The sequence below is a fragment of the Rickettsiales bacterium genome, assembly GCA_025210695.1.
GTDB lineage: Bacteria > Pseudomonadota > Alphaproteobacteria > Rickettsiales > CANDYO01 > CANDYO01.
In genome coordinates, this window is the sequence record JAOARE010000036.1 from 1 (window position 1) to 57,671 (window position 57,671).

Below are 57,671 nucleotides of genomic sequence, written 5' to 3' on the forward strand. Positions count from 1 at the left end.
CTATAATATCTGGGGTAATAATGGCGTCTTGTTTTGCTTTTCTATTATTAGGTCGGGGGACTGTTTTTGTGTTATACTGTATTAGTTTAGTAATAGGAATTTGCAGTGCATATCAAGTAGTAATAATTTCTAGAATTTCAACATATGTGAAAGTGCAATTAAGTGGTATGGCTGCAGCAGTTAGTAATATGATAGTAATGTCCTTTGGTTATATTTTTCATAAAGTAATAGCTTATGTTGTAGAATATAATTCTAAAGCTAAAGTTATAGACTCTGTATTAACATATGATTATAATGATTATATAGCAGGTGTTTCTGTAATACCGATTTTTATAACAGTGGCGGTGTTTGGTTTTATGTGGGCTGTGTTATTTAAATATCGTCCTAAAAAAGCAACAGAGATGTAATGTCAGAAAAGATAAAAATAATTCGTGATTTAACAACTCATGTTAAAACTTCTAAAGGAAGAAAAATATCCTCTACCCGTTGGTTGCAGAGGCAACTTAATGACCCATATGTTAAGATGGCAAAAGCGGCAGGATATAGATCTAGAGCTGCTTATAAAATTTTAGAAATTCACGATAAATATAAAATTTTTTCTAAGGGTCAAATAGTTGTGGATATAGGGGCGGCCCCTGGAGGATGGAGCCAAATTGCTGCTGAAAAAATTTCTGCTACCAAGCCTTGGGGAGGAAGGGTATTGGCAATCGATTTATTAGAGATGGATTCTATTCCTGGAGTTACTAATCTTTGTCAAGATTTTCTAAGTTTTAGTCAAAAAGATGCATTATCTTGGTTGCAAGGGAAGAAAATAGATGTAGTATTAAGTGATATGGCAGCTTCTTCATCTGGTCATGCGCCCACAGACCACTTAAGAATAATGCAGCTTTGTGAAGATGCGTTTTTCTTTGCAAAAGATAATTTAAAAGAAGGCGGATCTTTCATTGCAAAGACTTTAAGGGGTGGAGCAGAAAATGAATTGCTAAGTATGTTAAAGGTTAGCTTTAAACAAGTTAAGCATTTTAAACCTAAGTCTAGTAGATCTGATTCTGCGGAAATGTATTTAGTTTGTTTAGGATATCGCTTTAAAGAGGAGTAAATTATGGTAAAATCTACTTGGCTTATAGTTGATGATAAAATTGGTAATGCTAAGCAAGCCATTGCTATTGCTAAAGCTATGGGAGTTGATTATAAAATCAAGCGTTTAAAATATAATTTTTTAGCTATGTTACCCAATTGGCTTAAATTTGATACTCTGATAGGCATTAATAAAAAAAAGAGTTCTAGCTTGAGAGAGCCTTTTCCTGACTTGGTCATTTCTAGTGGTCGTAAAACTGCTGCAGTTAGTAGTTATATGAAAAAAATCAATCCTAAGATTTTTGCGGTTCACTTAATGCATCCTGATTTGCCACTCAAGAACTTTGATTTGGTATGTTTACCTCTTCATGATCAATGTGAGGATTATATTAGTTTCAAAAATATTCATTATAGTATTGGGGCTCCTTGTTTTCTTGATTTGAATAATATGGAGGACAGCGCCAAGAATCTATATAAAAAAGAGCCAGAATTAAAAGGACCTTTTGTTTCTCTTATGATAGGAGGTAAAACTAAAAAAGGTGATTATTCAGATGAAGAGTTTAAGTGGCTTGTTCGTAAGGCAAATAAATTAACTTCTTCTATAAAAGGAACTTTACTAATTAGTACAAGTAGAAGAACTAGTCAGACTATAGATTTAAAAGAGATTACTGTGCCATATTATTTTTATGATTGGCATAAAATGAAAGAGCAAGATAATGCTTATCCAGCTTTTTTACATTTAAGTGACTATTTTATTACAACTGGAGACTCAGTTTCAATATGTTCTGAAGTTTTAGCTACTGGTAAAACTTTATATATTTATCGCAAAGACAATTTATTATATCATAAACATAGAAAGTTTTTAGATTATTTAGATAAGTCCGGTTGTATAAGATACTTAAAAGATGGGGTTTTTACTCTTAAGCAAAAGAAATATTCACCATTGCAAGAAGCAAAAAAAATAGGTCAAGTTATTGAAGAGAAAATAAAAAATGTTAGTACTGCTATCTCCAGCCAAGACCCTAGATTTTAAGCGTGATATTCCAAGTGATATTATAACTTCAACTCCTTATTTTAATAAGGAAGCAGATCAGTTAGTACAGATTTTAAAGAAATATTCTGTTAAAGATTTGTCTAAGTTGATGAAGCTTAGTGATAAATTAAGTGAGTTAAATTGTCAACGTTTCCAGGATTATAAAAAGAATGATTCAAGGCCAGCTATCTATGCTTATAATGGCGATGTTTATGAAGGATTTGAGTTGTCAAAATATAATAAAAAAAACAGAGATTTTGCTAATAACACATTAAGAATAATTTCTGGACTTTATGGAGTTTTAAAACCATTTGACTTAATCAAGGAATATCGTTTGGAGATGTCAACAGCTTTATCTAATAGTTACGGTAAGAATCTATATGATTTTTGGGACAACAAAATAACAAGTTATCTCAATAAAGACTTAGGTGAGGTTGTAATTAATTTATCTTCAAAAGAATATTTTTTATCTATTAATTCATCTAAGCTAAACAAAAGAATAATTAATATAGTGTTTAAAGAAAAGTATAATGATGGATATAAGATCATAGGTTTACATGCAAAAAAGGCACGTGGAGTTATGGCCAATTTTATTATTATAAATCAGATTTCATACCCAGAGAAGTTAAAAGAGTTTAATTTAAATGGATATCAGTATAGTTCTGATCTTTCTTCTAAGGATGAATATGTATTTGTTAGGTAGGATTCCAAGAATATTTGTTGTAATATTTTGTTTGTTTGCTAATTGTTCAATTGCAGATTCTTGGGAAAGTCCTGTTGGAATTTATACGGTAAAATCTGGAGATAATTGGAAAAACCTAGGGAAAAAAATTAATATCCCAGCTAAGGCATTACAGCGCTATAATAAATCTTTTGGGAAAAAAATATATATTCCTGCTAAGGAAATATATCAGGTTAAAGATGGTGAAACTTCTTTAGGCATTGCTGTGAAATATGGGATGACCTTTTCAGAATTAATAACTTTAAATTATTTAGAAGATCCTTATGAGGTTAAAGCAGGTCAAAAGTTAAAAGTTATTGTACTAAAACCTCAGAACAAAAGTTTAGCAAGGAAGGTTCCTCATGATGTTAAGCTAAAAATGATTTGGCCATTAAAAGGAAAAGTAACTAGTAAATTTGGGGGTCAGAAAAACGGAGCAAATTATGATGGTATACGTATTTTAGGGAGAAAGAAAACTAATAAAGTTAAAGCTGTTTCTGAAGGAGAAGTAGTATATGTTGGTAACGAGGTTGGCAGTTATGGTAACTTAGTTATTATTCAACATAATGGAGATTGGTTTTCGAGTTATGGACACTTAACTACAATAAATGTAATCAAAGGAGAAGGAATAAAATCTGGAGCAGTTATTGGTGACATAGAAGACTCGGAGTTATATTTTAGTTTAAGAAAAAGTGAGAAAGCGGTAGATCCACAAAAATATCTACCCAAGCTAGTAAAGAGAAAAAAATGAATAGATTAAATTTATTGCAGGATGTTATTAGTAAAGTTTTAAAATTAGGTGCGAGTGATGCCGATGCAATTATAATAGATTCTACTAGTCTTAGTAGTGAGGTGCGTTTAGGGAATTTAATTAATATTGATAGGGCAGAAAATGCAGCTATTGCTCTTAGAGTATTAATTGATCAGAAACAGGCCATTGTTTCTACTTCAGATTTTAGTAATAATTCATTAGATAATATTATTGAGAGAGCCATTGCTATGGCGAAGGTTACGCCTAAGAATCCACATTTGTTTTTAGCAGAGAGAGTGCAAATGGCTAGAAATATTGTTGATTTAGAACTTTATGACTCTGATGAGCCGTCAGCAGAAGAGCTGATTGATCAAGCCAAGATAACAGAGAGTTATGCTTTAGAAAATAAAAATATTACTAATTCCGAAGGTGCTGCAGCACATTATCAAACTGGAAAAATTTATTTTTCTACGAGTAAAGGTTTTGTAAATTCTTATCAGTCATCAAGTAGAGCATTATCTCTAAGCGTTATAGCGGGTAAAGATCAAGATATGCAAACAGGTAATTCTTATTCAGTAGCTAGGTTTGCTGTAGATTTAAAATCAGAAAGAGAAGTTGGTCTTGAAGCTGCTAGTAATGCAATAGATAAAATGAATCCACGCAAATTGCCTACTGCTGAAATGGCTGTAATTTTTGATAGGAAAATGGCTGGAAGGATATTAGGGGCTTTATCAAGTGCTATTAATGGTTCTTCAATAAGTAGAGGCACTAGTTTTTTAGCTAATCATTTAGGTAAGGATATTTTTAGAAATAATATTAATATTATTGACAATCCCTTCCTTAAAAAGGGTTTGAGTTCACGTCCATTTGACGCGGAAGCAATTATGGGCAAGAGGCTTAATGTTGTAGAGAACGGAGTACTAAATAGCTATTTTTTAGATCTGCAAACAGCTAGTAAATTAAATTTACAAAGTACAGGTCATGCAATGAGAGGGCTTTCTAGTTCTCCAAGTCCTGGATCTAGCAATTTATATATGCAAGCGGGGCAGGACTCATTAGAAGATATGATAAAGTCTATTAAGAAAGGGGTATTAGTAACTGAAGTATTTGGTCATGGAGCTAATATAGTGACTGGAGATTATAGCCAAGGGGCTGGAGGATTTTATATTGAAAATGGTAAAATTATTCATCCAGTTAGCGAAATAACTATAGCTGGTAATTTAAAAGATATGTTTAGAAATATTATTCCAGCTAATGATTTGAAATTTGAGTATAGTATAAATAGTCCTTCATTATTGATAGAAAAAATGACTGTTGCAGGAGCATAGATATGACGGGGATTCATTTATTAAAACGATTATTTAAAGGGTTCATTAGGCCATATCTCTCAAAGTTAATTATATCCATTATTGCTATGATAGTGGTGGCAGTAGCAAATGCATTTCAAGTTTGGTTAGTTAAACCAGCTTTAGATAAGATTTTTTTTCACTTAAATAAAGAAATGCTTACGATAATTCCTGTTGCTATGGTGGTAGTTGGAGTGCTCAAGGCTTTCGGTACTTATTTCCAGAATTTCTATATAAGATTTGTTGGCCAGCGTATTATTACAGATATTCAGTCTAAACTTTATTCTCATTTGATTTATTCTGATTTACCGTATTTGCAGAAATTTTCTACAGGTAAAATTATATCTAGATTTTCTAATGATATTATCACTATGCGTACTTCTCTTTCTAACGTGTTAACGGGGATTGCTAAAGAATTTCTGACGGTGGTATTTTTGATAATAGTTATGTTTAATTTAAACTGGCAATTAGCTATATTAATTTTTGGAATATTTCCATTGGCTATTTATCCTATTATTAGAATGGGAAAAAAAATGCGTAAGATCTCTCTTTCAACTCAAGAAAGTTTAGGACATTATACTAGTCAATTAGATGAAACTTTTAAGGCAATAAAAGAGGTTAAGTCTTATCATGCAGAGAAGTATGAGATTGAAAAATCTAATAGCATTCTGGATAATATATTTGAGCTTTATGTAAAAGCAATTCGTACCGAGTCTTTGGCTTCTCCCATCATTGAAATAATTAGCAGTATAGCGATTGCTGGGGTTATTTGGTATGCAGGTTATGAAGTGATTGCTGGGAAGAGCAGCCCAGGAAGTGTTATTGCATTTATTGGTGCTTTTGTGGCTGCTTATCGTCCTTTAAAAAGTTTGGCAGAGTTAAATAATAACCTGCAAGAAGGTTTGGCAGCAAGTAAAAGACTGTTTGATGTTTTAGATGTAAAGCCAGAGATTATAGATCATCCACAGTGCAAGAAGTTAAAAATAACAAAAGCAGCAATTAGCTTCAATAATATTAGTTTTAGTTATAAGAAACAGCTTTTTAACAATCTTTCTTTTAATATTTCGCCAGGGAAAGTTATTGCTTTTGTAGGAAGTTCTGGTAGTGGAAAAACTACTATCGCTAATTTATTACTTAGGTTTTATGAAATAGAGTCAGGTGAAATTTTAATCGATGGACAGAATATTCAGCAAGTTTCTTTAGAGTCTTTACGCAGTCAGATCACTATGGTGAGTCAAGATATTTTATTGTTTGATGATACAGTGGCGGCTAATATTTCCTATGGTAAACAAAGAGCAACCAAGAAGGAAATTATTGCTGCATCTAAATTATCTGCAGCTGAAGAGTTTATTATCCATTTACCTCAAGGTTATGATACTATGATTGGTCAAAGTGGTTTTAAATTATCTGGGGGGCAAAAACAACGTTTATCTATTGCTAGGGCTATATTAAAAGGCAGCCCCATAATTATCTTCGATGAAGCAACCTCAGCTCTAGATAATATATCTGAGGCCATTATTCAGAATAGTGTTTTTGATTTAAAGAAAGAAGGAAGATCAATTATCATTATTGCTCATCGTCTTTCTACCATTATTAATAGTGATTTAATTTATGTTCTTGATAAAGGAAAAATTATTGATTCTGGAACGCATAAGGAATTACTAAATAAATCTTCTTATTATCGAGAATTATATTCAAAATCTCAAAATGAGATATGATTCCATTTTTAGTTTAAGGTGATTATTATTATTACTTCATTTATTTTTTCTATTTGCTATAATTTCTGCAAATATTGGAGTATTTATGTCAAACCAGAAAGCTGCTTTAAAAAATATTAGAAACCTTGCTCAAGATGATTTAAAATCTATGGATCTTGTGATAGAAAAACTATTACAAGAAAAAGAGCAATTAATTCATAATATTACATATCATATAATTAATTCAGGTGGGAAAAGGTTAAGACCTATTCTAACAATTCTTTGTGCAAAATTATTTTATTATAAGGGAGAAAAGCATATTAATTTAGCGGCAGCTGTTGAATTTATCCATACTGCAACTTTGTTACATGATGATGTAGTTGATCATAGTAATTTACGTAGAGGTTCACCAACTGCCAACAATAACTGGGATAATAAATCTAGTATTCTTGTGGGAGACTTTTTGTTTAGTCAGGCTTTTATTCTATTATCAGAGAATAATGACTTAAATATAATTCAAGTTTTATCTAAAGCTGCATCAGTTATATCTGAAGGAGAAGTTAAACAATTATCCTCAATTTCAAATTTAACACTAAATAAAAGTGATTATCTAAAAATTATTTCTGCTAAAACTGCAGAGTTGTTTGCCGCTTCTTGTCAGGTTGGTGCAGCTGTCGCAGGACAAGATAAAGCATTACAATTAGAGATGTATAAATTTGGTTTAAATTTAGGTATGGCTTTTCAAATAATGGATGATTTATTGGATTATATAGCTGAAGGTGTTATCTTAGGAAAAGATATAGGGGATGATTTTCAAGAAGGAAAAGTTACTATACCTATCATAATTGCTTATGAATTAAGTGATGATGACGAAAAGAAATTTTGGCAAAGAGTTATTTCTTCTTCAGAAAAAAATCAAAAAGATTTTAGTTGGGCTTTAGATGTTTTTAATAAATATCATGTTATAGATAAGTGTTTAAATATGGCGGAAGATTTTATTAATACAGCTAAGCAACATCTTGTTAAAGCTCCAGATAATCAAATTAAAGAAGCATTAATTGAAGTGTTAGATTTCTCAGTTAATAGGAACTTTTAAATATAAAATTTGTTGCGCTTATGAATTTAATGTATTTGTTGATGATTTCTCTGATTAATAGCTGTATAGAGCTAGAGATTTCTGCTCCCAGCTTTCCAGATATTATGACTTATTTCGCTGTGTCTGAAGCAGAAGTGGGTTTAAGTATTACTTATAATTTATTAGGGTTTTGTTTTGCCTCTCTTTTTTATGGCCCTTTATCAGATATATATGGACGTAGAAGAATAATGATTATAGGGAATGGTATTTTAAGTGCAGGTGCTTTTGGTTGTGTTGTATCTTCTTCTATTGAATGGTTGTTAGTTGCAAGGTTTATTCAGGGTATGGGGGCAGCTAGTTCTGCTGTTGTTGTTCCTGCTATAATTTCTGATGTCTATACAAATGACAAATCGACAAAGCTATACGGCATTATGAATACAGTATTTAGCAGTATTATGGGGTTGTCTCCAGTAATTGGAGGTTTTCTTAATAATGCTATTGGTTGGCGTGGAAATTATGGATTTGTGGCTAGTATTTGTATACTTTCTTGGGGGCTCTTATATTTATATTTGCCTGAGACTAAATCTACTAGGGATTATTTAGATATAAGAAAAATAATAAAAAATTATAAGAAGTTATTATCTAGTCTTGTTTTTATATGTGCAGCGTCCATGCCTAGTTTATCATATGGATGTTATATGGCTTTTGTTGCAATTGCCCCTTTTATATATATGCAGACATTTAATTTAGATATATTATCTTATACTTACCATCAAGCTGTAATAGTTTTTATTTTTTCTTTAACTAGTTTTTTTGCGGGAAAAATAATTTCTATATTGGGAGTCAGGAAAAGTATTCATATTAGTTTGGTTATTTATATGGGATCTAGCTTTTTTATGTTATTTGCCTGGTCTCCTTATTCCCTTACTATTTCTAGTTGTATATTTTCTATTGGTGCTGCAATTCTTTATCCTATTATATTTGCTCGTTCTGTTGAGATTTTTCCAGAAATTAAAGGTACTGCATCATCAGCTATCATGAGTGCAAGATATTTATTATGCTCTGCTGTAACGGGAGCTGCTAGTTATTTTTATAATGGTAAGATTATAGCATTAGCATCAGTATATTTTATTACTACTTGTATTATCGTATCAATTACTATTTATTTATTAAAAAAGCTAGAATTTAATTGATTAATGCATTTTTTTGTAAAATAAATTATTTATAAAAAAAATATGTTATATTATTAGAACGCAATATTGTGAATTGAAGGGTAAAATTAATGCCAAAAAAAGATACTAAATACATGAAAAAGCTTCTTGATGTTCAGAATGCTCATCAGAAGATGATGAATCAAATAGTAGTTAATGCTATTGAAGAGCAAGAAGATCTGGTTAATCGTTTGCTTGAAGAGGAACATAAGGATAAATTAACAATGGGACAAAGGATTTCCGATGCCATTGCTAGTTTTGGTGGTAGTTGGCCATTTATTTTCCTTTTTTTTATTGTATTATTTGGTTGGATGTCTTTAAATACTTTGCTTCATGAGCGCGCATTTGATCCATATCCATATATTCTTCTTAATTTAGTATTGTCATGCGTTGCTGCGATACAAGCTCCTATAATCTTGATGAGTCAGAATCGTAGAGAATCAAGGGAAAGTAAACGGGCTCAAGATGCATATTTAATTAATCTCAAATCAGAACTTGAAAATAAAGCTATGGATCAAAAACTTAATTTGCTCATCAATGAAGAATTTCATCAACTTATTGAAATTCAAAAAATTCAGATCGGTAAATTAGAGGATATAGAGTTGGCTTTAAAAAAGATTCAAAGATCTAGTAAGTAGTCTATTTAAAGACCTTCTCTTCATAGAACTTAATAACATCTAAAATGAATCGTTCGGTTGTGAAATTATCTTGAATAATTTTATGAGCATTGCGTGCCATTTCTTCTGCTTCTTTAGGGTGTGTTTGCACCCAAATAACATGATCATTAATTTGATTAAAAATTTCTTCCTTTGAAAGGTTCTGATCAAAGTATAGAACATTATCACCAAAGTATTTCATAACAAAAGGGTTTTTATCTGAAATTGCTATTGCCCCGGAAGAAATTATTTCAAAGATCCTACTGCTTGGAATTTTAGCCTTTATATGATAATTAGAATGTACGCATATGGCTATTCCATATTTATTCAGAGTGTTTTGTAAGTTTTGTAAACCAGGTGCTAATTCTGTGAACTTCTGAGAATATTTACTGGGCAATAAAACAAGAGGGTGTTTTATAAAGTACATATAGTCTTTTTTAGCTAGTTCTTTAATAGCTCCGTATAACTCATCTGATTTTCTTCCCCAAAGAGATCCGAAGAAGATTAGCTTCTGACGGTCAGAGGTTTTATATTCATTAGCAGGAATTCCAACTAATCCATAACCAGACTGCACTTTCTTTCCTAGCAGTTCTCCCATCATTTCTTTTTTAGTATTTATTAAATTAATATCTATAAAATTATTATAATTTTGTACTGTAGAGAACTTTTCTAATCTTCCGTCCAGTAAATAATTCTTTGGAACTGAGATATACATTATATTTGGTTCAGAGAGAGATATATTAACGTGAAAAGACATTACTAAGTGAAAATCTGTTTTAAATAAATAATCCATTACCTTTATAATAAGCTCATTTATATATTTTGCTGGAAGAAAGAGTTTCATGTCTTGATCATTCATAGCAAATACATAGCTTAGTTGTCCCATTTTCTCAGCTGATTCTTGTAGCATAAGAGCTTGTTGCATTTCTCCTTGTCTAGAAGGCGAAATGATTCCTATTATATGCTGATTCTCTTTCTTAGGTAGGTTATTCCTATATTGATTTTTTAGTTCTTGGGATATGAACAAACCATTGCTAACACTGTTATATATGCAGTATCCAGAAAATACTAAATATATGCTTAATAAAATAACAGCAAATATAAGGATTTTCTTGAAAGGTTTTTGTGAGTGTTTTATTGTTATTTTATTCATGTACTTCATTACATAAATTAAGGTTTTTATCTATAACTTCTGACTTTACTCCTCCACACCCTAGAATGCTATGAAAAAGGTTGTTATGGGATATCTTTTTATTTTTTATTTTATGTAAATTATTTACATATTCTGGATGTAGTTGGATGTATTTGTCTGATACCCAAAAGATCATATTCACTGCTATTTGTTCATCTGCATTATGAGTTCCGTGTAAAAACCTTCCTCCTTCTCCTAAAGATTCGCCATGATCAGAGCTATAAATTACTATTGCATTTTTATCACGTAAGTGGTCAATAGTTTTTTTAATGAAATAATCAGTATATAAGATACTGTTATCATAAGAATTGATTCTTTCTTCGTTGCTGCAGTGATTCATATCAGTTAGAAATTGTTTTTTAAAACAAGTAGGAGTAAATTTACGGAATTCGTCAGTATAACGTTCTTCGTAATGAAAGTGACTTCCATATGTATGAAGCGTCAGCAAATTTTTGCCTGTTTGATGTTCTTGGAAGAACTGTTTTATGAATGGAAATAAACTAGAATCGTCGCTAGAAAACATATCAACATCAGTTCCAACTAATAAACTTTTATGAGATTCTTTTGCTAAGTCAAAGTAAGGAGCATCAATTACGGTGTAGGTTCCTTGCATGCCAAGCCAAGTGGTGTAAAATCCTAAACTTTTAAGAACGCTTATAAAGGAAGTTTCTTTGCGTGAAGAAGAAATATTTTCTTTTGTACCTCTGGTTATCATGCATGGCACTGCAACTCTCGTGAGAGGGTAGCATGAAGTTACATTTTTAAAGTATATCAGATTGTTTCCTTCCTGCTCTAATAGTGGATTAGTTTTTTTTTCATATCCACTTAAAGAAAAATGATCTCCTCGGGCAGATTCTCCTATGATCAATACTATATTTAAGTCTTCATCTTTTTTATCTATAGTATGTTCATATTGTTTAGAGATATCGATTCTCTTTTTTGTTATGGAAGCTTTATCGAGGAAATAAGAGCTTGAACCTTTTATTAAATTATATGGCATAATGTTATTGATCCAATCTCCATCTCCTATGATTGTTCCTATTACAAATACAACACATATAAAAGTAATTCTTTTGTCTTTTTCCTTGTTTGAATATGAAATTTTATGAAGCTTAATACAAATAAGCGCCAGCAGTACGGAAGTTATGATAGCTAAAATTAAACCGATACTTATAAAGTCGGATAATTCTTTTTGGCTTGCTTCAAAAAATGAGGCAATAATCTCAGAAGTAATACTAATATTAAGTGTGTATACGAAATATGCTGCCAATCCAGAAATAACATAAATTAGAAATAACATTATTTTCCAAATGAATCTTTTCCCAGAGAGGGCATAGATCATTGGGGCTATGAACATGGTATTAAAAATAGCTTCAGTAAGAGCTAAGTAAAAAGCTTTATCACCTCCTGCTGCTTCATAGTTCATGTAGCGCTGGATAATTATTGGGGAGTTGAAGGCTAAGGTAAAGATTATACTATTAACAAAAACAATAAATCCTTTATTTAAAAAAAATTCTTTTTTAATCACAATAACCTATATATGTATTTCTGATGATATTACTTAATAAAAATTTATTGTTTGTGTGTTTTTATCTAGTTCCAGATTTTATAGGAAACTCTTCTTTTTTCTTCTTAGTTTCAATTTTTCCATCTGCTAGCGCTCTTTTTCTAATTAATGCTTCGTTATATACACAAACTACAGATTTATCACGTCTAAGTGTGAATCTTTCTCTTGTGGATTCTACAACCACATAATCTCCCACCATTCTATAGTTAATAATTCCTTCTGTGGCATCGTCAGCGTTGACATAGAAAATAGCAGGTATAGAAGCACTCTTATCTTTGAATTCAAAATATGTGAATTTTCCATCGTCAAAAATTTTAACTGGTGAAATAATATCAGGACCACTCATCGTATAATCAAAATTATATAAGGATTTATTTGTTAGGTCTGGTCCATTGATTGTGGTGCTGGCAAGTGACGTGGTAGTAGCGTCTTCATCATCTGCATAAAGAAACTTTACCGCGAACATAAGTCCTTCTTCATTAATATCTTGTGCTTCTTTTGCGTATAATTCAAAATAATAAACTCGTTTATTGGTAATGAGTGTTAAATTTGTTGTAGCATCTTGGTCTATTGGCTTTAAGAATAATCGATTTCCATTAGGTACCATTTGCCATGGAATACTATCTCCCATACTGAGCGTTTCTATAGTTTCGTCTTCTCCAAAAATTATACTAGATTGATATCCGTAATATCCAGTAAATCTGTGAATGTCATAAGGGCTATATGTAATAACTCCTAACCTTCTGTCAACTGACATAGGCTTTACTTCTTTTATTGCATAAACATCTAGACTGCTGAGGAGCAATAAGGTGACTAATAGTAGTTTTGTTTTTGTTAATAACATTATCTAACCTATTTTGTAATCTCTCTAATATGATACTTAGTAACTAAGAATCCAAGTCGTTTATCATTGTTTTGCATAAGCATTTCTATATTCTCTATCTTAAAATCAATAGTTGCAAGAAAATCTTGAGATACTATTCGGTTAGAGGCTAAATTTTTTAAGTCTGATTGAAAATATACCATTGCTTGTTGTGTGTTAGAGGAAGATTGTATCAAATCTACTTTTTTTACCGCAATAGATCTTCTATATTTATCTTGATAAATCATGATAGGACTATTTGGGTTGTTGTCACTTGTCATAGACTTGTATTTCAAAAACTCTGTTCCAACTGTTGTGTTCTGAATGAAGCGTAATTGGTTTTGTATTTCCTTCGCATCGTAATAGTAGGACTCTCTAGTTTTTACATAATTAGATATTACGTATTTATTTATACCTATTTGTGGAGTTTCTTTATCGCTGCCAACTGGATTTATTACGGCATAGGTTGTAGAGATTTCGTTGGTGGGTAACATATATGTTATTCCAGGTTCTGCTGGTTTTGTGTTGACGTAATAATACCATGATACCATTAAAGCAAAGATATATACCCCCATTACAATTAGTAAATAGGTCCTCTCAGACATTGGTAAAACAAATCTATTCACATACCATAATCTGGCATCTTCATAATATTTCCCTTCTTTAATGTGTTTACTAATAGAACGATTTATATCATCCATTTTGAGTTAATCCTTAGGTGTTATCATATCTTCTGGGCGTACCCATTGTTTAAATTGTTCTTCTGTAACTAATTTTAGGTTTATTGCAGCTTCCTTTAATGATATTCCCTCTTTATGAGCCTTTTTAGCAATTTTAGCAGCCTTATCATATCCTATATGAGGATTAAGAGCTGTTACGAGCATTAGAGAATTATGTAAGAAACTATCAATTTTATGTATATTAGCCGTTATTCCTTTAACACAATTATCAGCAAAGCTTATACAGGCTTGTTCTATAAGTTGTATTGATTGTAATAAATTATAAATTATCACTGGTTTATATGCATTTAATTCAAATTGTCCATTTGATCCGGCTATTGATATAGTAACGTTATTTCCCATAACTTGAGTGCAAACCATAGTAAGAGCCTCACACTGAGTAGGGTTAACTTTTCCAGGCATGATCGAAGATCCTGGTTCGTTCTCAGGTAAAGATATTTCGCCTAAGCCGCAGCGAGGGCCAGATCCTAATAACCTGATATCATTAGCTATTTTTGTTAAACTAACAGCAAGAACATTTAAAGCACCAGAAGTTTCAACCATAGCATCTTTAGATGCCAAACTCTCAAATTTATTTGGAGCTGTCACAAATGGCTTACCGGTTATTTGTGAGAGTGTTTGAGCGAATTTTTCGCCAAATCCTACTTTAGTATTGAGTCCTGTGCCAACAGCAGTGCCACCTTGAGCTATGTAATACAAATGTTTTAGACAATTCTTTACTCTGGCTATTCCAAAATCAAGTTGAGTTACATAAGCAGAAAATTCTTGCCCAAGGCTTATAGGAGTGGCATCTTGTAGATGAGTTCTCCCAATTTTAATTATTTTATAAAACTCTTTTGCTTTTTTGTTTAAGTGATTACGTAAATATTCCAAAGAAGGAATTAAATGATCGCAAATCTCTGTGACAGCAGCAATATGCATGGCGGTAGGAAATGTATCATTTGAGGACTGACCATAGTTAACATGATCATTAGGGTGAACTGGGCTTTTACTACCTAATGTACCACCCATAAGTTCTATAGCACGATTAGATAATACTTCATTTATATTCATGTTAGTTTGTGTGCCAGAGCCAGTTTGCCAAACTGATAGAGGGAAGTGATGGTGTAGTTTTCCTGCAATTACCTCATCAGCAGATTTGCAAATATAGTTACCTATTTTAGCATCTAGTGAGCCAAGGTTCATATTGGTGATAGCTGCAGCTTTTTTTAATATTCCTAGAGCCACTATTAATTGAGAAGGTATTTTTTCTATGCCAATTTTAAAGTTTTCAAGTGAACGTTGAGTTTGAGCGCCCCAATATTTATCTGAGGGGACTTTCATTATGCCAAAAGAGTCTGTTTCTTGTCTGAATTTCATAATATTCCTAAAGTTGACAACTAAGTCTTGAGTAGTAAATTATAAAGCAAATAATTATAAATTTCAATAATCAGAAATTTATAATTATATAAATAAAAATAGATTTATTTTAACTTTTAAAAAGATTGTTAATTTTACCTCAAAATTTTATGATGCTATGTGCTTAGCTAAGCATTTGTATTATATTATAATATATGATAATAATCTTCACTTAAAATAAATAAATAATAGTTCTTTATGTCTTTTATATTCCGCTATGTATATTTTTATGTTGTCTTGTTCTTGATTAGTCCTTTATTTGCAATGTCAGATGATAAGTTTTTAAATGAGATGCCTGTTTTAATTGAGGCAGATAGATTTGAATTTATAGGAGATAAAAACAATAACAAGACTATAGCAATAGGCAATGTTATCGCTATACAAGGCAATCAGAAGGTGATGGCGGATTTTGTTGAATACAACAAGAAAACTGATGTATTACTAGCAAGGGATAAAGTTAGAATTCTTCAGAAAGAAGGTTATATTATTGATGCAGATAAGGTGATTTTGAGTGATAGGCTTAAGTTTGGCTCTATGAATAATTTTACCATTATTATGCCAGATAAATCTACCTTAAAGGCCGAGTTTGCTAAAAAAGAACAGGAATTTATAATAGATGTTGATAAAGGGTTTTATACATCATGTAAGATTTGCGAGGGAAAACCGCCAATATGGGATATTCAGTCAAAATCTTCTACCTTAGATGAAGAAGAAAATAGCTTAACTTACCATCATGCTGTATTTAGATATTATGGAATTCCAACTTTATATACTCCATATCTTTCTCACTACACCAGTAAAGCTAAACGTAAATCAGGCTTTTTAAAGCCTTCATATAGAATGAGCACATATCTAGGCGCTGCAGTAAAAATACCATATTATTTTAATCTTGCTCCAAATTATGATGCTACTATGAAAGTTATTGTTACAGAAAAGCGTGGAAATGTCTTAGAAAGTGATTATAGGCATTTGTTTCATAATGGTAGTATGAGGTCTGCAGGTAGTATAACTTCTGCTAAGTATTATACACAACCAGAGGGGACAGCTCCTTTAGATCCAGATATTAGGTATCATTTAAATTCAGAGTCAGATTTTGCTTTAAAAAATAATAATTATATTGGTTGGAGAGCTAAGGTAACTTCAGATAAATCGTATCTTAGAGATTATGGTTATGGATCAGAGGATTACTTAACTAGTCGGGTTTATAATAGTGCCTATCAAAAAAGTGGTTTTTATGAAATACAAACATTATCCTTCCAGAACTTGCGTCCTGAGAGTGGTACTAATAAAAATAAGATGTATCAAACTCCAATAGTTTTACCTTTGTTTGAGTCGAAACATAATATTTTCTATTTTTCAGATGGATCAAGATTAAGCTTTGAGAGTAATTTATTGAAGATTCATCGTTATGCTGGAGCTGACACTAATCGATTTTCTATAAAAAATAAATGGCAAAAGAATTTCTTAACGGATAATGGACAAAAATTTAACTTTTTTGGTTCAGTTCGTAATGATTTTTATAGGTATGAAAATGCACCAATTCATTCGGGAGATTATACAGGCAACGTTTATAGAACTATTCCAGAAGCTGGCATAGGGTGGTCATATCCTCTGGAAAATAAAATTGATAGTACTAAAGTGGTATTAGAGCCTATTGTAAGCGCAATAGCAACTCCTTACACTAAATATAACAAGGATATTTATAATGAAGATAGTCCATCAAGTGAGTTAAATGATGGCAATTTATTTGCTGAATCTAGATATAGCGGTATTGATTTGGTTGAGAATACTGGAAGGGTTAGTTATGGAATAAAAACTTCGGCTTATTATAAAAATCAGATTGATGGTAGCTTGTTAATAGGGCAAATGTATAGAGAGAATTCATATGATTATATAAATGGCGTGAAAGAAGACCGTTTCTCAGATTACGTTGGGCGCTTGAAATTAAATATTTCTAATAAAATGATATTGTCATATCAATTTAAGCTTGATAAATATACCCTTATTAATAAAACTAATGAAGCTACTGTTAAATTAAATCAAGATAAAGCATATATTCAGAGTGATGTTCTTTATTATCGTGATGGAAAAACAGTGGATGGAGTTAAAAATAGACGTGAAATTAATTTAGAAACTGGTATAAATGATTATAATAACATAAGTTTTTCAATAAATGGTAAGAAAAGCTTAACTAATAGTAAAGATAACCCTGACTTATATGTGGATCCAAATGGATTTATCTCGGCGGGAGCTAAAATAAAATATGTGAATGACTGTATTACATATGCAGCTTCAATAAATAGAGACTTTACACAGAATCAAGATAGAAAAGAAGATACTACAATTTGGTTTGATATCTCTCTTAAAAACATTAGTGAGTAATTAGTATTATGCGTTATATTTATATAATATTTTTTGTATTGTTAACCAAAGTATCCCTGGCAACTCAAGTTTTGGTGCTTGTTGATGGTAAGGCCATTACTACAGTTGATGTTGAAAAAAGAATTAAAGCTTTACAAATAGCTACTCCTACATTACCTAATGATGCTAATATGCAGCATCATACATTAAATAATTTAGTTAGTGAGGAGTTATTTCGTAATGAAGCAAAGAGACTAAAAGTTTCTGTTAGTGATGAAGAAATTAAAAGTCATTTTAAAAGTTTGCAACAAGATTTTCAGTTTACAGATAGTCAAGCTAAGAGGTTAATGAATAATGAATCATTAAGGCAACAAGTGGAGAGTCAGTTATTATGGAACAAACTAGTTAGTGGTGTGTTTTTTAGTAAAATAAAAGTTTCTGATGCAGAAGTTCGTGATGAGCAGAAAGTAAGGGAATCTGAGATAAAAGAAGTAACTTTCAAACAAATTATGTTAAGACCTTTTGATGTCGAAAAAATAGATAGAATCAGATCAGAAATACAAGATTGTAATACTTTAGATAAAATAGCAAAAGATAATGGTTTAAGGGGAGTATATAAGAATACTTTTCTTTTTAATGATCTTAATCCTGATCTGCAGTCTGTAATTAGAAATCTCGCTATAAACAAAATTAGTGAAGTAGTATCATTAAATGATCAAAAACAAGTTATTATGGTTTGTGATAAAGTTGTTGTAAACAACCCTCAGAACACCCATCAAATTCGACAAGAATTAGGTGCGCGCAAAATAAATGCTGAAGCTCAGAAATATTTATCTGAGTTGAAGAAAAGAATTTATGTAGAATATATTACTCCGATAGAGTAAAATTAATTTTTTATAAGTTTAAAGGGGTGTTTTTATGGGAAAGATTATTTTACTACTATTTTTAACATTATCCTGGTCTTCTTTCGCTAAAGATCAGGTTATTTACATAGCAATGAGTCAATATCCACCATATGAATTTGTTGAAGATGAAGAAACAAAAGGTATAAATTACAACACAGTTTCTGAAGTGTTAAAGAGAGCCGGTTATGAGGCTAAATTCTTTCCTCTACCATTTAATAGAGCTATTCGATCTGTTGAATTAGGTGATGTAGATGCCATGATAAGTCTTAAGAAGTCATCTGACCGTCAGGCTAAAATGATATTCTCTGATCCAATAAATTATACTCAAGACTATTTCTTTAAGAGAAAAGATTTTACTATTAAAGCGGAAAGCATTGCTGATCTTAAAACTTATAAAATAGCTACCATTGATAAATATTTCTATGGTAATAGCTTCAATGAAGATAATTTTCCTAATTTGTCACCAATTGTATCTATTACACCAGAGGTAGATAACCTTGAAAGGCTAAGTGCTGCCAGAGTTGATTTGTCGTTATGTTCTATTGCAGTATGTAATTATTGGATTAATAAGTATCCTAAATTATTTTCTAATATTACTTATATAAAATCTCCTGTGGTAAGTTCAAAGCAGTCATTGCATATAGTTTTTTCAAGAAAGGATTCTGTTAGGTCTAATGAAATAGTAGCAAAATTTAATCAAGAATTAGCTAAATATATAGCGGAAGGGGAGCTTAAGAAAAATATATCTAAATATGCTCCCAACGCTACTCTAGAAATCTTCAAATAAAGATTCATTTCTAAATGGTATTATGATGATCCTCCATATCACTTAGTTTAATGAGAAGTTTTGTAACTTTTGTTTCATTAAGAGAATGGGTATCGTAGTATAGTATATTGATGGTTTCTTGATCTTCACTTCTGCCATTATCTCTTTCAAAGAACAGACTACCACTTCCGCCTCCTCCGGAGTAATCGTCATCATCACCAGGGTCTCTGTATGGAGGTCTATATAAAGGCATAGCTGGTTGTCCTTTTTCAGCATATCTTAATAAAAATGGAAGTTGTTCCAGTAGCGTAAGAAATCTATCGCCATATTCTTGATTAAATAATAATTCCTGAAACTCGCTATACACATTATTTATATATTTTATTAAACCTCTAGCTGATGATAGGATATGGTTCTCGGCAAATCTGGCATTATATATATATTGAGATATTCCTCCTATGCTTTCTCCTTCTTCATATTCGTTAGCAATTATAGCTTCAAAGTCTTTTATATTATCTTCATTGCTTGATCCAAATAGTTGTTTTAAAACATATTTATTTCCCATAATGGATGCCACAAACAGTAATTGCTCTGTTTTTTCTTCATCATTTTTAATATAATTATAAATTTCTGTTACAGCATCTTTACTATATAATCTTTGGGCATCTGCGTATAAACTGATGAGTTTATCATGGTTAATTACGAATGGTTTCTCATCTGTTTCTATTATTGATTTTTTTAGATCTTTAATAGATCCTAGATTTCTTGTTTCCCATGCTTCTTGTATATTAGGGGGGTCATATCTTATATCGGACACGGCCATAACAATACAGTGGCTCCTTCCTCCTCCACAGCCAAAAGATCCTGTCTCAACAGGAGGATGGTTATCTCCAGCAGGTTCTAAATGATGTTGATTTTCCTCATTTTCTACTTGTTCCCCTGAAGATTCAGCACTGTTCTCAGATCCAGTCAGTGAGTTTCTACGCTCTCCATGAGATTGGTCGTCAATATTGTGTAAATTATATATTTCCTTAATTAAATTAACAATTTGACTTGCCTTAAATTCATTATCATTTTTATATGCTTTTTTAACTCTTGCTTCTGCTCCTCGTTTGATTGTTCCTACTTTAATCTTAGGATCATATGATTTTGTAAACATGCTCTCAATAATAGCTTTAACTATTATTTCTCCGTGTTCTTTGGCCTGGTCTTCTGTTGTTTTCTTTGCTCTTTCGCTTCCATCTAGTTGTTTTTCTTCTAGATTGTCTTTGAATGATTTGCAAGCTTGGACTATGATTTTTGCTGGGCCATTATTAACCAAATTTGATACGGTTTCAGTTGCCGCAGCAAGAGTGCTTCTTACGCTTGGTTGAATATCGTTTAAATCTAGACGCGTTATTTTTCTAGCAATTTTATCTGAAATTTCTGACATTTCTTGACTATTAAGAGCTATTTCAAGAAAAGTTTCAATTCTTGTTTCAGCCATAACATCATCTGCTTCAGTAAATAATTCGCCTATAAATTCTACTACTGGTCCAAGGAGAGGAACATAAGGGCCTAATTTACCTAAAAGAGTTCCTATTTTTCCTGCTGCTCCATGTTTATCATTTTTTACCATTTCACTATTTATAGCATTTACTGCTATATAGAATGCATTTATTTTAAGTACAATAGTTTTATATAAAGCATATTTATAGAGGTCTTCTTCTATAGCCTCCATTTCTATTCTAGCATGTTCAGTTAATTCTTCCTTGGCTATTACTCTAGTTAAAGCATCCACATTAAAACTTTTTATGAATTTTTCAAAGCTTTCAATTGCTGCAGAGTTTTCATTTACTTGGATTCGCATGCTAAGCGTATGTTGGGCATCTATAGAATCTATAATAGCTCTATTATGCATGGTAAAACCGCTGTTTTTGTCTAAAACATCTTGCTCCCAATCGCCGGTTATATCAATTTCAAGATTCTGAATAAAGCTATATAAAAGGTCTATTTTATATTCAATAGAAAATGGCTCAATATCTTCTTTTTGTTTTAAATTTTTAGATTTGGCGCTCTTAGATTGAAAGAATTTTGGGGTAAGTGTATTATGAGGTGTTGACATTTTTGTAGCTTCTTTCTGGGCATAAGATTTTGCTTGTTCCTGGGCATAAGATAGGATATTTTGTGCTTCTATAGTATTAACTTTTAAGCTTTTCGTTAGATATCTTATTTTTTCTGTTTCAGTATATTGCATCGCTCCAAAAATTTGTATTAAGAAGGAAGCGTCTATATCGTCTGGGTGTTTATTAAAATCAGGAGAGATCTTTATCTTTCCATCGTTGTTAACTGATATTTTTGTAACTATATGTTGACCAAAATATTCACCTTTTCTTTCCACTAATATAAAAACATCAGTTGGTTTGGATAGTAAATGACTTGTTCTATAGCAGAATGTTACCAGAGCATTTTCTGCTGATAATTTAGATCTATCAACTATGCTATAGGCTGGAAGTTCACTTGCTGCAATTTTTATTCCAGATCCTGTATTGGTGAGCATTGGGAGTTTTTCCCTCTTTTTAACAGCCGTTCTAATGATTTCTTCTATTTCTGCAGCATTATCTAATCCATGAAGAGTATAGGTGTTACCGCTATATTCTATAGTATAATATATAGCATAAGAACCGTCATCAGTTACTATTTTGGGAGGATGTATTGAAATTGAAATTTGTAATTCTTTGATGCATAAGCAAACAAATTTACTCTCTTCTTTTGTTATTTTATTATCACTTAGCACTTTATAAAGAATAGATTCTATAACTTCATTTAATTCACTTTTTGCATGACGCTGTAATTCTTTAAAATTAGAACAAATCCACAGCATATCTGAATCGTCATTTACTTTCTTTATGTGTTTTTGCAAAGCTTTATTAGCAACTAAAGTTAATTCCTTTAGTTGTGAATTATTAGGTGCATTTCTTTTATCATTACAGTAACTTATAATTTTTAAAATATCGATCATTCTTGTTTCCCATGGTTCATCAAGCCAAGTTGGGTTAGACTGCAAATGATCTATAAGAATTTTTATTGTATGTTGCTTTTCCTCTTTTTCGTAAGTTTGAAGATTTTCAAATACGGTGTTTAGAGGTGATCGTAAAGTTAAGGTTGTTTTTGTATCCTCATGTTTTAGTGGAGGGCGTCCTTTCTTAGTTGGAGAAGTTAGTTCTTGTGAATTATAAAGTGAATCATGAGATGTTGAAAATTTCATTGCTGGTGACACATTGTCCGTAGTGGAGGAAGCTCGTCTTAATACTTTGTTTAATCCTTGTCCTTCTAGTTCAATCACTTGTATAGCTTTGAGGGCATTAGATGATAAACGTTCATCTTTACTATAAACCGTTAGCTTTTCATTAAATGGCTTTATTTGTTCGTTTGTAAGTTGGTGGTTTCTTATTATCCTGCTTATTGCAATAATTGTGGATTCTATAATTTGGTAATCCTCAAGATCTGATAAATTAGAGAATAAATTATCAAACATTCTTTTGTTATCTATTAGATGAAAAAGTCTGCTATATGTTGTTATTGCAGCCTGTGCCATGGCCATATTTGGTGCTGTGCTGTGGTATTTACTGCGTTCTGCTGCGTATGCTTTTCCATCCTCATCTTCTTTTCCATCATCTATTTTAACTTTGATATTAGAGGTGGATAGTGCATGTTCCTCTTGAGATTTAGCATCTTCTCTCGTCGCAAACATCATTTTATTTCTAGATTGTTGATTCACTTGTTTTTCTAAGAAAGCTAATATTCTATGAGATAAATATCCACTGGACTCTAAAGCAGATTTCCATCGAATGAAATCACTTAATATAGCTTTATCTATAATATCAATGATTTTACTTAGATTAGGTATTCTTGAGTCTAGAGCTTCATTAATCATAACCTGTGATAACAGATGCATCCATAATGTTATAGGTTTATCGATTCCTGTTTCTACGGTTTCATGGATAGTACATGTTACTGCTTCCCAGAATCTTGTGATGGCTATTTGGCCTTCGTTATCTAAATCAGAGAGTGTTTTTGCAATGAATTTTAGAAATGTGAGATATTTAGTTTCGTGGCGATGAGATGCTATAAACTCCGCCGCTTCTTTTGCTTCCGAGGAGCCTTTTTCAAGCATCAGTATATCTTTAAAGGCGCAGGCAGCAAGATATTCTGCAATGCTTCTATCAATGAATTTATAATTCATATCTAATATTTCTGATGATCTCTCTCCAAAGTGTCTAGTAGAACGGTAAGTGTTGCTTCTATGAAGAGGAGGGGCAACAGAATCTTCAACAGGAGAAAAAGACTCTAGGATACCTATGCTTAATAATTTATCGATATCAGAATTATCTTCTATTGTTTCTATTACAATTTGTCTAGACAAGCCCCCTTGTGTTAAATCTACATAAGCTAATTTCTTTAATGTTATTAACTCTGGCAGAGTTTCAATAGGTTCTCCTTTTATAGCCTCATTTATGGGAATAATTTGCTCTCCTAGTCTATTTATTACTCCTCTATAAAGATCAGCTAATGTAATTGTTTTAAGGTCGTTGATATCCTGCATGCAGATCATGGAAGCATGCATGGGGTTAGATAATAGTTCTTTTATGGCATGGTTTTCTTCAGCTATCTTAAGAATTCTATTTGTTCTATCAATATAATAGTCATCAATTCTTTGTTTAAGATTTTCTTGTTTTATTTCTCCTTTATGTTCTTTTATTATTTTTGTCAGCTGAAAAGAGGCTTTCAAACTTCTTGAGCTAGTGCTAGTTTTTAATGAAGAGAACAGGCTTTCAGCGGTTTTTTCTGTTTCATGATTCTCAAAGAAAATTTGTACTTCATTTTTAAGAATATTCGCTTGAGAAATAAAGTATTTTTTTATAAATAATCTTATATTTTCGCTAGCAATACCATCAATTACAATAGCATTATCAAATTCATTTTTTATCAAAGGTACCATTGTATTAGGTCTAGCTGACATAAAAACATTATCAAATTCTAGTATTTGATCAATATAATCCTTTATGGATCTTTCACCTATTAAATGTGCTATCTTGTCATAACCATCAACCACAAATAAGGTTTTTGATTGATCTTCTTTAGCAAAAAGTTCAATGATTTCTTGAGTAGATATTAAATTATCACTAGGAGCTCCTCTTGCATGGATGACTTGCTCTAATGAGGCGTGCACTAAGCATGCTAAAGGATGCATATCAATATATTTTGCGTATCTTGAGCTCCAATAAGGGGTTAGTAATAAGTCTAACTTAATTAAGAAGGTGTGCTCAAATTGTTCTAGTTTTCCTTCAGCATATAACTCTAGTATATGTTTAAGTGTAGTGCTTTTTCCAATTCCTGGATCTCCCTCAAATAAAAGTTTAGTAGGAGGAAGAGCTGTAGTTTTCTCAGATGAAGCTCCTTCCATTATGTAGTTAGTTTGAAGAATATTTACCAAGGGAGGGCAGGGGCTTCTTTCTCCCTCTTTGCTCATGAAATGCATTTCTAAAGGAACATAATTTGCACCATGAACATGACGCATTAGAACATACTGATCTTTAGGTTTTGTTTCGGTAGGTGGCGTGTGTTTGATTTTAAGTTTTTTTTCCAAAGAGAGTTCTGGCATAATAGGCTCCTTCTGTTTTGTGTGTGTTAGAAGAAATAATATAACCAGGGCTTTATTAATTAATGGTTAATAAGGCGTATTTATTCAGCTAATAGTTACCATAGTAGATTTATCTATAACTAATTTGTATTAGTAAAAATGATAAATCTACTTTTCAAATACACATATAATTCAATGTTGGTTATAATATTTATTCTAAACAGAAGGAAGAACTTGCCGAATTTCTTGAAGTGATTTATCCTCTTAACTCATCAACTATAAAGGATATATTATTATTATGGCTGAATATTATATGTGGTTAAAAGCATTTCATTTAATTTTTGTTATTTCTTGGTTGGCTGGATTATTTTATCTTCCTAGGCTTTTTGTATATCATTGTGAAATAAAAACTGGTAGCAAAGAAGATAAGTTATTTCAAACTATGGAAAGAAAGCTACTAAGAGTGATAATGAATCCTGCTATGATTCTAAGTCTTGTTTTTGGATTATGGATAGCCCAAATATATGGATTTAAGAATTTAGGAGGGTGGTTTCATATTAAAATGACTTTGGTAGTTATTATTTTATATTTTCATCACTTTCTGGGTAGAAGGAGAAAAGATTTTGAAAAGGGACAAAATAAATATAGCCCAAAGTTTTACAGAATTATAAATGAAGTTCCTACAGTATTAATGATAGCCATAGTTATATTAGCAATTGTTAAACCTTTTGAGTAATAAATGGTACTACTTTACTTGTTTAAAATGACTGTTTTAAATAGGAAAAATATGCTTGTCCTAATATTCTCTTGCTTTGATCAATGTCTGGTTGAGTTAAAGAAGATATATCTAGTAGATTAGCTAGAATCATCATTTCTAGCAGTAACTGAATGGATAAGGCGCCCAGACTATAATCACTTATTTCTTCTATAATTAGTTCCCTGTAAGGGATTCCTTTTTCTTTGAGTCTATTTGTGTTTAATTTATGATAAGTTTTTTCTATCATCATGTTAACTTCGTTATTATCTACCTTTGATTCATTACATAAAAATGTAAAATACTTATCTTGAGGTCCAGATAGAAATAATTGCCATAATCCATGTTGATCAAATATACCGTTAGTAATTATTGAAGAAAATCCTTTACCCTCTTTTGCTACAATTTCACTAGAGATTTGCATATATCTAACAAATATTTGTTCTAATAGATCATCATAATAGGACATTATATTAATGTTATATCCTTGAGATAATAAATGATAATTAATCCAAGCTGCTTGGATAGCATTATAAGGAGCGTTGAGTACTGTTTTTGCTCCCATAATAATTTTATAAGGGCTCATTCCAATTAGTTTTGCTGGTAGAAGGCCAACTATTGAAAGCGAAGAAAATTTTCCTCCATTGCTAGTATATTCTATAATATTAGCGTCAATTTGAATACCTATGTTTCTTAGAGGGTTATCTCCCTTTGTTATAATAAAGAAATGCTTTCCTAATAAATAATTATTGCCAAAATATTCCTGATATCTGTTAATTATAGTATTAGTTTGATGTAATACTTCTACACTATTACCAGAGCGACTGATAATAATTATTGCTGCATTCTGTAAGTTATTCTGAGTGAAAATTTCTTTTTGTTTCTTTATAGAAAGACTGTCGCTATAAATAAGTTTAAAGTATTTTGATTGATAGTTTTTACAAGCAGTGAAAGCTTTACTAGCGGACATGGAGCCACCAATTGAAATAATGATAGCTCTATTGTAGAGATTTAGAATCTTAGCAGAAATTGTTTCAATTAAAGATATTTCTTGATTGCATAAATCTGCCCCGCACTTTTCATTGGTAAGGTTTATAGCTTTTTCTATTTTTAGTTGGGTTTCTTGAGACTTGGTAGATTTTTCTATTATTTTTTTATTGTTTGAGGATAAGTAAAAATTCTGCCTTATGGTCATAGATTATTGATTTATATTTTGTAGAATGAGATTCTCTCCCTTGGATAAATTATTGTCTTTTTCTTGTTCTGGACTGTTTTTCTTTGCCATTAATTCTTCTGGTGATTGGATATCAAAGTTTGGTGGTACAGTCAGTGGAGGATTAGTTGTCACTTGATATTCATCAGGTTGGTATTTCACTAATCCTGCTTTTTCTTTCAAATTAGTACAAGAAGTAATTAATATTAATAATATTAAATATATAATCTTATTCATATTCAGTCTCTTTTTATATCTATGCTTGAAACTATCAGTATAGCCACACCTAAACATATTGCGCTATCTGCAATATTAAAATTTGGCCAATAATATTCATTCCAATGTAACTGTATAAAATCTACTACTCCAGGACGAAAAATACGATCAACTACGTTGCCAATCGCTCCACCTATAGTAATCCCCAAAGCAAGACTTTCTGCTAACATAACAGAATCTATAAGCCATTTCAATAAAAAGCAAATTATAATTATAGAGAGACATAGAAATATGTAGTTGCTATAGTTGCTTTGGTTGAACAAACCAAAACTAATTCCTCTATTATAGACTAGTACTAAATTGAAGAACTCAGTAACTTTGGTAACAGAAATATACTCAACAAAGTTGGTTACGGCCAAATGTTTTGTGATTTGATCGATAATTAAGGTAAATAAAGCTAGAAATATACTTATTTTTTTCATATTTACTCTTCTTCATAATGAATTAATGCAGCACTACTTAGTAATAAATATGCTATACTTGGGGCAAGTACAGCAATGTTTATTGGTAATACGGAAGTTAGTGCCATAACATTAACCATTTTCTCAAAGAAATAAATAAATATAGCTATGATGCTTGCAACAATAAATACTATTCCAAGTTTACCACTGCGAGGTAAGTTAATAGAACAAGATAGAGCAATTAATACTAAAGATACGTATAATATGGGGCTTGCTATTAATGATTTATAATATAATTCATGTTTTAGAGTCGAGAAACCTGATTGTTTAACCTGAGAGATAAAATTACTTAGATCCCAGAATGGTATAATTTCAGGGTTGGCAATGCTTTCTTGGATTTGATTAATTGCCAAGCTAGTAGGTAAAATAACTTGCTTTAATTGCTCTAATTCTAAACCAGGAGAGTATTTTGTTACATTTTTTAATATTAATAATCCGTCCTCAATAGATATAATATCGGCTTTATAATTATTGGTGAAGTCATGATTCTTACCAGCGTAATATAGAGATGCATTTGATAAAGAGGTTCCATGTTCTATTACATTTTTTGCAGTTATAAATTTTTCATTTTCTGGATTAGGAGTTTGGTCATATAGCCATATACCATTTGAATGGAGAGATACTCGGTTTGATTTATAATCAAAGTATCGATTTTCAAGAATTCTGTTTTTATCTAGAAAAATTGCTGAAATAGGGTGAAGTACCCATAATATTAGAAGGCTGAGTATTAAAGTTGTTCCAATAATTGGGATGCATAGAGACCAAATAGAAATGCCTGCGGATTTTGCAGCCGCAATTTCAAAGTTATTATTTAATTTGGTGAAAGTAAGGATTGATCCAAATAGAAAAATAAAAGGAAGAAATGAAAAAATTAAAAAAGGCACTTTATAAAATGCTATTTTTAACATCTGTAGAATTAAAATTTCTTTTCCTTGTACTTTACGAATTAGTTCTAATAAATCAAGAATAAAGCTGATAAAGCAGAAGGCTAAAAATACATAAAATAAATTTAATAACAAATTGCGTACCACATATAATGATAAAGTAGTAGAAAAACGCATAGTATCTCATTATTTTAGTTTGTAAGGATAGTCAAACATTATAAATATCATCCCGAATAAATCAAGGAATGAATTTTATTTGTTCTTTTTTTTCTCTGGCTGTTGCATCTCTAAATATTTATATCTCTCTGGATCAGAGAACCAATTATCTCGTACTTTTACAAACAAAAATAAGTGGATCTTGCAATCGGTCAATTGTCCTATTTCTTCTCTGGCAAGTATACCTATTTTTTTTATCATTTGACCTTTACAACCTAAGACTATTTGTTTATGTGAGTTTTTTGTTACAAAAATAACTTGATTTACTTTAATGCTTCCATCCTTTTGTCTTTCCCAAGATTCTGTTTCTACAGTTAAGTTGTAAGGAAGCTCATCAGACAAATTAAGAAATAATTTTTCACGAGTGATTTCTGAGGCAACAACCCTTAGAGGAGAGGTTGTCATTTGTTCTTTAGGAAAATACCATTTAGAATTAGGAGACTTAGAAATTAAGTATTGTAATAGATGATTTATTCCATCGTTTTTTAGAGCTGAAACTGTTAATACCTTCTCAAAATTTCTACTATTGCTATATTGTTCAGTTAGTCTATTTAATTTTTCAGTAGTGACCATGTCTTTCTTGTTGATTAATAGAATTGGTTTTATTTTTAACTTAATAAATTCACTAATAATTTTATCAGTATCAGAGCATATTCCTCTGACTGCATCTATTACCAATAAAACCATATCTATTCCATCAAGTCCTGACCAAGCAGTTTTAACGATTGCTGTTTCAAGCTTTTTAGTGGGAGTGAATATTCCAGGCGTATCGACAAAAACTAACTGACTATCTCCCTGGTTATAAATAGCTTTAAGGGTGGTTCTAGTGGTTTGAACTTTAGGGCTGACAATTGACAATTTAGTTCCAATTATTTGATTTAAAATAGTCGATTTTCCAACATTAGGAGATCCACAAATTGCTATAAAGGCTGCTTTTTGCATGCTTGTTTTTCCATTTGTAATAATAATAGTGATGCGGCTTCTTTTTCTGCTTGTTTCTTTGAGTTTCCTTTTCCAATACATTCCTTGAATCCTGGTATTTTTAACTTGACTCTAAAAGTAAGTTTATGTTCAGGGCCCGTAGAGCTGATTAGTTCATATTTAGGAAGGGGGAGTCCTAATTTTTGTAACTCTTCTTGTAGTTTACTTTTAGGGTCAATAGGAACTTCTACCATTTTATCAAGGATGTCATGCCATAAGTTAAATATAATTGGTTTTACGGAATCTAACCCTCCATCTAAATAAATTGCTCCTAGAATAGCCTCTAATACGTTTTCAAGGTTATGAGAATTTCTACGCCCTCCAGATTTATCTTCGGCGTATGTCATTATTATCATCTTGCCTAGGTTTAACTTAAGAGCAATTTGTGTCAGTATTTCTCCAGATACCAGATATGATCTTCTCTTTGCTAGACTTCCTTCGTCTTCTTCAGGAAATTTATTTATAAGAAACTCAGATATAACTAAACTTAATGCAGAGTCACCTAGAAACTCTAGACGCTCATAACTTGTTAAATTTGATTTGTTATGCGCGCATAAGCTTGGATGAGTTAAGGCATGTTTAAGAAAAATTGGATTTATAAAATTATATCCTAATATGTGATTCATAGTCTATGTAGCCAATTAATAATTATAGAATGGTTATTATGTGCTTTGGCTTCGATTAAGGCCATTAATTTGCAGGTTTCAGAATCAGGGGCATGTAGGGCTAGTAATTGATCCATCACAGCTCTGCCTTGAGCAAGCATATCTTCTTTTATATAAAGTTCGGCTAGCACGATATAGCCTTCTTTTGCATCTGGTTTTTTATCAATTAGATTTTCTAGCAATTGAACTTTTTTATTTATTGTTTCATCTTGAGATATATTTACTATTAAATGTGCCAGCATTATAGATGGTAGGTTTATCCATGCTTTTTGTATTATTTTATAGGCTAATTTCTTATCGTTATTTTGAGAATAAAGCCTTGCTAGAGTAGCTACTGCTTCATAATAAGAAGGTTGTAGTTTTAAAGCTTTTTCTAATAGGGATATAGCTTTATCTTTTTGTAAATTAGCAATCAAATAATTTGCATGCTCTAGAAGATTTTTAGTTAACATAGCTTTGTAATCTTTTTTATTAACAAACTTATATCTAAAATATTCATGTATAATATATTCTGCTTTTTCATAGAGGTCTAATGCTGTGTAAATTTCTATCAAATAACTTAATAACCAAGAAGATTTAGGATTAATTAAAAAAGCTTTCTCAGCATAAGCTAACGCTTCATGATAGCATTTCTTTTGTATTCTTAGAGCTATAAGTCCTTTTAATCCAATAAGTTTATAGGATTGATATTGAATTAACTTTTGATATGATTCTTCTAAGTTATCGCTATTAGTTAGTTCATAGAATTTTGTTATAAGCAAAGATACAATAGGGTTTAATTCTTGTATTTGTGAATGATTTTTATTGGCATGAAGTTTTTTGATATTCTTTTTTACTAAAGTTAAGTCTTCGCTATGTAGTGAAGAGAAGCAGTCTAGAAGTAATAATAAATTGTCATGATTTTGTTTTTCATAGTAATGTTTTCTTAAAGAGCTAGGGATGTTTTTTAGAAAAATAAGAAAGTAAATTATTAAGAATAATATTATGAGGGTAATAAGTAAGAATATTGTAGCAAATATTGTAGATATTTCCACGTGATATCCAAGCCATTCGATAATAATATTACTTTCATTGCCCAGTGATATCCATATAGAGCTTAATAGTACTAATAAGCATAAGGTAAAAAGTATTATACGCATTTATTTGCTCACCATATTTTTATTTTGTTTGTTTAATAATATTTCTTCTACTTTAATCAATTCATCATGAATAATTAATTGATTCTTTATATTTAATTTAAATTGATTTAAAGATTTTATATCTTTAGGAAGATCGTTTAGGTGGTTTTCAGCTTTTTGTAGGTCATTTTCCATTAATGCTTGTTCAATTAAAACAACTTGTTTATCTAATCCACCATTTTCTATAGCTCTTTCCCCTATAGGCCTAATAAAAACATAATGATGTATATCAAGAAAATTAGAGTTATTAGGTTGTTGATATAAAGTTATGACTATATCCTTAAAAGCTGCTTTGAAGTAATTCACTGGTTTATTATGTGGGGCTAAATCAATTAACTTATCAAGACGCTGTTTTAATTCATCAGAGTGAATTATATAGCTTTTTAAAACTAATAATTGAGGTGTAAAATCATTTCCTTTTTCAGCGCTGGATTTTACTTTGTAGAAGTTGTGGATGAAGTCATATAGCGCTAGATATGGATCCGATAGAGTTCCTTCTTCTTTAGGTTTAGTGCTTATTGTTTCTTTTGTGCTTGCAATATCTTTTTTTATTGGGGCTGAGGTTTTAGAGAGCTCAGAAATTCTTTTTTGATTAGATCCTAATTTAGAAATTTTTTGATTAATGTCATCAACTTTATAGGTAAGTTGAAAATTAATGTAAAGCGCCACAAGAATTCCTATCCCTAATATCAACATTATGGATACTAGCCATAATTTACGATTAGGAGATTTTGTTTTTACTTTACTTTGTTTATCAGTCATTTGCATATTTTGTCTATTGAGTTCATTATACTCTTGAGAGACGGATCTTTTGATACATAATAAGAATGTAGATTAAGACCTTTCAAGCTATTATTAATATTATCACTTAAGGATAATGAAATTATTCTATCACAATATGATTCTAATTTGTATTTTTTAATGTGGTTTAAGAATATTTGAGCTGTTCTTTTGGAGAAAAAGAGACATAATTTTAAATTATCTGATTGAATAAATTTAATAAACTCATTAGAAGCAGATTCAATTATTTTTGCTTTATATACTTCCAACCTAGTAATCTTTTTATTTAAAGAGCTTAAGTCATCGCTAATATCTACCCCAGATAAATATAATAAATTACTATATGGTTGAATGAAATTTTTTAATTCTTCAATATTGGCTCCTGCGTAAATACTATTTATAAATCCCAAAGACCTTGCAAATTCAGTGCTGTGTTCACCAATTACAAATAGTTTTAATTTTTTATCTGCATTTACGATTGCTTTAATAGCATTTTTGCTAGTAATTATAATAGCTTCATATTTATCAAAATTCTTAAAGTTTATGTTCTGAAATAATTCAATTTCAAGTAAAGGATTAATAACAGGATGGTGTCCAAAATTAGTTAACTCTTTAGCTAATATAATTGCTTCATCGATGGGCCTTGTAATAAGGATTTTCATGATATTAGAAATGGTTTAAGTTTAATGCCCATTTCATGTCCTATTTTATGGGCATCTTTAGTAGAACCTCTTGCTTTGTCGCGAAATATTTTTCCTTTGGAGTTAATAACTAAACAATCGAGGCTTATTTGATCATCCTTTAGAGTGGCATAAGCGGCTATAGGTACTGAACAGTCAGCTTCAAGGCATTCTAAGAATGCTCTTTCTGCTGTTGTACAAATTTCTGTTTCAGGATGATTAATGCTGCGAAGAAGCTTGTAAATATTTTTATCGTTTTTTCTGCACTCCACTCCAATTATTCCTTGAGAAATAGCTGGTAGAAACTCTTTAATTTGTAAAGGAGAATATAGAGATTCTTCAATGTTTAATCTTCTTATTCCAGCCATTGCTAAGAATGTGGCGTCCACCTGGTTTTGTTTTAATTTTTCTATTCTAGTTAAGATATTGCCTCTAAATGGTACGATTTTTAAATCCGGTCTATAATGTAAAGTTATGGATGCTCTGCGTATAGAAGATGTTCCCACGGTAGATCCTTTAGGGAGTTCATCTAAAGTCTTGTAATTATGAGATATAAAAGCATCACGAGGGTCTTCTCTTTTTAAGCAAGTGGCAATAGTTGCTTTTGGGTGAAGATTAGCAGTCATGTCCTTTAAAGAATGTACAGCAAAATCTATTCTGTTATCTAATAAGGCCTCTTCAATTTCTTTGATAAATAAATTTTTCCCCCCTATTTCAGAGAGACTTTTATTTAGAATCTTATCACCAATTGTTTTTATTTTTACAATTTCGAATTGATTATAAGATAAATCAGGATTGCTCTTAATTAATGATTCGCAAACTAATTCTGTTTGGGTTAGCGCCAATTTGCTATCGCGTGTGCCGACTTTATATTTCATAAATTATTGATTCGTATTGAAGTTAGGTATCAATATATCCTTAAGCCCTAAATATAATTTTGTTTTTGGATTAAACTCCGGTTGATCCAAAGCCACCTTTTCCTCTTGTTGTATTATCTAAATCTTCAACTTCATTGAATTTTGCTTGAATATATGGTGCAATAATCATCTGAGCAATTCTCATTTCTCTAGAAATAACAAAATCTTTATCTCCCAGATTAATTAAAACCACTCCAATTTCTCCACGATAATCAGCATCAATTGTTCCTGGTGTATTTAAAACAGTGATTCCATTTTTAAACGCTAGTCCAGACCTTGGCCTAATTTGAGCTTCGTATCCGTCAGGTAATGCAATAGATATTCCAGTGGGAACTAACACACGTTGATTTACTTTCAAGGTAATATCCCCATCAATAGCGGCCATTAGATCCATTCCAGCACTATGAGAAGTTGCATAATGAGGCAATTTCATGTTTTTACCATGAGCTAATTGTTTGATTTTTACTTCTATAGTCATAATTTTCTTTCCAACATCATTTGTTTGATTTCACCAATAGCTTTGGCAGGGTTTAGGCCCTTAGGGCAAGTTTTAGTACAGTTCATAATTGTATGACAGCGATATAATTTAAATGCGTCTTCTAATGCATCTAAGCGTTCTCCTTTTGCATCATCTCTGCTATCTTGTAGCCAACGATTAGCTTGAAGCAATGATGCAGGTCCTAAATATTTATCTCCATTCCACCAGTAGCTTGGACAACTTGTACTACAACAAGCGCATAATACGCATTCATATAATCCGTCTAGCTTTTCTCTTTCCACTGGGGATTGTAATCTTTCTGAAGTATCAGGGGGAGGGGTATCATTCTTCATCCATGGCTCAATTGATTCATATTGGGCATAGAAATGATTCATATCCACAACCAAATCTTTTATAACCGCCATATGGGGAAGGGGATAAATATTAACCTCTTTTTTATCATCACAAATTTCTTTAATACAGGCTAAAGTATTCGTTCCATCAATATTCATTGCACAACTACCACAAATTCCTTCGCGGCATGAGCGGCGGAAAGTTAGACTAGCATCATGTTCCGATTTTGCTTTTATTAAAGCATCCAATACCATTGAACAATTGTCCAGGTCCACTTCGAAGTTGTCTATTCTAGGTTTTTGTCCATCCTCTGGATTAAAGCGATAAATATTAAAGATTTTAGTTTTTTTTGCGTTTTTACTAGCTTTATAAGTTTTTCCGCTTTTCTTATCAATTCTTGAGTTTGGAGGCAATCTTAATTCAACCATTTTAATATACCCTCTTTTTTGGTGGTACTACTTTTACTTCATCTGTTAAGGTGTATTGATGAACGGGACGGTAATCAATTTTTACTTTACCTTTACTATCTATCCAAGAAACTGTATGTTTCATCCATTTTTTATCATCACGTTCTGAGAAATCTTCTCTAGCATGTGCCCCACGGCTTTCTTTACGATTATGTGCGCAATGCATGGTTACTACAGCTTGGTCTAATAAATTCTGTAATTCTAAAGCTTCAACTAAGTCGCTGTTCCAAACCATTCCTCTGTCGCTAATGCCAATATCATCTGCGCTTTTAAATACTTTATCGATTAGCTTTACACCTTCAGCTAAACTTTCTTCAGTTCTAAACACTGCTGCATGATTCTGCATCACATGCTGCATATCATCACGAATATGTGCAGTAGATAACTTACCTTTAGAAAAGCGCACTTTGTCTAATCTTGCAATAGCTTCTTCTCCAGCGTTTTCTGGAAGTGCTTTATGAGGCATGCCAGGTTTTATAGTGTCCGCAGCTCTAAGTGCGGCTGCTCTACCAAATACTACTAAATCTAATAATGAATTTGATCCTAAGCGGTTTGCTCCATGAACAGAAACGCATGCACCTTCACCAATTGACATAAGACCAGGAACAACGTGATCAGGATTTCCATCTTTTATAGTAACTACTTCAGTATGATAATTAGTTGCCACACCTCCCATATTATAATGAACTGTAGGTATAACTGGAATAGGAGCCTTGGTTACATCAACTCCGGCAAATATTTTTGCTGTTTCAGAAATTCCAGGAAGTCTTTCATGAAGCACTTCTGGGTCTAAATGGCTTAAATTTAAGTGGATATGATCTTTCTTTGGACCGCAGCCTCGTCCTTCTCTAATTTCAATGGTCATTGCTCTGGATACAACATCTCGGGATGCTAAATCTTTTGCAGATGGAGCATATCTCTCCATAAATCTTTCACCTTTACTGTTAAGTAAATAGCCTCCTTCGCCTCTACATCCTTCAGTTATTAGGCATCCAGCTCCATAAATTCCTGTGGGATGAAATTGAACAAATTCCATGTCTTGAACTGGAAGTCCTGCACGTAGGGCCATTGCATTTCCATCACCAGTGCAAGTATGGGCAGAGGTACAAGAGAAGTAAGCTCTTCCATATCCACCGGTAGCCAAGACAACTTTGTGAGCTCTGAAACGATGAATGGTTCCATCATCTAAATTCCATGCCATTACTCCAACGCATTCTCCGTCACTATCCATAATCAAATCTAAAGCTATATATTCAATAAAGAACTTTGCTTGATGCTTTAAAGCTTGTTGATATAGAGTATGTAAGATTGCATGGCCGGTTCTATCTGCAGCTGCACAAGTTCGTTGTGCTGCTTTTCCTTCTCCATAGTGAGTAGTCATTCCGCCAAATGGACGTTGATATATTTTTCCTTCAGCTGTACGGGAAAATGGAACTCCATAATGCTCAAGTTCTATCACAGCTTGGGCAGCATTTTTACACATATATTCAATAGCATCTTGATCGCCAAGCCAGTCTGATCCTTTGATGGTGTCATACATATGCCAACGCCAATCATCTTCTCCCATATTAGCAAGAGCAGCACTCATTCCACCTTGAGCTGCCACTGTATGGCTACGAGTAGGGAATACTTTAGAAATACAAGCAGTATTAAGCCCTGCTTCTGCCATACCAAAAGCAGCACGCAATCCTGCTCCTCCTGCTCCTACTACCACTACATCATAGTAGTGATCAATTATTTTATAACTATTTGATACCATGAGTGTCTCTTTTAATTAAAGCTAAATGTTGATAAGTGAATAGCGAGTATAGCGCAGATTCCAGAAATAGCAGTTACAAAACTGAAGAATTTAAGAAACAAGATTAAACTTGTTTTTATAACATGACAATGGACATAATCTTCAATGATTTCCTTCATTCCTAAATTTCCATGATATAAACCCACTCCTATAAATAGAGATAGAAGCAATGTAGAAAATGGAGAAGTAAATAATGAAGTAATCACTTCTAATTCTTGATATTCTGCTGCTTTAATCATGAAATATGCGAACCATATTACTAGAGGTATTAAGGCGACAGCAGACACTCTTTGGGCCCACCAACTTATTGTTCCTGTTCTAGAAGCTCCTAAGCCTTTTGCTTTAGATAATGGAGATTGAAAATTATTACTATTCATATTTATTTTACCCCTATGATGTCAACAGGTGACGTGTAGCTACATACCATAAACCAACACACAATGGTTAGTAAAACTGACAATCCTAGGACCATTTTACCAGAAAAATAGGTGGTTTTTAATTCGAAACCTTTTCCTGCATCCCAAAATAAATGCCTTATTCCATTCAGTTGATGATAAAAAAGAGAGAATGTCCAACCAAGAAGCATAAATTTAAATAGTCCAGCTATCAGAATGTTGCTATAAATATATTCACCAATTTCTATAATCATATATGGGAAATAAACGGTGGCAAAAACCACCCAGGTGAACACGGCTAGGCCAATATATAGATAGGCCCCTGTAATTCTATGTAATATTGAAAGAGCGGAGGTAAGCTGCATTTTGTATATAGATAAATGTGGAGAAAGTGGTCTGTTTTTATGTAAATCTAAAGTATCAATTAATTTTGGTTTTTGTGCCATAGAAATTCCGATATATTAATTAAATCACATAAGTAATCTATAGTAGAGTTTATCTTTTGTAAAGTATTAGGATAAAGTTAGGCGTCTATAAATCAAGAAACTATTGTATTTTTATTCTTCTTTTCATGTTCAATTAGCCATTTTTTTCTATTTATCCCCCCAGCATAACCGCCAAGATTTCCATCATTCCTAAGTATGCGATGACAGGGAATAATAATTGCTAAGTTATTAGATCCATTAGCGTTAGCAACTGCCCTATGTGCTGAAGGACGATTAATCATATTAGCTTGCTCTAAGTAGCTTTTTGTTTCTCCATAGGGAATTTTCATTAATGCTTCCCAGGATGTTTTCTGGAAAAGAGTGCCTGTGGTAGAAAAAGGGGTATTAAATGTTTTTAACTTGCCTGCAAGATAAGCTTCTATTTCAATCTCGATAGATTCTATAGGAGGGCAGCAATCGGAAATAATATTTGCTTGAAGTTTTGTTTTTAACGCTTCAACTCTTTGCTCTAAGTTACGACGTTCAGAAAATTCTAATAGATATAACTTTTTTTTATCTGCGATGGCTAGCATTGGTCCAAGTAATGTATTAAACCAAGAAGATACTAGGGGGGTACATTTTTTATTTAGATTAGAGTCTAATTTATTTTTTATCAATATTGCCTCTATCTATAGCAATCTACATTGCTTACTAAATATAATTTTTATATAGGGTAAGATTTAGAGCGAGAAAGATGCTGCTGAACAATATCAATTTCTTGGATAATTTTTTTGTTAATATTATTTGCGCTTAATTCCACCGCCACACCAATTGCATTAGCAAAAGCAATAGGATCAGCTCCTCCATGGCTTTTTACCACTATTCCATTTAACCCCACTAGCATAGCTCCATTATAATATCTTCCGTCAATTCTCTTAAAAGTGGATTTAAGGGCTTTTTTAGATAGTAAATAACCAATTTTAGATATAAAGCTGCTTTTGAACGCGTTTTCCATGAGTGTTTTACACATATAAGCTGTGCCTTCAGCCATTTTTATGGCGATATTCCCTGAGAATCCATCTGCCACCACCACATCAACAACACCTCTGGTAATATCATCAGCTTCTATATAGCCAGTAAAATTCAAACAGTCTTGGTTATGCAAGTTTTGTGCTGCAGTTTTAATGGTTTCATTGCCTTTGATTTCTTCTGATCCTATGTTAAGCAAGCCAATACTAGGTTTGGTTTTTCCAAGGATCACTTTTGCAAAAGCATCTCCCATTATAGCAAATTGTACTAAATTAGATGGTTCGCATTCAGCATTTGCGCCTAGATCTAAAGATACTATTTTATGGGTGTCTGTCGGGAGTAATCCAATTATAGCAGGCCTATCAATTCCAGGTAATGTACGAAGAGACAATTTTGCAACGGCCATTAATGCTCCAGTATTTCCTGAAGACACTATTGCGTGAGCCTGTTGTTGTTTTACAGCTGTAATTGCCATTCCCATGCTAGTGTTTTTACTATTACGCATAGCATAAGAAGGTTTATCATCAGAAGCTATTTTATTTTCAGAATGAGTAATTAAAGAGGCAGCTTTAAGCTCTTGGTACTTATTAAGGATGGGATCTAAAGTTTCTTTGTTACCAAAAATATGATATTCGATTGAGATATTTGGATCTTTCGTCCGTTGATTAATAAGAGCAATATTAGCACCTTCAATCACAGATAAAGGAGCATAATCTCCTCCCATTGCATCCAGTGCCACTATAATTTTCTTACTATTCATAACGATCTCGACCCCTCAACCCATATATCTTTAATGAGTTATTCTGTCTCAGCTTCAGTGTTTTTAACCTTAGGAGTTATCACTTGACGACCTTTATAATATCCATCTTTTAATGAGATATGATGAGATAGTTTGAATTCACCAGTTGTTGGATCTACAGTAATGTTAGCTGACTTTAAAGCGTGGTGAGAGCGACGTTGGTCTCTTTTAGATTTTGATATTTTCTTCTTTGGTACTGCCATTTTCTTTTAACCTATTTATTTTGCATCTATTTCTATAACTGCACAACTTAACATAATTTCTTGTAAATTGAAATAATTTAAATTATTTACTGTAAATAAAATAATTGTGCTTGCGATATAATACTCTATAATATACTTTTCAAATGAAATCTAGTCTAAAATTGTAAATACTCAATCATGATAAGAATATTTTTCCTAATTTTTTTAACTTTTTGTTGTAGCTCTTGTATTAAAACAATTCATGTTTCTGGTCATTTATTTAAAGAAGGCGAGATTCAATCCCTAGAAAAAGCTAAAAATAAAGAAGATGTTGAAGATTTATTAGGTAGTCCCACAGTTGTTTCAGACTTTGGTCAGGAAACTTGGTATTACATTACTACCAAAAAAGAGACTATTGCATTTTTACCAGACACCGTTATAGAGCAAAATATTATATCAATAACATTCAAGAATAATTTGGTAGATGCTGTTTATAAGTATAATGAGAAAGATGCTAACAAAGTACGTTTGGTCTCTGAATACACTTCTACTAAGGGTAATGATATTAGTACCGCTCAGCAATTATTCAGCAATGTGGGTAGGTTTAATGATAATAAAGAGCCAGAAGCAGTTAAGCCACGCAGTGGATTCTAAAGCTTAGTTCAGAAGTTGGTTAAGCTTTTCTCTTGCTTTTATAAGTTTGTCCATTGTTTCTTCTAGTGAAGGAAGCTCTAATTTGCTTATAGGAGATTTGAGATATACAGCTGCGCCTTTTATTGAATATTCTTGATTATATAAAAGATCTTTTATTTTTTTGAGCAGGTTTATATCTTTTTGAGAATAGTAACGGCGACCGTTATATTTTACTGGTTTTAATTGGGGGAAATTTTCTTCCCAGAATCTAATAACATGACTTGGTACGGATAAAATCTTAGAAACTTCTCCGATGGTTCGTAAGGCTTTTTCAGCTTTCATTGATGGCCTGCTTTAATTTAGCGGAGGCTTGAAATCCTACCACTTTACGAGGTTTAATCATTACATCTTCATGGGTGTTTAGGTTTCTGCCCATTCTTGATTTTTTATTTTTTACGGAAAAGCTGCCAAAATTAGCAATTTTCACTGAATCATCTTTGGCAGACCCATCTATTATGCTAGTAAAAATATCATCCACAATATCTTCAGCAATAGATACAGGAATGCCTGTTTCATAAAGAATGGTTTTAGCAAGTGTATTTTTAGTAATGCTGCTCATTGATTGTACTGATATTTATTAACCTATTGTAATACAGTATATATCTTAAATTTATGCTTTCAAAGTAAAAAATTATAAGTGAATATTATCTTATGTAAAAATAATATCCACAAGTTTAGTTAAAGATCTACATCATCATTAGAAGAAGATAATCCTGCTAATGAAGTCATTGTATTTATTAAGTTAACTCCTAGTTCAATTGCTGGTGGTGCGGTAGTAATTGCTAAGCCGGCTGCAAATGTCATAGGAAATGCTACTTTGCAATATGACATTATTGCTGTCAATGCATCTGCTGCGCTAGGTTCTAAATGTGACTTTACCAGATCTATTGTATAATGTGCTATATATGATTTTCCTACAGCAGAAGTAAAGCTTTCCATAGTGCCTGAAATGCTAAAGCCTTTGCATAAGTAATAATCTAAGAAAGATTTATCTTTATTGTTTCCGCTAAGTTGATCGTTAGCATAACGAAGTGCTGGGTTAATGGCTTTTCCAGTAACCACACCACCTACAAACTGCATTTCTGGAGAAAATTCAATTCTCTCAGGCAACAAGTTTTTTTACAGGATCTGGAAGCTTATCTGTAACTTGATCTGTAATTTGAGCTAAATTTGGAAATTTTATTTGTGGGATGTGTAGTCCATTGGGTGGCGTTAATTGCGCCGCAAATCCTCCAAGAAGGTACCCAGCATCAGTTCCAGTTCCACCAAGAGGTGATCCTCCTGTATTTCCGTTTCCACTGTCATCTTCATGGTCAGGCCCCTTTTTTTTATCATATAATCCTGATTCTTTGTCTCCACCTTCGTGATCAGACTCTCCGCCATCGTCTCCGTGGTCTAATTTTTCTTCGCCATCTTTATGATCAGTTCCTTCTTTTTTATCATTTCCCTTTAATGCTTCATCTTCGTGCTCGGATTCTCCGCCTTTATCATCTGATTCTGATCCACTTCTATTTTCTTCTTCAATAATATTTAGGGTTTCTTGTTCACTAAATCCTCCATTTGGAGAAGGGCTTCGTTCCCCATTAGGATCAGGAGTAAGAACGGGAGTTCCGTCGTTCCCTGCGGTGGATTCTGATCTTTGTCGACTTGGAGATTTTTCTTCGATTGTAGAGGTTGGATTGTTTTTATGTTTTTCTTCTTGTATCATAATAATCTCCTTGATATTTTAGTATTAAAACTCTCAACTAAAGGCTTTTTAGGTGAGGCGAGTCTTCTACTATAATATCAAAGGAGATAAAAAAATAGCTAATATTTGTGGATATTAAACAATTTCTTGAGGTTCTGTGGTAATAGAGCCATCTTCTTTTCTAACAATTTTTTCAATTTTTAACTTAGCCTCTTCAAGTCTTTTTTCACAATATTCACGCAAAGCATTGCCATATTCATAATCATTAATGGCAGTTTCTAGGCTTTCTTTTCCACTTTCAAGCTTTGCTACAATTTTCTCTAATTCGGCTAATGCTTCTTCAAAACTTAAATCAGTAATTTTTTTATTGTTATTGTTCATATTTAGATTCCCTTGCATAAATGTGGTATAAAGGATATATTCTTGAGTATAAAGAGAGGAGAAACTTTATGCAAGCGCGTATTTACAAACCTACAAAAACTGCTATGCAGTCAGGAGTAGCAAATAACAGAGAGTGGTTATTAGAGTTTGTATCACAAGAAGATAAAAAAATTGAACCTGTTATGGGCTGGACTTCTTCAAGTGATATGCTTCAGGAAGTAAAAATTAAATTTCCAACTAAACAAGCTGCGATAGAATTTGCTGATTCAAATAACTATAGTTATGAAGTAATGGAGCCTCAAAGTAAAAAATTTATCAAACGTTCTTATGCGGATAATTTTAAATAAATGGAATCTTTTGAACCTTTTTTAATCAATGCAATCATAGGTGGAATAGGAATAGCAATTATTGCTGGAATCTTAGGATCTTTTGTTCTATGGAAAAATATGGCTTATTTCGGTGATGCGTTGTCTCATAGTGCATTATTGGGAGTCACTATTGGAATTTTATTTCACATTAATTTGTCCTTGGCAGTGGCGTTAATCGCCATTATTTTTGCGCTGGTTTTTAACCATAATAAATTTCGTTATTCTAGCGATACAACTTTAGGGATCTTATCGTACTCAGCTCTTTCTTTAGCCATTATTTTAGCTTCTTATAGTAAATTAAAAATGGATTTAATGGGTTATCTCTTCGGTGATATTTTGGTGATTAATATAAAGGATATCTACTTATTGAGTATATGCATATGTATTGTATTACTATGGATGTATTTCAGTTGGACAAAATTAATTTTGTTTTGCGTGAGTGAAGAATTGCTTCAAGTTGAAGGGGGAAATAGTAGACTTATTAAACTATGCTTCACATTGATTTTAGCTTTATTTATAGCCATATCTTTTAAAATTGTAGGGGTGTTGTTAATTACAGCAATGCTAATTATTCCTGCTGCTAGCTCTTTAAGTATTAGCAGGAGTCCTTTGCAAATGATTGTATATTCGATAATAATAGGATGTGTTTCAGTGGCAGGTGGAATTTCCTTAGCTATCGGATTGGATTTACCTAGTGGCCCTACAATTGTTATGATATCCTTGGGATGCTTTATTTTTACAAATATTGTTAGGCTTATGCGCTCTTGAGCTATATCAATATTTCTCGTTTTCCTGTATGATTGGGTTTGCTCACCAAGCCATCTTTTTCCATTTGTTCTATGATATTAGCTGCCCTATTATAGCCTATTTTAAGGCAGCGTTGTATAAAACTAGTTGAGGCCTTCCCTTCATGTTGGATAATTCTTATGGCTTCTTGATATAATTCATCTTGATCAGGGGGTTGTTTGTTCCTTTCATTATAGTCGTTGCTAGTTTCATCTTCTGAAGTGATAGCTGTCATATAATCTGGTGTGCCTTGGGTTTTAAGGTATGATACTACCTTTTCCACTTCATTGTCAGCTATGAATGGTCCATGAATACGTGTGATTTTACTTCCACCAGCCATAAAAAGCATATCCCCTTTGCCAAGCAATTGTTCTGCTCCTTGCTCTCCTAATATGGTTCTACTATCAATCTTAGAAGTAACTTGGAAGCTTATTCTAGTTGGAAAATTAGCTTTTATAACGCCGGTGATAACATCCACGGACGGACGTTGGGTGGCCATAATAAGATGAATTCCTGCAGCCCTCGCCATTTGAGCTAAGCGTTGAATGGAAGTTTCAATATCTTTTCCTGCAACTAACATTAAATCTGCCATTTCGTCAACAATAACCACAATAAAAGGTAATGTTTTCATATCTAATGGAACTTGTTCTATTTTAGGTTGTCCAGTTTCAGAGTCGAATCCAGTTTGAACCTTGCGTTGAATTATCTCACCATTATTAATTGCTTCTTTAATTTTATCGTTATAATTATGAATGTTTCTAACATTTAAATTAGACATTAATCGATAACGATTTTCCATTTCTTTTACGACCCATTTTAGTGCGACTACAGCTTTTCCAGGTTCGGTAACCACATTGGTTAGCAAGTGAGGAATTCCATCGTAAACCGAAAGCTCTAGCATTTTAGGGTCAACCATTATAAATTTACATTGGTCGGGAGGTAGAGCGTAAAGTAAAGAGAGAATCATGGTGTTTATCGCAACAGATTTACCAGAGCCAGTAGTTCCTGCCACTAATAAATGAGGCATTCTAGCTAAATCGGTAACAATAACATTCCCTGATATATCTTTTCCTAATATAATTGGTAGTTCATAATTCTTATTTTTATACTCAGTTGATTCTAGTAATTCTTTTAAATAAACAGTTTCTCGTTGTTTGTTAGGGAGTTCAATTCCTATAGCATTGCGTCCAGGAATAACAGCAATTCTTGCAGATGTTGATCCCATAGAACGAGAAATATCATCAGATAATCCAATAATTCTAGAAGATTTAGTTCCAGCTGCCGGCTCAAGTTCATATAAAGTTACTACTGGACCAGAAGAAGCTCCAGTTACGTCTCCTCTTACCCCAAAATCTGATAACACTTGTAATAATTCTCCTTTATTTTTTTTAATTGCAGAATTATTTTGATTGATCTTGTCAGTATTAACTGGAAAATCTTTTAATAAATTTGATGAAGGTAAAATAAACCCATTAGCAATAGGATTATTCATAACTTTTCGTGGAGTAATTATTTCTTCTTTTTTAGGTTGAGAAGGAGTTTTTATAGCAGTAGATATTTTAGTTTTAAATGGTTGATCTTCTTTATTTGCTTTATTGAACTTAGCAATAATAATTTTTCCTATTCTTAGAATTACTTTAAAACAATAAGAGAATATTTGTGTAATAAATCTAAATATTGAGAACCAGTTTTCTTTAGATAAAGCCATAGCAAAATATAGGCTTATTATAAAAATAGTTATGCTTGAAAATAATATTATTTCTTTAGAAAAATATGATGTAAGGAATTCTAGCCATAATAGCCCTACAGCACCTCCGGTATATTTAAAATGGGCGGTAGTTAGATGAAAAAAACTTAGACTCAAAGATACGGAGTTTAAGACAATTAGGACTGATAATATTCTTAGAAACCATAGTGAGATTTTTTCATGATAAAAATAAACGAAGCTCCAGCATAATGGTATTAAAACTATAAAAGAACTTGCTAGACCAAATAATTGAAGAACAGAACTAGAAAAATATGCGCCTGGGGTTCCAGCAAAGTTTGTGGGGTCAGCATTGGTGGCTCTATTAAAGGAAGGGTCCATTTCATTGTAGCTTAATATAGCTGTAGCAAAAAATATGGATAGTCCTAAACAAATCGAGCTTTTTATTAATTTCAAATATGACATAGTTTAATTCTAAAATAAGGTTTCATTAATCTTTAGTCTATAATAGACAAAATACTGATATTTTTAAAGCCTTTAAGTAAGGGGGTGATATAAATATGAATTCAGTTTAAATTTTGGTTGTTTTTAGAGTACTAGTAGATTAGTTGTAAGAGTATTCATTTTTCCTTGAGTGCCTTTTGTCAATAAAGGTTGCTTTGTAGATAAAGAATGTTTATCTGAAAGAATAAATTAGTAACATGGTGTAAAAAAATCAGACTAAATATTCTAATTTATACCTTTCTCTAGAGAGAGTTTTGTCCTATAGATTTTCGTTTTCTTCATCGCTTCTTGGATCAAGCTCAGCTATCATTGGAGTTGTATGAACAGCTATCATGAAATTATTATTACTAACTCTTTCTTTTTGAGAGATACGATACATTAGAACGATTATTAAACATATAGCAATTGTAGAAAAATATATTGGTAAGCCTTTGTCACCTAAGAAATATATAAATATAGAAGCAAGAATTGGACCTGTAATAGCGCCCATTCCTTCTACAATAGATAAATTTTGACTAACTGATGTTACATTAGCACTACGTAAATTATCATAAACCATGCTCAAAGCTATTGGGTAGAAAGTAAAGCTCATTCCACCTACAAAGAAATATGTTACTAATAAACTAGTGATTGATAAGTTATTCTGTCCTATAAACCCAGTAAATACAAATAACCCTCCTATAATTAAACTAACACCTAATATAACTTTACGTCGATCAAAGTTGTCTGATAATAAGCCAATTGGATATTGCAATGTCATTCCTCCTATAAGAGTTATAAACATTAAATATGATGTATATTCAGGGCTCCCAGTTAATTCACTAAAAAATACTGGTAGTAAACTATAAATGACACTTAAAAATAATCCACTCACTATACAAATAGCTATACTAGAAGAAGCTACTTTAGCTAAAATAGACATGCTAACCAATTCTGGTTCATGATCTTGGGCTTTTCTATTTCTTACCATGGCAACAGGAATTATTGAAAGAGAAACAAAAGTAGTTATAATAATAAATGGTAGTAAACTAGTAACGTTATATTTCTGAAGCAATAATTGACTAAAAGCTTGTGCAGAAGAAAGCGCAACCATGTATAATGCTAATGTTGTGCCTCTTTTAGAGCAAGAACTGCAATTTAAAAGCCAACTTTCTACTGTTATATAGAATCCAGATAGAGCAACTCCAGCTATAAGTCTTAATATAAACCATAAGTAAACATTATCACTAAGTATATGGAGTAAACATACAGCATTAAATAAGCCAACAAAAATGGTAAATACTCTAAGATGCCCTATTCTTGCAATAAGCTTTGTTATTTGTAGAGCTCCTACAACTAAACCAATATAATATGCAGAGGACACTACTCCAATTGTTTGTTCACTATGTCCAAAATCTTTCATTTTTATGGAAATAAAAGTTGTTAAATATCCATTTCCTAATATAAATAAGACCGTTGTAATTAATGGGGCTAAAATTGGACTAATATTTATACGCACTGACACAAGCTCATTAACATTTATATTAAGGAGTATAATAATACTCCTGGCGAAAGTTATTCATTATAATAGATCAGCGTAAAATACTATATAGTTTACTAATGACATTCAATATGTAATAAATAATTACTATAATATAGTACACTTTATAAATTTCTAAATATATTTATGTGCATTTAAGTTTTAAATATAACTTCTTTATCATATCTGAAGCATAGCGACAACATATTTATTAAAATATAAAAACAACCTAGGCTTAATATCTTACGGCTGATATTTTTATGAAAATTGATTTTTTCTAAAAGATAAAAATAAAATATCTCAAGTTTCAATATCTTCTCTTAAGTCTTGTTTAAAAATGAGATTTCTACAGGCACAGACAAATAATTTGTAGCTTATTGAAAATAAAGGCATTCTAAATATAACTTGTAACCCTATGTTAAAGGAGTTGAGTCATGAATTTTTTTAAGGTGTCGTAATTTCAAATTTGAAGTCTATTTGCAATAGTGCTTATATTAGGTTATGAGGATAACAGAAGCTACACCTCTAATGGGGATAACACAAGATGAAGCAGTTCTCGGTGACGATCATTTAGATTTTTATAAACTTTTATTAGGATGGTCATTATAATACTTTGATACTTAAGACCTAACTTTAGGTAGAAATGATACATCAGTTTCAGGGATAGAAAAATTTTATTTTATTTGCAGCAGTGCCTTTAATAATTGAGTGGAAAAGATAGGTGTTTATTGGTATAAAAGATATTATCTATATTGTCATTGTTGGCTATATTAAGTTCTAAGGTAGTTATGTATGGAATTATAAATGATTAAAAAATTTGTCAAGAAGTTTTCTCGCTTGTTTTCTAATATACAGTTTGAAATCATTCCTGTAATAACAGTTTTACTCAGTATTTTTGCTTCTATTTTTCCATATAAGATAAGTAATATATCTATGTTGATTCCTTTTTTTACGCCGATGGTAATTTATTTTTGGTCTATTTATCAACCTCAAAATTTGCCTTATATTGCAGTGTTATTATTAGGGTTGTTTAAAGACATTATGGAGAATAATACTGTTGGAATAAGTGCGATATGCTTGTTGTTATTCCAGGTGATGGTTAGCTCTCAGAGGCATTATATTATTAATTATAACTTCATTGTAATATGGGCTGGTTTTATTTTTTTCTTAAGCGTAATATTATTTATGCCATCGATGTTAGTTCACTTTAGCATTGATATCCACGCATATAAACTCAGTGTTATTCTTAGTCAGTGGTTAATTACTGTTTTTGTATACGTTCCTGTTCATTGGGGGCTGGTTAAATTAAATAACTTGAAGGCCTTGTCGAATGAGTAAGAAACACACTCAGAAAGATAGATTTATTAGAAGGTCTCTAGTATTAGGAGCTTGTAAGTCAACATTGCTTGTTGGCTTGTTTAGCAGAATGTTTTATTTGCTAATTATCAGCAATAAATAATTTACAAAATTAGCAGACAAGAACAGAATTAGATCTGAGCTTATACCAGCTTCAAGAGGGAAAATTTTTGATAGAAATAATATTATACTTGCTTCTAATGAGCCTAATTATTCTTTGGTTTTTGAGAAAGTTGGAATAAATGACGCTAATAAAAATTATCAAGTTGTTACAGCAATAGGAAAAATTTTAGATTTAGGTGTTGAAGATGAAGATGAATTATTTAATCGGATCAACGGCCTGTCTGTGGGAGAGGTTTTATTAATAAAAGACAATCTTGCATGGACAGAGCTTGTTGCATTAGAAGTTAATATTTATGATCTACAAGGGGCTTCAATAAAAACAGGTTTTAGCAGGCTATACCCATATGGAAGTATAGCTAGTCATATTATAGGGTATTTAGGTAGTGCTTCAGATAAAGATATCACAAAGCATTCAATGACATTATACCCAAACTTAAAGATTGGAAAAAATGGTGTTGAAAAAACTCAAGAAAAGTTATTGCAAGGTATAACTGGTGTACAAAAAATAGAAGTAAACGCTAGAGGAAAGATAATCAAAGAAGTTTCAACTCTAGCTAGCGCGCCGGGGAAAGACATTAAGATTTCTCTGGATATTAATCTTCAGAGAAAGATTGATAAACTATTAGGCGATCAAACGGGAGTAATTTTAGCATCTAAGATTTCTAGTGGGGATATTATTGCTGCAGTTTCTAAGCCGGAGTTTAATCTTAATTTGTTTAATAATGGTATTTCTACTTCAAATTGGAATAAACTGCTTAATGATCCAGAATTGCCATTAATTAATAGAGTGGTCTCTCTTACTTATCCTCCTGGATCTGGTTTTAAAATTAATGCAGCAGTTGCTGCATTAAAGCAAGGCTTCAATCCAGATACTACTTTTACTTGCCCAGGGTATCATGTTGTTGGTGATCGTGTTTTTCGATGTTGGAAAAGTACGGGGCATGGTAAAATAAATCTCTATCAGGCCATCGCGGGGTCATGCAATGTTTATTTTTGGAATATTGCTAGAATAATAGGTGTTCAGCCTATAGCTGATACTGCTCGTCAGATGGGGTATGGAAGTCAATTACTTAATGGTGAATTACCAAGAGAGCAGGAGGGGATTATTCCTGATGCAGATTGGAAAAAAATGGTCATAGGTAGTAATTGGACTTTAGCTGACACTATTAATACGGTAATAGGGCAGGGATATGTGGAGGCCACTCCAATACAAATCTTAACTATGGTAACTAGGATTGCTTCTGGGAAACAAATGGTCCCTAGTTTTATTAATTCTTTGGAAAACAAAGAATTTTCTTCTTTAGGACTTGATAGTGAATTGAAAATAGTGCAAAAAGGGATGGAGATGGCTGTTAATGCTCCAGGTGGAACTGCTTATCGACATAGAATAATTGATCCTAACTTAGCAATGGCTGGGAAAACGGGTACTTGTCAGGTGATTTCTAAAAGGTATAAGAATGATGACTTAAGTAAAGAAAATGTGATGAAAAAAATTAGGAATCATGGTATATTTGTGGCATATGCTCCTTTAGTAAAGCCTGAATATGCTTTTTGTGGAATTATTGAACATGGTGGATTTCCTTCATTAGCAATTAAAATTGCTAATGAAGTGCTAACAGAAGCCCAAGTAAAAAATTTTTAAATAGTAGTGAATTAGAGGACTTATATATCTTATGGCAGAAGTTATTCGTGAATTAAATGATTACGCCTTAAAAAAAATAGTCAGAGTTATTGATGATGGTGGAGTTGTGGCATTCCCTACAGAAACAGTATATGCACTTGCTGCTGATGCTGGTAACCCTCAAGCTGTTGAAAAAATTTATGAAGTAAAGCGCAGGGCTAATGATAAACCTCTGCCTGTATTAGTGGGGGATGTTTATCAAGCAAAAAGAATAGTTGAGTTTGATGATAGGGCGAAGAAACTAGCTCTTATATTATTTCCTGGTCCTATTACTATAGTCCTAAAAACAAAAATACATAGCAATCTGGCTAAAAATGTTAATCAAGCAATTGGAACTGTTGGTATTAGAATGCCAAATAGTATTCCGGCATTAAAAATTCTTCAGGCAGTCGGCAGGCCTTTGGTAGGAACAAGTGCTAATATTAGCAACACTCAAAGTGCTGTTGATGCTTATCAGGTTCTGGCTGAATTTGATAATAAAATTGATATCGTAATAGATAAAGGAGCAACAGAAATTGGCATTGCTTCAACAATTGTAGATCTTACAACAGAGGACACAAAAATACTACGTGAAGGTGCTATTCCAAGTCAGAGAATACTAGATATTCTTTCTATAAGATAATAAGAGCTTAAAACTTATTATATTAACCAGGAGTAAAGTTTATGAAGTGGACATTTGCTAGTTGCATGCCTTATGGTAACAATTATGTTTATGGATATCTTAGGTGGGGCGGAAATAGATTTATTCACACCCAGCTTTCCAGAATTACAAGCTCAATTTAATTTATCCCCTTTCTTGGTAGAAGGATTACTTTCGATAAATTTAATAGGTTTTTGTTTGAGTTTATTCTTTATCGGGGGATTAGCGGACAGATATGGTCGTAAGCTAATTATTTTTATATGCCTTATTAAATGGGTTGGTTAGCGTTTCTATAGCAGTGGCCCCATTATTGGAAGTGTTATAACTATACATTATCACTGACAGGGAAATTTTATGGCTCTTTTAATTTTAGGGCTAGTGGTTTTGTGTATGACTGTATTTTTTGTGCCAAATTATCAATTAGATAATTCTAAGAATGAGTCTTTTTTATCTGGATATGTTTCTATATTAAAATCAAAATATATGATGCTAATGTATTCTTATTATTTATCTATTGTAGGATTAGTTGTTTTTTTTATTAATGATGGTATTGGATGTTAAAAGTCCATTATTAATAGCTTTGTCTTTTGCTTTTTATAGTATAGGAACTATAATCCCAATTATGTTGATTTACCCTATATGTATTAACTTTAAAAAGCGTGTAAAAGCAAAGACATCATCAATTATTGGTATTATGCGTCTTGTTTTTACAGCCATAGGTCTTCAAGTGGTGGGATATTTTTACCAAGGGTCATTCCAACAATATAGGAATTATTCTTTCTATAACTATTTTTATTTCAATTGTAACTTTATTTTTTATTATTAAAACCAATAAAATTATGGGGTTCACTATAGAATAAGAGTTGCTATTAAAAAAAATACTTGAATAGTAAATCTTTGCTTGCAAAATTTTTTAAAAAATGTATTGTCTATTTTTTAGAATTAATATTTGGAGTGTTTCTCTATGCCTCTTTACGAGACAATATTTATTACAAGACAAGAAGTGTCTTTAAACGATGTAGAAAAATTCACAGCTAATTTTAGCAAGATTTTAACTGATAATGGTGGGACTATTGTTAAAATAGAGCAATGGGGATTAAGAGATTTAGCTTACCCTATTAAGAAGTCTAATAAGGCCTATTATACTATGTTAGCTATAGATTCACCTTATGGAGCTGTTAAAGAAATGGAAGCAAAGTTAGCTTTAAGTGAAGATATTTTAAGGCATGTAACAGTTAAAGTTGAAAAAATTAGTAAAAATCCATCTGCTCCTATAGCTAGACCTTCTTCTAATGAAGATGCTGTAGTTGAAGACGCTAAAGTAGATAAGGGAGAATAATCGATGAAAGCATCTACGCCGGACATGAAAAAGAAAGTTTTTTTTAGACGTTTTAATAAGGGGTGTCCTTTAACAGGAAGTGCAGCACCTGAGATTGATTATAAAGATACAAAATTAATGCAAAGATTTATTTCTGCTAGAGGTAGAATTTTGCCAAGAAGAATTACTGGTGTTTGTGCGTCTAAGCATAGAAAATTAGTTCAAGCTATAAAAACAGCTAGGGTTTTGGCCATGTTGCCATATTCTGATGTATAAATTTAAGACTTGAAGTTAGAGGAAAGAAATGGAAGTTATTTTATTAGAAAGAGTTAAACATTTAGGAGAAATGGGCGCGGTAGTTTCAGTTAAGCCTGGTTATGCACGCAATTTTTTGATTCCTAGAAAAAAAGCTTTAAGAGCTACTGATGCTAATCAAAAATTCTTTTTAGATCGTAAAGCAAAGATCCAAGCTCAGAGTGCTAAAGATTTAGATAAAGCTCAAGGAATTTATGCGATAATTGATAAGAATTTTATTACCATCATTTGTCAAGCAGGTAAAGACGGGAGATTATTTGGGTCAGTTTCACCAAGAGATATTGCAAGTATTGCATCAGAAACATTTTCTCAAGAAATTTCATATTCCAATGTGGTTTTAGATAAACCTATAAAATATGTTGGGGTTCATGAAGTTAATATAGCATTACATGCTGATTTATCTGCTACTATCTATGTGAATATTGCTCGTACGGATAGTGAGGCGGAAGATGCAAAAAAGATATTTTTAGCTCCTCCTCCAGCAGCTAAGAAGGCTTAAATAAAAATTTAGAAGGCTTCTAATTTTAGAGGCCTTTTTTTATATTAATTCTGTATGTTTTATCGTATCGGGGCTGTAGCTCAGCAGGATAGAGCGCAGGACTCCTAATCTTGAGGCCGTGAGTTCGAATCTCGCCAGCCCCACCAAAAAACAAACTATTTTTCTTTTGCTATCATTTTAAATTTCCTTATATACCCTATGTTGGTATACTCTTTGTTATCTTCAATAAACAAATAGAGCAAAGCATGACTAATAAAGTTAATTTTGGCTTTAAGCAAGTTGATTCAGATGAGAAGCAGCCCTTAGTGGAGCAGGTGTTTTCATCAGTCGCTCATAAATATGATATTATGAATGATGCGATGAGTTTAGGGATCCATCGTTTATGGAAATCTAAGTTGATTGAAGAATTAAATCCAAATAAATCACTATTAGACATGGCTTCTGGCACTGGTGATATTGCTAAGCGCTATTACAATAAGAGTGATGCTCCTGATATAACTCTATGTGACATCAATTTTGATATGCTAAACACAGGAAGAGATAAATTATTTGATGAGAATATCTCAAAAGGACTTAAGTTTTCTTGTTGTAACGCTGAAGATTTACCCTTTGAAGATAATAGTTTTGATTATTATACTATTGCTTTTGGTATCCGTAATGTAACTAATGTTAGAAAAGTTTTACAGGAAGCGCATCGAGTGTTGAGTCCAGGTGGAAAATTTGTCTGCTTAGAATTTGCTAGAGTGAGCAATAATGCTATGGCTAAAATATATGATTTTTACTCATTTAATATTATTCCTAAGATTGGCGATTTAATTGCTAATGATGGTGAATCATATAAATATTTGGTGGAAAGTATTCGCACTTTCCCAGCTCAAGAAGAATTTGTTAGGATGATGGAGAAAATTGGTTTTCAATTAAGCAAATTTCAAAATTTAACTAATGGCGTAGTGGCTTTATATACAGGATATAAAATATAGTTATGTATAAAACTTTAAGACATTTCTGGCGATTGATTTATATAGGATATATTTTCTTAAAGAATCGTAAAAACATAGCTTCTTCTTTAGAAGAATTAGGTCCTGCTTTTATCAAGTTGGGCCAATTTTTATCAACTCGTCCTGATTTGGTTGGTTCTAAAATGGCAGAGTCATTTAATTATTTAAGAGACCAGCTTCCACCATTTTCTTTCGCTAAGGTAAAAAAGATTATAGTTAATGAATTTGGGCAAGAAATAGACCAATTATATAAAGAATTTGCTGAAGTTCCAGTGGCAGCAGCTTCCATTGCTCAAGTTCATAAAGCTATAACTTTAGATGGTGAGGTTGTAGCAGTAAAAGTTAGGCGTCCTAATATAGATAAGGTTCTTTTAAAAGAAGTTCATTTTTTCTATTTTGTAGCAAAAATTGTAGATAAAATATTTCCTCAATATAAAAGGTTAAAACTTATTGAGGTGGTTGGAACTATTGAGAATAGTTTTAAATTTGAGCTAGACTTAAGCTTTGAAGCAGCAGCAGCCAGTGAATTAGCTGATAATAATAAGCTTGAATATGTCCATATTCCTAAAGTCAATTGGCTGCGTACAAGCAATAAAGTTTTTACTATGGAATGGGTTGATGCTGTTTCTATATACGAAAGAGATAAATTACTGGAGTTTAAAATTGATTTAGAAACGCTTGCTACTAATTTTGCAGTAATGTTTTTCTCACAGGCTTTTGTTAATGGTTTCTTCCACGCTGATTTACACCAGGGGAATATTATGATTAATAAGCAAGGACAAATCATTCTGTTAGATTTTGGAATAATGGGCAGATTAGATTATAACAACCGTATTTATGTAGCTCAGATTTTACATGGATTTTTAAATAAAGATTATGAATTAATTGCTAAGATTCATCATCAAGCTGGTTATGTAAGCAGTGAGCATAGTGCAGAGCTTTTTGCTCAAAGTTGTAGATCAATAGGTGAGCCAATTATGAGTTTGTCTCCACAAGATATATCAATTGCTAAATTGCTGGGTAAGCTTTTTAAAGTGACTGAAGATTTTCAAATGGAAACACAGCTCCAGCTATTATTTTTACAAAAGAGTATGATTATGGTGGAGGGAATTGGAAAAATTCTTTGTCCAGATCAGAACTTATGGATGTTAGCAGAAGAATGGATTAAAGGTTGGGCAAAAGAGAATGTTTCTGCAGAAGCTCAGGCAGCTAAGATGGTTAAAAAAGTAATAAAGAAATTTTTAGCAAAGTTTCAAGAGGAGTTATAACATGAAAAGAATATTAGTGCTAATTGGGTTGGTATATTTGATTATTTTAGCTGTGTTATATATTAATCAGCGTAATATGATGTATCACCCTGCGAAACAAAAGTATGAATTAGGTTATTATAAAATAGATAAGGCAGAGGAAATAACGTTAGTTACTAAGGACAATATAAAATTACAAGCATGGTTTAGAAAGCCAGATAATAATAAGGATATGATAATTTTCTTACATGGTAACGCTGGCAATTTAGAGAACAGAGTAGATAAATTAAGGCAATTATCAGATATGGGGTATGGCTTCATTATACCAGCATGGAGAGGTTTTGGTAGAAGTGCTGATTTTCCAACAGAAAAAGGGCTTTATCTAGACGCTGAGGCTGCCATATCTTATATACAATCTAAGGGATATAATCTTTCAGATACTATTATCATTGGAGAGTCTTTAGGTAGCGGAATTGCTACAGAAATGTCAGTTAAATATAATTTCAAAGGTTTGTTTTTAATTACTCCTTATACTTCAATTGCTGATAGGGCGGGTGAGATTTATCCATATATGTTTGCTCAATATCTTACTAAGGATAATTTTAAAGTATTGAGTAATATTGCAAAAATAAACCAGCCGTTATTTATAATTCATGGAACTGCAGATAAGGTGGTTCCTCACTCTCATTCAGAGAAGATATTTTTTGAAGCAAAAGACCCAAAAGATATAGTTATTTATGAAGGAATAGGGCATAGTAACTATGATGTTAAAGATGCATTTTTAAGAATGCAAAGATTTTTTTCTTCTCAATAAGCAGGAGGATATTTAAGATTCATTTCTTTTTCTTGAGCTATGACATATTCATGCATTCTAGCTATTCTCACTAGATCTTGATCTAGAGTGAATTTATCAAGAAAAATTTGATGAGCTTGCGCTGCTTTCAGCTTAGCTTCTTTTGGGTTGTTTTTTATCCAATCTATATGAGATTTAACTTGGTTATACATGCTTATACTATCAGCATTTTGATCAAAATATAAAATGCTGTCGCCAAAATGCTCTATAACAAAAGGATGTTTATCTGAAATTATAACAGCATTTGCTGCTGTGGCTTCAAAAACTCTAAGAGTTGGAATTATTGCATTAATATGTTGTTGAGAGTGACTTAACAAGTATATACCATGTTTTCTAATAGTATTAAAAACGTCTAGAGATGAGGGGATATATCCATCATATATTCCTGGCTGGAGAAATGATGCAGCGTAATAATGACCATATACTTTTAAAGGAGTTGTATTTCCAAGCATTTTGATGAATTTTTTATAAGTTTTAGATGATCGGAATTTATCCCATCCTCCACTCATCCACATTAGGCTCTTTGGTTCGGCGGGTTCGTTATCAAGTTTTGGAGCTAATGGAAGTATTTGTAAGCCATTGAAAGGTTTTTTAGCTTTGTCAAAAATAACTTGATAAAAATCTACCTCCTTTGAAGCAGTTAAGACTCCATGGGCGAAAGATAATAGTTTTCTGAAAGACTTATCAGATGGAATGTATGGGTTGTATTTTTTTAATTTATCTCCAACCATTAATTCAATAGGTGATAATGCTAAAACATATTTTTTAGATCTATGTGCATAAATTCTCATGTCTAGTTCACTATTGTTGGCGTAAGGAGAAAATAAAATAAAATCTGGGTCAAAAGCTAGAATATCATCTTCATGTCCTAAAGTTTGATTAAAGTATATTTCGACTTCCCATCCTCTTCTTTCTGCTGAATATTTAAAATAATCAGCATAGCTACGTTCACCACCGTTATTGGTAATAATAACAACTCTATATTTATCTTTTATAATAGAGTTTTTATATTTATTATCCCAAAATTCAGGAGGTGTCTTGCTTGCTTTTGCTAAAGCGACGTCTAATTTATAATCCAAATAAAG

At 31.9% G+C, this 57,671-nt stretch carries 59 protein-coding genes, 1 tRNA gene and 1 pseudogene (1 of these 61 running past the window's edge); 29 read left to right on the plus strand and 32 right to left on the minus strand.

The window, feature by feature from the left end:
- From N4A31_05650 to N4A31_05695, 10 genes are all read left to right on the plus strand, one after another.
- A partial coding sequence (locus N4A31_05650) for a hypothetical protein (GenBank protein MCT4635704.1) occupies nucleotides 1-407 on the plus strand: 407 nt, incomplete at its 5' end.
- Nucleotides 407-1,099, plus strand: coding sequence for an RlmE family RNA methyltransferase (locus N4A31_05655; protein MCT4635705.1), 693 nt, complete (start codon nucleotides 407-409; stop codon nucleotides 1,097-1,099). The genes N4A31_05650 and N4A31_05655, both read left to right, overlap by 1 nt.
- 3 nt (nucleotides 1,100-1,102) lie before the next feature.
- Nucleotides 1,103-2,110, plus strand: a complete 1,008-nt coding sequence (locus N4A31_05660) for a mitochondrial fission ELM1 family protein (GenBank protein ID MCT4635706.1) — start codon at nucleotides 1,103-1,105, stop codon at nucleotides 2,108-2,110.
- Nucleotides 2,070-2,813, plus strand: coding sequence for a peroxide stress protein YaaA (gene yaaA / locus N4A31_05665; GenBank protein ID MCT4635707.1), 744 nt, complete (start codon nucleotides 2,070-2,072; stop codon nucleotides 2,811-2,813). Before N4A31_05660 ends, yaaA begins: the two co-directional genes overlap by 41 nt.
- Nucleotides 2,797-3,582: a M23 family metallopeptidase gene (locus N4A31_05670; GenBank protein ID MCT4635708.1), complete on the plus strand. Its 786-nt coding sequence runs from the start codon at nucleotides 2,797-2,799 to the stop codon at nucleotides 3,580-3,582. Before yaaA ends, N4A31_05670 begins: the two co-directional genes overlap by 17 nt.
- Nucleotides 3,579-4,910: a metallopeptidase TldD-related protein gene (locus N4A31_05675; protein MCT4635709.1), complete on the plus strand. Its 1,332-nt coding sequence runs from the start codon at nucleotides 3,579-3,581 to the stop codon at nucleotides 4,908-4,910. Before N4A31_05670 ends, N4A31_05675 begins: the two co-directional genes overlap by 4 nt.
- Nucleotides 4,911-4,912: 2 nt before the next feature.
- The gene (locus N4A31_05680) at nucleotides 4,913-6,646 is read left to right on the plus strand and encodes an ABC transporter ATP-binding protein/permease (protein MCT4635710.1); all 1,734 of its coding nucleotides are present in this window, start codon (nucleotides 4,913-4,915) and stop codon (nucleotides 6,644-6,646) included.
- 85 nt (nucleotides 6,647-6,731) lie between these two features.
- Nucleotides 6,732-7,721 carry a polyprenyl synthetase family protein gene (locus N4A31_05685; GenBank protein MCT4635711.1) on the plus strand — a complete coding sequence of 330 codons (990 nt, stop codon included), beginning with the start codon at nucleotides 6,732-6,734 and terminating at the stop codon, nucleotides 7,719-7,721.
- A 20-nt stretch (nucleotides 7,722-7,741) separates the two neighbouring features.
- Nucleotides 7,742-8,893 (plus strand): multidrug effflux MFS transporter, encoded by a 1,152-nt coding sequence (locus tag N4A31_05690; protein MCT4635712.1) that lies wholly within the window; start codon nucleotides 7,742-7,744, stop codon nucleotides 8,891-8,893.
- An 89-nt stretch (nucleotides 8,894-8,982) separates the two neighbouring features.
- Entirely contained in the window at nucleotides 8,983-9,549 is a 567-nt protein-coding gene (locus N4A31_05695) for a DUF1003 domain-containing protein (GenBank protein ID MCT4635713.1), read from the plus strand.
- A gap of 1 nt (nucleotide 9,550) precedes the next feature.
- Here N4A31_05695 and N4A31_05700 read toward each other — a convergent pair whose 3' ends face one another.
- From N4A31_05700 to fumC, 5 genes are all read right to left on the minus strand, one after another.
- The gene (locus N4A31_05700; protein MCT4635714.1) at nucleotides 9,551-10,720 is read right to left on the minus strand and encodes a glycosyltransferase; all 1,170 of its coding nucleotides are present in this window, start codon (nucleotides 10,718-10,720) and stop codon (nucleotides 9,551-9,553) included.
- Entirely contained in the window at nucleotides 10,713-12,287 is a 1,575-nt protein-coding gene (locus tag N4A31_05705; GenBank protein MCT4635715.1) for a sulfatase-like hydrolase/transferase, read from the minus strand. Before N4A31_05705 ends, N4A31_05700 begins: the two co-directional genes overlap by 8 nt.
- Nucleotides 12,288-12,348: 61 nt before the next feature.
- Nucleotides 12,349-13,170, minus strand: coding sequence for a P-type conjugative transfer protein VirB9 (gene virB9 / locus N4A31_05710; GenBank protein MCT4635716.1), 822 nt, complete (start codon nucleotides 13,168-13,170; stop codon nucleotides 12,349-12,351).
- 8 nt (nucleotides 13,171-13,178) lie between these two features.
- Nucleotides 13,179-13,889, minus strand: a complete 711-nt coding sequence (locus tag N4A31_05715; protein MCT4635717.1) for a type IV secretion system protein — start codon at nucleotides 13,887-13,889, stop codon at nucleotides 13,179-13,181.
- Nucleotides 13,890-13,895: 6 nt separating this feature from the next.
- Entirely contained in the window at nucleotides 13,896-15,287 is a 1,392-nt protein-coding gene (fumC, locus tag N4A31_05720; GenBank protein ID MCT4635718.1) for a class II fumarate hydratase, read from the minus strand.
- Nucleotides 15,288-15,524: 237 nt separating this feature from the next.
- On the opposite strand from fumC, the gene lptD reads away from it, so the two are divergent.
- The 3 genes from lptD to N4A31_05735 are packed head-to-tail and all read left to right on the plus strand — an operon-like array spanning nucleotide 15,525 to nucleotide 19,379.
- Nucleotides 15,525-17,708, plus strand: a complete 2,184-nt coding sequence (lptD, locus tag N4A31_05725; protein ID MCT4635719.1) for an LPS assembly protein LptD — start codon at nucleotides 15,525-15,527, stop codon at nucleotides 17,706-17,708.
- Nucleotides 17,709-17,716: 8 nt separating this feature from the next.
- Nucleotides 17,717-18,571: a SurA N-terminal domain-containing protein gene (locus N4A31_05730; GenBank protein ID MCT4635720.1), complete on the plus strand. Its 855-nt coding sequence runs from the start codon at nucleotides 17,717-17,719 to the stop codon at nucleotides 18,569-18,571.
- A 34-nt stretch (nucleotides 18,572-18,605) separates the two neighbouring features.
- A complete protein-coding gene (locus tag N4A31_05735) occupies nucleotides 18,606-19,379 on the plus strand; it encodes a transporter substrate-binding domain-containing protein (protein ID MCT4635721.1) in 774 nt (257 codons plus the stop codon).
- Between the two features lie 10 nt (nucleotides 19,380-19,389).
- On the opposite strand, the gene N4A31_05740 is transcribed toward N4A31_05735, so the two are convergent.
- Complete coding sequence (locus N4A31_05740; GenBank protein ID MCT4635722.1) at nucleotides 19,390-25,002, minus strand: NACHT domain-containing protein; 5,613 nt, start codon at nucleotides 25,000-25,002, stop codon at nucleotides 19,390-19,392.
- A 277-nt stretch (nucleotides 25,003-25,279) separates the two neighbouring features.
- On the opposite strand from N4A31_05740, the gene hemJ reads away from it, so the two are divergent.
- A complete protein-coding gene (hemJ, locus tag N4A31_05745) occupies nucleotides 25,280-25,717 on the plus strand; it encodes a protoporphyrinogen oxidase HemJ (GenBank protein MCT4635723.1) in 438 nt (145 codons plus the stop codon).
- Nucleotides 25,718-25,739: 22 nt separating this feature from the next.
- On the opposite strand, the gene N4A31_05750 is transcribed toward hemJ, so the two are convergent.
- From N4A31_05750 to rpmF, 18 genes are all read right to left on the minus strand, one after another.
- The gene (locus N4A31_05750; protein MCT4635724.1) at nucleotides 25,740-26,930 is read right to left on the minus strand and encodes a hypothetical protein; all 1,191 of its coding nucleotides are present in this window, start codon (nucleotides 26,928-26,930) and stop codon (nucleotides 25,740-25,742) included.
- A gap of 3 nt (nucleotides 26,931-26,933) precedes the next feature.
- Entirely contained in the window at nucleotides 26,934-27,185 is a 252-nt protein-coding gene (locus tag N4A31_05755) for a DUF3035 domain-containing protein (protein MCT4635725.1), read from the minus strand.
- A 2-nt stretch (nucleotides 27,186-27,187) separates the two neighbouring features.
- On the minus strand, nucleotides 27,188-27,646 hold the full coding sequence (gene lspA, locus N4A31_05760) for a signal peptidase II (GenBank protein ID MCT4635726.1): 459 nt from the start codon (nucleotides 27,644-27,646) through the stop codon (nucleotides 27,188-27,190).
- A 2-nt stretch (nucleotides 27,647-27,648) separates the two neighbouring features.
- A complete protein-coding gene (locus N4A31_05765) occupies nucleotides 27,649-28,746 on the minus strand; it encodes an LptF/LptG family permease (GenBank protein ID MCT4635727.1) in 1,098 nt (365 codons plus the stop codon).
- 75 nt (nucleotides 28,747-28,821) lie between these two features.
- A complete protein-coding gene (gene era, locus N4A31_05770; protein MCT4635728.1) occupies nucleotides 28,822-29,727 on the minus strand; it encodes a GTPase Era in 906 nt (301 codons plus the stop codon).
- A complete protein-coding gene (gene rnc / locus N4A31_05775) occupies nucleotides 29,706-30,392 on the minus strand; it encodes a ribonuclease III (GenBank protein MCT4635729.1) in 687 nt (228 codons plus the stop codon). Before rnc ends, era begins: the two co-directional genes overlap by 22 nt.
- Nucleotides 30,389-31,570 (minus strand): hypothetical protein, encoded by a 1,182-nt coding sequence (locus N4A31_05780; GenBank protein ID MCT4635730.1) that lies wholly within the window; start codon nucleotides 31,568-31,570, stop codon nucleotides 30,389-30,391. The genes rnc and N4A31_05780 overlap by 4 nt, the downstream gene beginning before the upstream one ends.
- The gene (locus tag N4A31_05785) at nucleotides 31,571-32,371 is read right to left on the minus strand and encodes a hypothetical protein (GenBank protein MCT4635731.1); all 801 of its coding nucleotides are present in this window, start codon (nucleotides 32,369-32,371) and stop codon (nucleotides 31,571-31,573) included.
- Nucleotides 32,368-33,051, minus strand: a complete 684-nt coding sequence (locus N4A31_05790; protein MCT4635732.1) for a uroporphyrinogen-III synthase — start codon at nucleotides 33,049-33,051, stop codon at nucleotides 32,368-32,370. The genes N4A31_05785 and N4A31_05790 overlap by 4 nt, the downstream gene beginning before the upstream one ends.
- Nucleotides 33,048-33,947: a hydroxymethylbilane synthase gene (hemC, locus tag N4A31_05795; protein ID MCT4635733.1), complete on the minus strand. Its 900-nt coding sequence runs from the start codon at nucleotides 33,945-33,947 to the stop codon at nucleotides 33,048-33,050. The genes N4A31_05790 and hemC overlap by 4 nt, the downstream gene beginning before the upstream one ends.
- 70 nt (nucleotides 33,948-34,017) lie before the next feature.
- Complete coding sequence (dut, locus tag N4A31_05800; GenBank protein ID MCT4635734.1) at nucleotides 34,018-34,464, minus strand: dUTP diphosphatase; 447 nt, start codon at nucleotides 34,462-34,464, stop codon at nucleotides 34,018-34,020.
- A complete protein-coding gene (locus tag N4A31_05805; GenBank protein MCT4635735.1) occupies nucleotides 34,461-35,246 on the minus strand; it encodes a succinate dehydrogenase iron-sulfur subunit in 786 nt (261 codons plus the stop codon). The genes dut and N4A31_05805 overlap by 4 nt, the downstream gene beginning before the upstream one ends.
- Nucleotide 35,247: 1 nt before the next feature.
- On the minus strand, nucleotides 35,248-37,044 hold the full coding sequence (gene sdhA / locus N4A31_05810) for a succinate dehydrogenase flavoprotein subunit (GenBank protein MCT4635736.1): 1,797 nt from the start codon (nucleotides 37,042-37,044) through the stop codon (nucleotides 35,248-35,250).
- Between the two features lie 11 nt (nucleotides 37,045-37,055).
- Nucleotides 37,056-37,460, minus strand: a complete 405-nt coding sequence (sdhD, locus tag N4A31_05815; protein ID MCT4635737.1) for a succinate dehydrogenase, hydrophobic membrane anchor protein — start codon at nucleotides 37,458-37,460, stop codon at nucleotides 37,056-37,058.
- A 2-nt stretch (nucleotides 37,461-37,462) separates the two neighbouring features.
- Entirely contained in the window at nucleotides 37,463-37,924 is a 462-nt protein-coding gene (gene sdhC, locus N4A31_05820; protein MCT4635738.1) for a succinate dehydrogenase, cytochrome b556 subunit, read from the minus strand.
- A 92-nt stretch (nucleotides 37,925-38,016) separates the two neighbouring features.
- Nucleotides 38,017-38,496, minus strand: a complete 480-nt coding sequence (locus tag N4A31_05825) for a methylated-DNA--[protein]-cysteine S-methyltransferase (protein MCT4635739.1) — start codon at nucleotides 38,494-38,496, stop codon at nucleotides 38,017-38,019.
- A gap of 131 nt (nucleotides 38,497-38,627) precedes the next feature.
- A complete protein-coding gene (plsX, locus tag N4A31_05830) occupies nucleotides 38,628-39,692 on the minus strand; it encodes a phosphate acyltransferase PlsX (protein MCT4635740.1) in 1,065 nt (354 codons plus the stop codon).
- A 38-nt stretch (nucleotides 39,693-39,730) separates the two neighbouring features.
- Nucleotides 39,731-39,934 (minus strand): 50S ribosomal protein L32, encoded by a 204-nt coding sequence (gene rpmF, locus N4A31_05835; protein MCT4635741.1) that lies wholly within the window; start codon nucleotides 39,932-39,934, stop codon nucleotides 39,731-39,733.
- Nucleotides 39,935-40,111: 177 nt separating this feature from the next.
- Here rpmF and bamE point away from each other — a divergent pair, with 177 nt between their 5' ends.
- A complete protein-coding gene (bamE, locus tag N4A31_05840) occupies nucleotides 40,112-40,567 on the plus strand; it encodes an outer membrane protein assembly factor BamE (protein MCT4635742.1) in 456 nt (151 codons plus the stop codon).
- Between the two features lie 3 nt (nucleotides 40,568-40,570).
- Here bamE and N4A31_05845 read toward each other — a convergent pair whose 3' ends face one another.
- The 5 genes from N4A31_05845 to N4A31_05865 all read right to left on the minus strand — a co-directional run bounded on the left by N4A31_05845 (nucleotide 40,571) and on the right by N4A31_05865 (nucleotide 42,674).
- Nucleotides 40,571-40,888 carry a MerR family transcriptional regulator gene (locus N4A31_05845; GenBank protein ID MCT4635743.1) on the minus strand — a complete coding sequence of 106 codons (318 nt, stop codon included), beginning with the start codon at nucleotides 40,886-40,888 and terminating at the stop codon, nucleotides 40,571-40,573.
- Nucleotides 40,878-41,165: an HU family DNA-binding protein gene (locus tag N4A31_05850; GenBank protein ID MCT4635744.1), complete on the minus strand. Its 288-nt coding sequence runs from the start codon at nucleotides 41,163-41,165 to the stop codon at nucleotides 40,878-40,880. The genes N4A31_05845 and N4A31_05850 overlap by 11 nt, the downstream gene beginning before the upstream one ends.
- A 119-nt stretch (nucleotides 41,166-41,284) precedes the next feature.
- Complete coding sequence (locus N4A31_05855) at nucleotides 41,285-41,716, minus strand: hypothetical protein (protein ID MCT4635745.1); 432 nt, start codon at nucleotides 41,714-41,716, stop codon at nucleotides 41,285-41,287.
- Nucleotides 41,709-42,314, minus strand: a complete 606-nt coding sequence (locus N4A31_05860) for a hypothetical protein (protein MCT4635746.1) — start codon at nucleotides 42,312-42,314, stop codon at nucleotides 41,709-41,711. Before N4A31_05860 ends, N4A31_05855 begins: the two co-directional genes overlap by 8 nt.
- A gap of 114 nt (nucleotides 42,315-42,428) precedes the next feature.
- Nucleotides 42,429-42,674: an exodeoxyribonuclease VII small subunit gene (locus tag N4A31_05865; protein ID MCT4635747.1), complete on the minus strand. Its 246-nt coding sequence runs from the start codon at nucleotides 42,672-42,674 to the stop codon at nucleotides 42,429-42,431.
- A gap of 68 nt (nucleotides 42,675-42,742) precedes the next feature.
- Between N4A31_05865 and N4A31_05870 the strand changes: the two genes are divergently transcribed.
- Complete coding sequence (locus tag N4A31_05870; GenBank protein ID MCT4635748.1) at nucleotides 42,743-43,021, plus strand: ETC complex I subunit; 279 nt, start codon at nucleotides 42,743-42,745, stop codon at nucleotides 43,019-43,021.
- Nucleotides 43,022-43,810 carry a metal ABC transporter permease gene (locus N4A31_05875; GenBank protein ID MCT4635749.1) on the plus strand — a complete coding sequence of 263 codons (789 nt, stop codon included), beginning with the start codon at nucleotides 43,022-43,024 and terminating at the stop codon, nucleotides 43,808-43,810. It begins immediately after the preceding gene.
- Between the two features lies 1 nt (nucleotide 43,811).
- Here the strand turns inward: N4A31_05875 and N4A31_05880 are convergent, their stop codons facing one another.
- Both N4A31_05880 and N4A31_05885 read right to left on the minus strand, forming a co-directional pair.
- Nucleotides 43,812-45,998 carry a DNA translocase FtsK 4TM domain-containing protein gene (locus N4A31_05880; protein MCT4635750.1) on the minus strand — a complete coding sequence of 729 codons (2,187 nt, stop codon included), beginning with the start codon at nucleotides 45,996-45,998 and terminating at the stop codon, nucleotides 43,812-43,814.
- A 298-nt stretch (nucleotides 45,999-46,296) separates the two neighbouring features.
- Nucleotides 46,297-47,535 (minus strand): MFS transporter, encoded by a 1,239-nt coding sequence (locus N4A31_05885; protein ID MCT4635751.1) that lies wholly within the window; start codon nucleotides 47,533-47,535, stop codon nucleotides 46,297-46,299.
- An 825-nt stretch (nucleotides 47,536-48,360) separates the two neighbouring features.
- On the opposite strand from N4A31_05885, the gene mreD reads away from it, so the two are divergent.
- From mreD to N4A31_05945, 12 genes and pseudogenes are all read left to right on the plus strand, one after another.
- The gene (gene mreD, locus N4A31_05890; protein MCT4635752.1) at nucleotides 48,361-48,894 is read left to right on the plus strand and encodes a rod shape-determining protein MreD; all 534 of its coding nucleotides are present in this window, start codon (nucleotides 48,361-48,363) and stop codon (nucleotides 48,892-48,894) included.
- Between the two features lie 139 nt (nucleotides 48,895-49,033).
- Nucleotides 49,034-50,677, plus strand: a pseudogene (mrdA, locus tag N4A31_05895) (penicillin-binding protein 2).
- 31 nt (nucleotides 50,678-50,708) lie between these two features.
- Complete coding sequence (locus tag N4A31_05900) at nucleotides 50,709-51,338, plus strand: L-threonylcarbamoyladenylate synthase (protein ID MCT4635753.1); 630 nt, start codon at nucleotides 50,709-50,711, stop codon at nucleotides 51,336-51,338.
- Nucleotides 51,339-51,410: 72 nt separating this feature from the next.
- Nucleotides 51,411-51,641 (plus strand): MFS transporter, encoded by a 231-nt coding sequence (locus tag N4A31_05905; protein ID MCT4635754.1) that lies wholly within the window; start codon nucleotides 51,411-51,413, stop codon nucleotides 51,639-51,641.
- 69 nt (nucleotides 51,642-51,710) lie between these two features.
- Complete coding sequence (locus tag N4A31_05910; protein MCT4635755.1) at nucleotides 51,711-51,917, plus strand: hypothetical protein; 207 nt, start codon at nucleotides 51,711-51,713, stop codon at nucleotides 51,915-51,917.
- A gap of 403 nt (nucleotides 51,918-52,320) precedes the next feature.
- Nucleotides 52,321-52,695 carry a 30S ribosomal protein S6 gene (gene rpsF / locus N4A31_05915; GenBank protein MCT4635756.1) on the plus strand — a complete coding sequence of 125 codons (375 nt, stop codon included), beginning with the start codon at nucleotides 52,321-52,323 and terminating at the stop codon, nucleotides 52,693-52,695.
- Between the two features lie 3 nt (nucleotides 52,696-52,698).
- Entirely contained in the window at nucleotides 52,699-52,950 is a 252-nt protein-coding gene (gene rpsR / locus N4A31_05920) for a 30S ribosomal protein S18 (GenBank protein MCT4635757.1), read from the plus strand.
- Between the two features lie 28 nt (nucleotides 52,951-52,978).
- Nucleotides 52,979-53,488, plus strand: coding sequence for a 50S ribosomal protein L9 (gene rplI, locus N4A31_05925; GenBank protein MCT4635758.1), 510 nt, complete (start codon nucleotides 52,979-52,981; stop codon nucleotides 53,486-53,488).
- A gap of 69 nt (nucleotides 53,489-53,557) precedes the next feature.
- Nucleotides 53,558-53,634 (plus strand) — tRNA-Arg (locus N4A31_05930).
- 99 nt (nucleotides 53,635-53,733) lie between these two features.
- The gene (gene ubiE, locus N4A31_05935; protein ID MCT4635759.1) at nucleotides 53,734-54,468 is read left to right on the plus strand and encodes a bifunctional demethylmenaquinone methyltransferase/2-methoxy-6-polyprenyl-1,4-benzoquinol methylase UbiE; all 735 of its coding nucleotides are present in this window, start codon (nucleotides 53,734-53,736) and stop codon (nucleotides 54,466-54,468) included.
- 2 nt (nucleotides 54,469-54,470) lie between these two features.
- A complete protein-coding gene (gene ubiB, locus N4A31_05940; protein MCT4635760.1) occupies nucleotides 54,471-55,754 on the plus strand; it encodes a 2-polyprenylphenol 6-hydroxylase in 1,284 nt (427 codons plus the stop codon).
- A gap of 1 nt (nucleotide 55,755) precedes the next feature.
- Nucleotides 55,756-56,547, plus strand: coding sequence for an alpha/beta hydrolase (locus tag N4A31_05945; GenBank protein MCT4635761.1), 792 nt, complete (start codon nucleotides 55,756-55,758; stop codon nucleotides 56,545-56,547).
- On the opposite strand, the gene N4A31_05950 is transcribed toward N4A31_05945, so the two are convergent.
- Nucleotides 56,541-57,671: the 3' portion of a glycosyltransferase gene (locus N4A31_05950; GenBank protein MCT4635762.1), read on the minus strand. It continues 78 nt past the right edge of the window; only the last 1,131 of its 1,209 coding nucleotides appear in the window; its start codon lies off the right edge, out of view; it ends in the stop codon at nucleotides 56,541-56,543. The genes N4A31_05945 and N4A31_05950 overlap by 7 nt on opposite strands.

Bases quoted from the DNA above. Each gene is read 5' to 3' on its own strand.
- N4A31_05655 (MCT4635705.1), top strand. From the start codon at position 407: ATGTCAGAAAAGATAAAAATAATTCGTGATTTAACAACTCATGTTAAA.
- N4A31_05660 (MCT4635706.1), top strand. From the start codon at position 1,103: ATGGTAAAATCTACTTGGCTTATAGTTGATGATAAAATTGGTAATGCT.
- yaaA (MCT4635707.1), top strand. From the start codon at position 2,070: ATGTTAGTACTGCTATCTCCAGCCAAGACCCTAGATTTTAAGCGTGAT.
- N4A31_05670 (MCT4635708.1), top strand. From the start codon at position 2,797: ATGTATTTGTTAGGTAGGATTCCAAGAATATTTGTTGTAATATTTTGT.
- N4A31_05675 (MCT4635709.1), top strand. From the start codon at position 3,579: ATGAATAGATTAAATTTATTGCAGGATGTTATTAGTAAAGTTTTAAAA.
- N4A31_05680 (MCT4635710.1), top strand. From the start codon at position 4,913: ATGACGGGGATTCATTTATTAAAACGATTATTTAAAGGGTTCATTAGG.
- N4A31_05685 (MCT4635711.1), top strand. From the start codon at position 6,732: ATGTCAAACCAGAAAGCTGCTTTAAAAAATATTAGAAACCTTGCTCAA.
- N4A31_05690 (MCT4635712.1), top strand. From the start codon at position 7,742: ATGAATTTAATGTATTTGTTGATGATTTCTCTGATTAATAGCTGTATA.
- N4A31_05695 (MCT4635713.1), top strand. From the start codon at position 8,983: ATGCCAAAAAAAGATACTAAATACATGAAAAAGCTTCTTGATGTTCAG.
- N4A31_05700 (MCT4635714.1), bottom strand. From the start codon at position 10,720: ATGAATAAAATAACAATAAAACACTCACAAAAACCTTTCAAGAAAATC.
- virB9 (MCT4635716.1), bottom strand. From the start codon at position 13,170: ATGTTATTAACAAAAACAAAACTACTATTAGTCACCTTATTGCTCCTC.
- N4A31_05715 (MCT4635717.1), bottom strand. From the start codon at position 13,889: ATGGATGATATAAATCGTTCTATTAGTAAACACATTAAAGAAGGGAAA.
- fumC (MCT4635718.1), bottom strand. From the start codon at position 15,287: ATGAAATTCAGACAAGAAACAGACTCTTTTGGCATAATGAAAGTCCCC.
- lptD (MCT4635719.1), top strand. From the start codon at position 15,525: ATGTCTTTTATATTCCGCTATGTATATTTTTATGTTGTCTTGTTCTTG.
- N4A31_05730 (MCT4635720.1), top strand. From the start codon at position 17,717: ATGCGTTATATTTATATAATATTTTTTGTATTGTTAACCAAAGTATCC.
- N4A31_05735 (MCT4635721.1), top strand. From the start codon at position 18,606: ATGGGAAAGATTATTTTACTACTATTTTTAACATTATCCTGGTCTTCT.
- N4A31_05740 (MCT4635722.1), bottom strand. From the start codon at position 25,002: ATGCCAGAACTCTCTTTGGAAAAAAAACTTAAAATCAAACACACGCCA.
- hemJ (MCT4635723.1), top strand. From the start codon at position 25,280: ATGGCTGAATATTATATGTGGTTAAAAGCATTTCATTTAATTTTTGTT.
- N4A31_05750 (MCT4635724.1), bottom strand. From the start codon at position 26,930: ATGACCATAAGGCAGAATTTTTACTTATCCTCAAACAATAAAAAAATA.
- N4A31_05755 (MCT4635725.1), bottom strand. From the start codon at position 27,185: ATGAATAAGATTATATATTTAATATTATTAATATTAATTACTTCTTGT.
- lspA (MCT4635726.1), bottom strand. From the start codon at position 27,646: ATGAAAAAAATAAGTATATTTCTAGCTTTATTTACCTTAATTATCGAT.
- N4A31_05765 (MCT4635727.1), bottom strand. From the start codon at position 28,746: ATGCGTTTTTCTACTACTTTATCATTATATGTGGTACGCAATTTGTTA.
- era (MCT4635728.1), bottom strand. From the start codon at position 29,727: ATGCAAAAAGCAGCCTTTATAGCAATTTGTGGATCTCCTAATGTTGGA.
- rnc (MCT4635729.1), bottom strand. From the start codon at position 30,392: ATGAATCACATATTAGGATATAATTTTATAAATCCAATTTTTCTTAAA.
- N4A31_05780 (MCT4635730.1), bottom strand. From the start codon at position 31,570: ATGCGTATAATACTTTTTACCTTATGCTTATTAGTACTATTAAGCTCT.
- N4A31_05785 (MCT4635731.1), bottom strand. From the start codon at position 32,371: ATGACTGATAAACAAAGTAAAGTAAAAACAAAATCTCCTAATCGTAAA.
- N4A31_05790 (MCT4635732.1), bottom strand. From the start codon at position 33,051: ATGAAAATCCTTATTACAAGGCCCATCGATGAAGCAATTATATTAGCT.
- hemC (MCT4635733.1), bottom strand. From the start codon at position 33,947: ATGAAATATAAAGTCGGCACACGCGATAGCAAATTGGCGCTAACCCAA.
- dut (MCT4635734.1), bottom strand. From the start codon at position 34,464: ATGACTATAGAAGTAAAAATCAAACAATTAGCTCATGGTAAAAACATG.
- N4A31_05805 (MCT4635735.1), bottom strand. From the start codon at position 35,246: ATGGTTGAATTAAGATTGCCTCCAAACTCAAGAATTGATAAGAAAAGC.
- sdhA (MCT4635736.1), bottom strand. From the start codon at position 37,044: ATGGTATCAAATAGTTATAAAATAATTGATCACTACTATGATGTAGTG.
- sdhD (MCT4635737.1), bottom strand. From the start codon at position 37,460: ATGAATAGTAATAATTTTCAATCTCCATTATCTAAAGCAAAAGGCTTA.
- sdhC (MCT4635738.1), bottom strand. From the start codon at position 37,924: ATGGCACAAAAACCAAAATTAATTGATACTTTAGATTTACATAAAAAC.
- N4A31_05825 (MCT4635739.1), bottom strand. From the start codon at position 38,496: ATGCTAGCCATCGCAGATAAAAAAAAGTTATATCTATTAGAATTTTCT.
- plsX (MCT4635740.1), bottom strand. From the start codon at position 39,692: ATGAATAGTAAGAAAATTATAGTGGCACTGGATGCAATGGGAGGAGAT.
- rpmF (MCT4635741.1), bottom strand. From the start codon at position 39,934: ATGGCAGTACCAAAGAAGAAAATATCAAAATCTAAAAGAGACCAACGT.
- bamE (MCT4635742.1), top strand. From the start codon at position 40,112: ATGATAAGAATATTTTTCCTAATTTTTTTAACTTTTTGTTGTAGCTCT.
- N4A31_05845 (MCT4635743.1), bottom strand. From the start codon at position 40,888: ATGAAAGCTGAAAAAGCCTTACGAACCATCGGAGAAGTTTCTAAGATT.
- N4A31_05850 (MCT4635744.1), bottom strand. From the start codon at position 41,165: ATGAGCAGCATTACTAAAAATACACTTGCTAAAACCATTCTTTATGAA.
- N4A31_05860 (MCT4635746.1), bottom strand. From the start codon at position 42,314: ATGATACAAGAAGAAAAACATAAAAACAATCCAACCTCTACAATCGAA.
- N4A31_05865 (MCT4635747.1), bottom strand. From the start codon at position 42,674: ATGAACAATAACAATAAAAAAATTACTGATTTAAGTTTTGAAGAAGCA.
- N4A31_05870 (MCT4635748.1), top strand. From the start codon at position 42,743: ATGCAAGCGCGTATTTACAAACCTACAAAAACTGCTATGCAGTCAGGA.
- N4A31_05875 (MCT4635749.1), top strand. From the start codon at position 43,022: ATGGAATCTTTTGAACCTTTTTTAATCAATGCAATCATAGGTGGAATA.
- N4A31_05880 (MCT4635750.1), bottom strand. From the start codon at position 45,998: ATGTCATATTTGAAATTAATAAAAAGCTCGATTTGTTTAGGACTATCC.
- mreD (MCT4635752.1), top strand. From the start codon at position 48,361: ATGATTAAAAAATTTGTCAAGAAGTTTTCTCGCTTGTTTTCTAATATA.
- N4A31_05900 (MCT4635753.1), top strand. From the start codon at position 50,709: ATGGCAGAAGTTATTCGTGAATTAAATGATTACGCCTTAAAAAAAATA.
- N4A31_05905 (MCT4635754.1), top strand. From the start codon at position 51,411: ATGGTAACAATTATGTTTATGGATATCTTAGGTGGGGCGGAAATAGAT.
- N4A31_05910 (MCT4635755.1), top strand. From the start codon at position 51,711: ATGGCTCTTTTAATTTTAGGGCTAGTGGTTTTGTGTATGACTGTATTT.
- rpsF (MCT4635756.1), top strand. From the start codon at position 52,321: ATGCCTCTTTACGAGACAATATTTATTACAAGACAAGAAGTGTCTTTA.
- rpsR (MCT4635757.1), top strand. From the start codon at position 52,699: ATGAAAGCATCTACGCCGGACATGAAAAAGAAAGTTTTTTTTAGACGT.
- rplI (MCT4635758.1), top strand. From the start codon at position 52,979: ATGGAAGTTATTTTATTAGAAAGAGTTAAACATTTAGGAGAAATGGGC.
- ubiE (MCT4635759.1), top strand. From the start codon at position 53,734: ATGACTAATAAAGTTAATTTTGGCTTTAAGCAAGTTGATTCAGATGAG.
- ubiB (MCT4635760.1), top strand. From the start codon at position 54,471: ATGTATAAAACTTTAAGACATTTCTGGCGATTGATTTATATAGGATAT.
- N4A31_05945 (MCT4635761.1), top strand. From the start codon at position 55,756: ATGAAAAGAATATTAGTGCTAATTGGGTTGGTATATTTGATTATTTTA.